Origin of the sequence: Bradyrhizobium sp. SRL28 (genome assembly GCF_018596315.1) — a bacterium.
Taxonomy (GTDB): domain Bacteria; phylum Pseudomonadota; class Alphaproteobacteria; order Rhizobiales; family Xanthobacteraceae; genus Bradyrhizobium.
Genome location: NZ_JAHEAG010000011.1, coordinates 1 through 55,242, shown reverse-complemented (window position 1 = coordinate 55,242; position 55,242 = coordinate 1). Strand labels below are relative to the sequence as shown.

Here is a 55,242-nt window from a genome sequence, read left to right as displayed (position 1 = left end):
CTCTGAGCTCTCACCACTTTAAAGTGCTTCCCCGGATCCGGCGACCATATCCTCTGACTTTGAATAGAGTTCGGAACCTCTATAAGAGATCCCAATAGAATATTGCGCTGGAGGCAACAATACCAACAAATATGCCAATAGAGATCGCCTTTCGAATCGGCGTTTTCCATGGAAAGCCTCTCATGCCACCCATGAGATAAAGCGCTACCGCGGCACCAGCGAAGAACGGTTTCTCCTTCCAGAGAAGTCCTATAAGCACCGTTGAAATCACCGCGGATACCACGCCTGCAAGGATTACCCGCGGTAGATTGTTTGAAGAGCGGTATGTTTGACCGGCCTTTACGGTTGTTTGTTCTGGGGCCATAGTCCGCCAACTCCACCTTTTGTAGTTACGGTGCCAGTGCACTCAATTTGCCTCGCCGCCCTCTGGTTGTCATCATGGCATATAACCCGCCTCGCCCGTGTCGTCATTCCCGGCATTCGCACCACGTGACGTAACGTGGCAACGGCCGGGCGCGAACGACCGACGAAGCAATCCATGCCTCCGCTTGCGTTGAGATGGATTGCTTCGCTTCGCTCGCAATGACGATTGAGGCTACGCCACCCGCCGCGCCGCTCCCGCCTTGACCAAAATCGCATCAAGGCAGTCGATCATCAGCGATATCTCCTCGCGTGTGACGTTGAGCGCCGGCATGAAGCGGAGCGCATCGGGTTGCGGCGAGTTGACGAGCACGCCCTCCGCAAGCGCCTCGGCCACGATCGCGGCGCCGATCGGCAGCTTGAGATCGAGCGCGAGCAGCAGACCCCGGCCGCGCACCTCGCCGAGACCATGGCGCGCCGACAGTTTTTGCAGTTCGCTTTCCAGGAAAAGGCCGGCGTCCGCCACCGCTTTCAGGAATTCCGGCTTTGAAACCTCCTCGAGCACGGCAAGCCCCGCGGCGCACATCAACGGATTGCCGTTGAACGTGCCGCCCTGGTCGCCGTGCTCGAAGCAGGAGGCGTGCGCAGTGGCGAGCAGGGCGGCCAGCGGCACGCCGCCGCCGATGCCTTTGCCGAGCGTCATGATGTCGGGCTCGATGCCAGCATGTTCGTAATGGAACAGTTTTCCGGTCCGGCCCATGCCGGTCTGGATCTCGTCGAAGATCAGCAGCAGGCCGTGTTCTTTGGTGAGCGCGCGCAACTCCTTCAGGAATTGATCGGTCGCCGGCCACACGCCGGCTTCGCCCTGGATCGGCTCCAGCATCACGGCGACCGTGTTGTCCGAGATCAGCGCCTTCACTGAATCGAGGTCGTTGAGCTTGGCCTTGCGGAAGCCCGATACTTTCGGCTCGAACAGCGGCTCGAACGCCTTCTTGCCCGATGCCGACATGGTGGCGAGCGTGCGGCCGTGAAAGCCGCCCTCGAAGGTGATGATTTCGAACGCGCCGTTCTTGTATTTCGCGCCGTATCTCCGCGCGAGCTTGATGGCGCCCTCATTGGCCTCCCCGCCTGAATTGGCGAAGAAAACCTGATCGAAGCAGCTGTTCTCAACCAGCGCTTTTGCCAGCTTCAGGCTGGGACCGTTGTAGAAGGCGGGACTCGGCGTCAGCAACAGCTTGGCCTGTGCTGCGAGCGCTTCGGCCACCACCGGTGGCGAATGGCCGAGGCAGTTGACCGCCCAACCCTGCATGAAATCGAGATAGCGCTTGCCGGCGTCATCCCAGAGATACGCGCCTTCGCCGCGAACGAACACGGCCTGCGGGCGGGCGGTGATGTTCATCAGCGCGTCGAACGGATGGGCAGCATTGGTCATGTCGATCTCCTCAGGGTTTTTGGGGAAGGGGCAGGCCGAAACGCAAGAAGGCCGCACTTTTGAGGGTGCGGCCTTCTCGAAAACGTTGCTGAAACTAGCTAATCAGCGTTGTCGTCGGACACGGCGCAACCCATCGTCGCTGGAGCGACGACGCAGGCAGGCGCGGCGGTTGGTCCGGTTCAGTTTCATGGCGATGGCCCATACAGCCTGATGGCAGACCGTGTCAAGCGGGGTTATTTGGTTCAGAATCCCGCGACGCTGCCGTGCAGGTCGTATTGATCGGCGCGTTCGATCTTCGCGGTGACGATCTCGCCGACCTTCAGTGGGCGGCGGCTGGAAAGGTAGACCGCGCCGTCGATCTGCGGCGCATCGGCCTTTGAACGGCCCTTTGCGACCGTCGGGCCGACTTCGTCGATGATGATCTGCTGCCTGGTGCCGACCTTGCGCTTGAGGCGGCGGGCGGAGATTTTCTGCTGCCGCGCCATCAGCGCGTTCCAGCGCTCCTGCTTGATTTCGTCGGGCACGGCGTTGCCGATGGCGTTGGAAGAAGCACCCGCGACCGGCTCGTATTTGAAGCAGCCGAGACGATCGATCTCGGCCTCTTCGAGCCAGTCGAGCAAATACGCAAAGTCGGAATCGGTCTCGCCGGGGAAGCCGACGATGAAGGTCGAGCGCAGCGTCAAATCAGGACATTGCTCGCGCCACTTCTTGATCCGCGCCAGCGTCTTTTCCTGCGCTGCCGGGCGCTTCATCGCTTTCAGCACCTCCGGGCTTGCATGCTGAAAAGGAATATCGAGATAGGGCAGAATCTTGCCCTCGGTCACCAGGCCGATGACTTCGTCGACATGGGGGTAGGGGTAGACATATTGCAGCCGCACCCAGGCGCCGAGTTCGCCGAGTTCCTTGGCGAGGTCGAAGAATTTGGCGCGGACCTGGCGGTCCTTCCAGGGGCTGTCGGCATATTTGATATCGACGCCATAGGCCGATGTGTCCTGCGAGATGACAAGCAATTCCTTGACGCCGGCAGTTACCAGCTTTTCCGCCTCGCGCAGCACGTCGTTGGCCGGGCGCGAGACGAGATCGCCGCGCAGCTTTGGAATGATGCAGAAGCTGCAGCGGTTGTTGCAGCCCTCGGAAATCTTCAGATAAGCGTAGTGCCGCGGCGTCAGCTTGACGCCCTGCGGCGGCACCAGATCGAGATGCGGATTGTGAACCGGCGGTAGCGCCCGGTGCACCGCCTCCAGCACGCTCTCATATTGCTGCGGGCCCGTAATCGACAACACGCCGGGATACGCCGCTTCGATCTGCTCGGGTTCCGCGCCCATGCAGCCGGTGACGATGACCTTGCCGTTCTCGGCCATCGCCTCGCCGATGGCGCCGAGCGATTCCTGCTTGGCGCTGTCGAGGAAGCCGCAAGTGTTGACGATGACGATATCGGCGCCATCATGCTTGCGGGCCAGCTCATAGCCTTCGGCGCGAAGCCGGGTGATAATGCGCTCGGAATCCACCAGTGCCTTGGGGCACCCAAGCGAAACAAAGCTGACTTTGGGCGCAGCGGCCTGTTGCATATCTAATTCTGCCTGATTGATGAGCACGAACTAGTCCCAATCGCTCACAATTACAAGGCTTTGCGGGGATTTCTGACGTGCTATGGAAGCCCTGCCGGGTTAAGAGTTGACCGATGAGCGCTGAGTCTTCGCCGAAAATCGTCATAGTCGACGAAAGCCCGATCCGTGCCGCAATCCTGGAAGAGGGGTTGCGGGAGGCGGGCTTTACCGGCGTCGTGCATATCAGCGAAATGCAGAGCCTGTTGGCGCGGATCTATGCGCTCGATCCCGACGTCATCCTGATCGACCTGGAAAACCCCAGCCGCGACGTTCTGGAACAGATGTTCCAGGTCAGCCGCGCGGTGCGGCGGCCGATCGCCATGTTCGTCGACCAGAGCGACGCGGCCTCGATTCAGGCCTCCGTCGATGCCGGCGTCTCCGCCTACATCGTGGACGGCCTGAAGAAGGAGCGGATCAAGCCGATCCTCGATCTCTGCATTTCCCGCTTCAACGCCTTCTCCAAGCTGCAGGACGAACTCGACCGCACCAAATCCGCGCTCGAGGAACGCAAGGTGATCGACCGTGCCAAGGGAATCCTGATGAAGGTGAAGGGCCTCACCGAAGACGAGGCCTATGTGCTCATGCGCTCCACGGCGATGCGCGAGAAAAAGAAGATCGGAGAGATCGCGCAGTCGATCCTGACCGCCTCGGAGCTGTTGAAATGACGACACCGCTGCATATCGGCTTCATTCCGCTGGTTGACGCCGCCGCGCTGATCATCGCCGTCGACAAGGGCTTTGCGGCGGCCGAAGGGCTCGACGTCAAGCTGGTGCGTGAAGTGTCGTGGTCCAATGTCCGCGATAAGCTCAATATCGGCCTGTTCGACGCAGCGCATTTGCTGGCGCCGGTAGCGATTGCGTCGAGTCTCGGGCTTGGACACGTCAAGGTGCCAATTGTGGCGCCGTTCAATCTGGGCCTCAACGGCAACGCGATCACGGTATCGCCGGCGCTGCATGCGGCAATCATGGGCGAGATCGAGGGCGATGCCCTCGATCCCATGGCCACCGCGCTGGCGCTCGCCCGCGTCGTGGCCGCCAGGCGCAAGAGCGGCGCGGAACCACTGACTTTTGGCATGACGTTCCCGTTCTCCACCCACAACTACCAGCTTCGGTTCTGGATGGCGGCCGGCGGGGTCGATCCCGACGAGGACGTTCGCCTGGTGGTGCTGCCGCCGCCCTACATGGTGGATAGCCTCGCCAACGGGCATGTGGATGCGTTCTGCGTCGGCGCGCCCTGGAACTCGGTCGCGGTCGATCTCGGCGTCGGCCACATCCTGCATTTCGTCTCTGACATCCTGGTGCGCGCGGCAGAAAAGGTTCTCGCGGTCCGGCAAAGCTGGTCGGAAAAGAATGCGGACGTGCTGGCTGCCTTGGTCCGGGCGGCTTCCCACGCCGCCGAATACATCGAGGATCCCGGCAACCGCGCGGAGACCGCGCATGTCCTGGCGCGGCCCGACCGGATCGGCGTCGGCGCCGAGGTGATCCAGCGCACCCTCGACGGCCGGCTGAAGATTTCACCAGATGGTCAGCGGCGCGAGAGCGGCCGCTATCTTCTGGTCGGGCGTGAGGGGGCGGGCCGTCCCGATCCCGCGCAGGCCGCCTGGCTTTACGCGCAAATGGTGCGCTGGGGGCAGACGGCGATGCGGCCGGACGCGCTGCGGACCGCCATGGGGGTCTTCAGGCCGGACCTCTACGACGCCGCCATGGGGCATCAGGGCAAGCCCCCCGGCGCCTCGGAAGCCATCGGCGCCTTTGCTGGTCCCGCGTTTGATCCCCGCGACATCGCCGGCCATTTGGCGGCATTTCAGATCGGTCACTGGAAGCCCTGACTGAATTGAAGAAATATTAGGCGCTTGTCCAATTCGCCTATTTGTTAGGCTAGCTGCTCCCCAAGCAGCAGTGAAGCCAGCTTCATAGTTTCGAGAGTTGGCTCGGAACATATTGAAATACAAAGAATTATTGAGCCTGATGTGGCACGCAACTTGTATGTTGCAGTGCGGCCGGTCGGCGTAGATGCCTGTCGGCCCACGTCCAAGATGGATTTCCGCAGCAACGAAGCTGGTCGGACCGCTCAATCCTGGCCCGGCTCACAAGGCCAGACTGGTTTCCAGGCGGTCGCACCCAACTTCGTTGACGCCACCCCTCGTGGCCGCAGGAGCTTCGTCGCGCACCATGAAGATCGAAACGCTCACAGTCGATTTTACCGACGAGCAGAAACGCTACCTTGAAGGCTTTACCACCGGGCTGCAGATCAGCCGGGTGGGGCGCGGCCTCGGCGGTAGCGCCGGCAAGGCGAGTGCCGAACCGGCCGGACCGGATGCCGCGCATATCAAGGCGCAGGACAAGGTCACAGCCTCCGGCAAGAAGCTCGCCGACCAGGAAAAATTCAAGCGCGAGGAGCATCCGTTCGATGCCTATCCGCGGCTGAAGCAGCAGGCGCTCGACAATGCGCCGCCGAATCCTGCGGATAATTTCCGCTGGCGCTATTACGGCCTGTTCTATGTGGCGCCGGCGCAGGATTCCTACATGTGCCGGCTGCGGATCCCGAACGGCATTCTGAAGCACTGGCAGTTTGCAGGTTTGGCCGATCTCGCCGAAAAACTGTGTGGGCCGTTCTGCCACGTCACCACACGGGCCAATCTGCAGGTGCGCGAAATTCCGCCGAACAACGCGGTGGCGTTGATCGAGGGCATCCGGGATCTCGGGCTGTGCTCGCGCGGTACCGGCGCCGACAACATCCGCAACGTCACGGGCACGCCGACGGCCGGGATCGATCCGCAGGAGCTATTGGATACCCGCGAATATGCGCGGGAGTGGCACTATCACATCCTCAACGATCGCTCGCTGTACGGGCTGCCGCGCAAATTCAACGTCGCCTTCGACGGCGCTGGCAAGATCGCCGTGCTGGAAGATACCAACGACATCGCGTTTTCCGCGGTTGAGGTGAAGGATGGCTTTGGCGTCGAGCCCGGCGTCTGGTTTCGCCTGGGGCTCGGCGGCATCACCGGGCACAGGGATTTTGCCAAATACGGCGACATCATCGTCAAGCCGGCCGATGCGACCAGGGTGTCGGATGCCATCGTGCGCATCTTCATCGATCTTGGCGACCGCACCAACCGCAACAAGGCGCGGCTGAAATATGTGCTCGACGGGATGGGGCATGAAAAATTCCTCGCCCTCGTAGAAGAGCGGCTCGGCAAACCCTTCACCCGCGTGCCTCCGGAAGCGCTCGCGCCACGGCCGGCCTTCGACCGCATGGCGCATATCGGCGTGCACAAGCAGAAGCAGGAAGGGCTGAACTGGATCGGCGTCTCATTGCCGCTCGGCAAGGTCACCTGCGATCAGATGCGCGGGTTGGCAAAGATCGCGCAGGACCTCGGCGACGGCGATATCCGCTTGACGGTTTGGCAGAACCTGTTGATCCCGGGCGTGCACGATGCGAACGTCGAGCTTGCTATCGCTGCGATCAGGAAGATCGGGCTCGCGGTCGAGGCCTCGCAAATTCGTGCCGGGCTGATCGCCTGTACCGGCAATGCCGGGTGCCGGTTTGCGGCGTCGAACACCAAGCGCCATGCCGCCGAGATCGGCGACTGGTGCGAACCGCGCGTCAACATCGACACGCCGCTGAACATCCACGTCACTGGCTGCCATCACTCCTGCGCGCAGCATTACATCAGCGATATCGGGCTGATCGCGGCGAAAGTGGACGTCGGCGAGGACGTCGATCCGGTCGAGGGCTATCACTTGTTCACCGGCGGCGGCTTTGGGCCGGATGCCGATGTCGGGCAGGAGGTCTATCACGACCTCAAGGCCGAGGATGCACCGAGGACGGTCGAGAAACTGCTGAAGGCCTATCTCGCGCATCGCGTTTCGCCCGAAGAAACCTTCCTGACTTTTGCGCGCCGCCATGACGGCGAGACGCTGCGCAAGCTCGCCGATGCCCAAGTCGCTGAAGCTCAGGTGTCCTCATGAACCAGATCACACCTCCACCGAAGATCGAAATCATCCCGTCCAGTGCGCCATTCTCGGAAGCGCAGCGCTCGTGGTTGAACGGGTTCTTCGCTGGACTTCTGTCAGATGCGACGCCGTTGTCGGCCGAACAAGGCGCTGCCGTCATGGAAGGAGCGGCCGGCGACGGCGATGACGGCGAAGCGCCCTGGCACGACCAGACCATGCCGATTGCCGATCGCATGAAGCTTGCGGAAGGCCGGCCGTTGCGGCGGCGCATGATGGCGGCGATGGCGCAGCAGGATTGCGGCCAGTGCGGATACGATTGTCACAACTATTCGGAAGCGATTGCGAGCAAGAGCGAAGCGCGGCTCAACCTCTGCGTTCCCGGCGGCAAGGAAACCGCGCGGATGCTGAAGTCGCTCTATGAAGACATCGACAAGGTGCCGGCCGCAGCCTCATCGGCGCCCGCGGCCGCGCCGGCTGCGCCTGCGGTGGTGGCGGAACCTGGACGCTCGCGCGACAACCCGATCGCCGCGACTTTCCTGTCACGTCGTCTCCTCAACAAGAAGGGCTCGGAAAAGGAAACCTGGCACATCGAGTTCGATCTGTCCGGTTGCGGGCTCGACTATGTCGTCGGCGATTCCTTCGGCATTTTTGCGCGCAACGATGTCGGGCTGGTGGACCAGGTCATCGCGCTGCTTGGCGCTTCCCACACCACAAAGGTCAACGGTAAGACGCTGCGCGAAGTCCTGATCGACGACGTTTCGCTGGCGCCGGCGCCGGACTCGCTGTTCGAACTGATCTCGTTCATCACTGGCGGCGCCACGCGCGAGAAGGCGAGGGCGCTGGCGCAGGGCGAGGACCCGGACGGCGACGCGGCAACGCTGGACGTGATGGCGGTGCTGCAGAAATTCTCCGGCGTGCGGCCGCACCCCGAGGCCTTTGTCGAGGCGCTCGAGCCGCTGCAGCCGCGGCTCTATTCGATCTCGTCGTCGCACAATGCGACGCCAGGAAAATTGTCGCTGACGGTCGACTGCGTCCGCTACGTGATCAACAAGCGCAAACGCTTAGGCCTGGCTTCGACCTTCCTTGCCGAGCGGATCAATCCCGGCGATGAACTGAAGGTCTATGTACAGAAGGCCCACGGTTTCGCGCTGCCGCAGGATCCCAAAACCCCGATCATCATGATCGGACCGGGCACCGGCGTGGCGCCGTTCCGCGCCTTCCTGCTCGATCGCCGCGCCACCGGCGCGCCGGGCAAGAACTGGCTGTTCTTCGGCCATCAGCGCAGCGATTGCGATTTCTTCTATGCCGACGAACTCAACGCGTTGAAGATTTCGGGCCTGCTGACGCGATTGTCGCTGGCGTGGTCGCGCGACGGTGACAAGAAATTCTACGTGCAGGATCGCATGCGCGAGGTCGGCCGTGAATTGTGGACCTGGCTCGCCGAGGGCGCCAACATCTATGTCTGCGGCGATGCCAAGCGGATGGCCAAGGACGTCGAGCGCGCGCTGGTTGATATCGTCGCCCAGTTCGGTGCCCGCACCACGGACGAGGCCGTTAGTTTTGTGGGCGAACTGAAGAAGAAGGGACGATTCCAGCAAGACGTTTACTAATCCGGGTTCCGACTGGCTCAAATCGGGCCGAATAAAATTCTCGCCCTGGTCGGGAGGAGGGGAATTTTCCCCTCGAAATCGAGTGCGCCGGAGCGCCCGTATCGCTATTTCTGCGGATATCTTGCATCGGAGCGCAAACGATATTCCATATGCAGTCCATGCTGCGTTGGAGATCGACCATGCGCGAACTATCGGCGGAAGCCCGCCTGCACCTTTACGCACGCTCGGTGTCCCGCCGTTCCGGCACCGGGTTTCACACCGCCGCGCTCTACAGCGCGTTCGCGCTCATTGCCGCCATCGTGTTCGGCACGCTCTCGGTTCATCCGTTCTGAAATTGCACCTCAGGCACGTAGGTCCGACACAACAGGCCCTCACTTGGCCAGAGTGTTTTTGTAGATTCTGCCGTCCTTCATGATGATCTTGAAGTTGTTGGTGGGGTCGGCAATCAGGTTGATGTTGTCCAACGGATTTCCTTCGACGAGCAGTAGATCCGCGAGTGCACCCTGTTCCACGACGCCGAGCTTGCCGGGATAGGGATTGCGCTTGCCGGATAGCGCCAGCAGTTCGGCGTTTGTCGATGTCGCCATGACCAGCGCCTCAGCGGGGGTGTACCAACGGGCAAGCGAGGCCAGAATGGCCCCTTGTTGCTGCGCCAGCGCGCGGGAGAACAGCACATCGGTGCCCCACGCCGTCTTGATCTTGTGCTTCTTCGCCAACTCGTAGGCCCTGGCTATGCCGGGCCAGACCTCATCCGCCTTGGCGCGCTGCACGGTACCCACCGGAAAGCCCAGCCTCAAGTCCTCGGGGAGCGGCTGCAGGCTCAGCCAAACGCCCTTCTCGGCGATCAGTTTGGCGGTTGCCTCGTCCATCAGGAAGCCGTGTTCGATACACTTCACGCCAGCCGCAATGGCTCCCCGGATCGCAGCCGGCGTAAAGGCATGCGCGACGACGTAGGTGCCCCAATTCTCGGCCGCTTCAACCGCGGCGCGCAGTTCGGCCTCGGTGAAGGTAGTTACGTCGATCGGACTGAAGGGGGACGAGACCCCGCCGCCCGCCGTCAATTTGACCTGGGAGGCGCCCTGCATGAGCTGTTCGCGCGCGCGCACGCGCACCTCGTCGGGGCTATCCGCAACGATGGCGCCGCCGACTTGCTCCATGCGGGTGAGCATACCGCCGATCGTCCGCGGCAGATCGGTCAACTGACGGAAGTCCCCATGCCCGCTGGTGATCGTGATCATGGCGCCGGACGGATAGATGCGCGGTCCCTTGACGATGCCCTCATCGATGGCGTGCTTGAGACCGAACACCGGCCCGCCCACGTCGCGAACGGTGGTAAAGCCGCGCATCAGGGTGTCCGTCGCTTCGTCGCCAGCATTGAGATTGTTGTAGCCGACGTCACCGAAGGCCTGTAATGGCGTCGCCCGCGCCAGCATCGCGTGCCAATGATTGTCGATCAGGCCGGGCATCAGCGTGCGGCCGCCTCCATCGACAATCGTGGTGGTCGCGCTTCGATCGACCGAAATAGGCGTCCGGGAAATTGTTTCAATCAGGTTGCCGCGAACCAGTACGTTGGTTGGTTCGGACAACGATGTGCCCTTGCCGTCGAATACCCTGACATTGTTGAGCAGCGTTATCGCGCCGCTGGTTTGCTGGGCTTGCGCCGCACTTGTTGAAAAAATTAGCGCACAGACCGGTGTCGCCGATACTAAACGGCGGAGATACATGGAGACCATTCGATCCTCCAAGGAAGCCGGATTAGTCCAAGAGGGCAGATAACGATATCTTCCCCCTTTGGTTGAGCCAACAAATTATTGGAGGACTCAATGCGCCGCGACATGTAGTTTATCGGCGACTTTTCGCATCTTGCGCGATTCCAAAATTGGTCTGTAAGGCGCCGAATCGAACTTCCGACCGCGCCTCTGGACTTATGTATTCACGCGTTGGTTCACGTTGAACGGCGCGACGTCGATCCCGGCATTCTTCAATGCCTGCCTTACCCCACGTCCAATCTCGACCGCGCCCGGCGTATCGCTGTGAATGCACACGGTGTCGCTACGCATCTTGATCACTTTGCCGGTGACCGAGACCACCGCGCCGTCCTGCACCATCCGCACCACGCGGTCGGCGATTTCCTTCGCATCGTGCAGCACGGCGCCAGGCTTCTTGCGCGACACCAGCGAGCCATTGTCTTCATAGGCGCGGTCGGCGAACACCTCATGCACCATCGGCAAATTGGCCGCTTCGCCCGCCTGCACCAGCTTGGAATTGGCGAGCACCACGAAAATCAGGTTGGGATCGACCGCCTTGATACCGTTGGCGATCGCCCTCGCGGTCATGTCGTCCTCGCAGGCGACGTTGGAGATGGCGCCATGCGCCTTGACATGTGTGACCTTGTATCCCGCCGCGGTTGCGATCGCCTGCAGGGCACCAATCTGATAGGCGATCAGGTTCTCGATCTCTGATGATTTCAGGCCCGGCATCGGCCGCCGTCCAAAACCGTGGAGGTCGCGGTATCCAGGGTGCGCGCCGACGCTGACGCCGCGCGCTTTCGCCAGTTCAACCGTGCGGCGCATGATATCGGCATCGCCGGCGTGAAAGCCGCAGGCGACATTCACCGACGTCGCAAGCTCGATCATCGCGGCGTCGTTGCCCATTTCCCACGCGCCAAATCCTTCGCCGAGATCGCAATTGAGGTCGATGGTTGTCATGTTGCTGGTCCGCTTCTCGTGAGTGGATTGGTTGATCAGTCAGGGCCCGCTATGTCGGCCAGAGATACGGCGTGCCAGGTTCCGGCATCGACGGCGCTGACGGCGTGGCCCGCGACATTGGCATCGTGCAGCGCTTCGATGTTGAGATCAACGCTTTCGATGGCGCGCAACCGTTCGGGCAGGGTGTGCAGCAACGCCGCAAATTTGCGCGCCTCGGCCTGCGCCTCTGCCATGCTGACCGCCCGAAAGCGAAAGGCGCGCCCGGCGGGGATCTGCGCAAGCCGTCCGAAGTCGGCGGAAATCACGGTCGCGATCTTGGGATAGCCGCCGCTGGTGCCGCGGTCGCGCATCAGCACGATCGGCTGGCCATTGCCGGGCACCTGCAGGCTGCCGTTGACGGTGCCGTCGGAAACGATGTTGTGGCCGTGGAGATGCTTCAGCACGGGGCCTTCGAGGCGGTAGCCCATGCGGTCACTGGTCGCCGAGATCTTCCATTCGCTGTCGACAAACAGCTTCTTGGTCTCGTCGGCGAACTCGTCGTCCTGCGGACCCCAGACTATGAGGATCGGCGCGTCGGTTGTCGCCGGCAGTTCGATCCGCCGTTCCGCCGTGCCGCTGGCCGCCTTCGCCTGCAGTTCGTCGCCCGACTGCAGCGGACGTGGATAGGGGCTGCCGAGGCCGGCGCGGGCATTGACGGCCAGACTGCCGAACATCGGCTCACCGGCAATGCCGCCTTCGATCGCCAGATAGCTGAACGATCCGCCTCGGGCAAAGCCCAGCGTCAGAGTCTCGCCATCGGCAAGAGTTGCGGATGTATCGGATGCCACCGCGCGGCCGGCGATATCGGCATTGCGCGGGGCTCCCGCCAGCGCAACGCGCACCGCGCCGCCGCGTGCGGTGAATTTTGCTCCGAACGGACCGACTTCGACAGCCGCCGTGAATGGCTCATTGCCGACCAGAATATTCGCAGCCGCCAGCGCCAGCCGATCCATCGCGCCGCTCGGCACCAGGCCGTAACGCTGGGCGCCGGGGCGTCCGCCGTCCTGTACCGAACTCGCCGGGCCGATCGATGCAATGACGAGCTTGCTCATGAGGCGATCTGCTCGGCAATGAATTCGCCAGCTTCGGCGGCGCGATCCTGCTCCGCGAAGGTCTTGGCATCGATGGCTGCAAAGGTGACGTTGTCGCCCGGCTCCAGCAGGAAGATCGGATCGCGATGCAGTTGATAGGTGCGGACCGCCGTCCGTCCCAGAAGGTGCCAGCCGCTCGGGCCGGCCAGGCACTGCACGCCGGTCTGCACCCCGCCGATCGAGATGGTGCCGGCCGGCGTCAGCAGACGTGGGTTCTGCCGCCGCGGCATGTGCAGGGACTTCTCCAACCCGCTGAGATAGGACCAGCCGGGCGTAAATCCGATCATGGCGACCCGGTAGTCGCCGGCGACATGCCGCGCCACGATGTCGTCGGGCGTGGTGTTGAGGGTTTTGGCGACATCCTCGAGGTCGACGCCGTGCTCGCCGCCATAGACCACCGGAATGCGCCAGCGCCGGGTCTTTATCGTTGCCGGTACCGGCCGCTGCGCGAGGGCGAGAATCTTTTCGCCAAGCTTGTCGAAATCGACCAGCACAGGATCGTAGTGCACCAGCAGCGAGCGATAGGTCGGCACCGTCTCGGTGACACCCGTGAGCGGCTCAGCAGTCATGGCGCGGTCGAGCGCCAGCACCCGCCGGTTGGCGGCATCGTCGATGTTGCGGCTGAATTCCACCGTGATGGCGCAGTCGCCACTCGGCAAAAGGCGGGGCGGGGGAAGCGTCGCGGCCATGGCCTCGTTACTGTCTCACAGCTTCTGTGCTCGCCCCAAGCTGTAGCGTGTTTTGGGCGTGAGTGGAATTCGCTTCGCGCGAAATCAGCCAGTAAGTTCAATAAATTAATCTGCATGCCGACGATAAGATGTTGTGATCGCGCTTCTTTTCCACGAGCCCTTGACGCGATGCCCGCGCCCCGCAAGATGCGCTACCTTTCACCCATTCCCTCCGGAGCCTGCTGTCCAGATGTCCCTGTCCCCCGAAGCCATCGCAACCCTGTCCGGCGTATCCACCGCCACCATCACCACCGTGCTGCTCAAGAAGGGCCTGCGAAACATCTGGATGCGCGGCACCAAACCGCTGCGGCCCGGGCAGCCGCGGCTGGTCGGACCGGCGTTTACGTTGCGTTTCGTGCCGGCACGCGAAGATCTGGCAACACCTGAGTCCTGGTCGTCGCCGATCTCGACCCGCACCGCGATTGAAGCCATGCCGAAAGGCTGCATTGCTGTGGTCGATGCCATGGGCGAGACCGACGCGGGTATCTTCGGCGACATTCTGTGCGCGCGCATGGTGAAGCGCGGGGTTGCGGCGCTGATCACTGACGGTGTCGTGCGCGACATTGAAGGCGTACTCGGCACCAATTTGCCCGTGTGGTGCGACGGCTTCGCGGCTCCGCCGTCCGTGGCCGGGCTGACCTTCGTCGGCTGGGGCGAGCCGATCGGCTGCGGCGGGGTCGCGGTATTCCCGAACGACATCGTCGTCGCCGACCAGGACGGCGCGGTGCTGATCCCGCAGGCGCTGCTCGACCATGTGCTGGCCGAAGGGCCGGAGCAGGAGCGGATGGAAGCCTGGATCGTCAACGAGGTGAACAACGGCGCGGCATTGCCCGGCCTCTATCCGATGAACGCCGAGACCAAGGCGCGCTACGCGGCCAGCAAGAAATAACCTGAGAAAAAGGGAGACAACTCCATGGAAATCCATCTCGCGGGCTCCCGGCCGACGCGCCGGGCGCCATCCGAATATTTTACCGGTACGGTGCTGCAGGATCCCATCATCCAGACCGAGGCGCCGGCACGGCTGGCCTCGACGCGCGTCTCTTTTGAGCCTGGCGCGCGCACGGCCTGGCACACGCATCCGCTAGGCCAGACGCTCTATGTCATCTCAGGGGTCGGCCGGGTGCAGGCCAAAGGCGGACCGATCAGGGAAATTCGCCCCGGTGATGTCGTCTGGATTCCGCCCGGCGAGAAGCACTGGCATGGCGCTTCGCCGACCAACGCCATGACCCACATTGCCATGCAGGAAGCGGCCGACGGCAGCTATGTGAACTGGATGGAGCACGTGACTGACGCGGAGTATTCGGCGAAGCTCGGTTAGAGCCTTTTCGTTCCGATGGAATCGGAACGGGGCTCTAGATTTTTGATTTCTAGTTTCGCTGCGCCGTCCAGGTGCCCGAGCAAAGGGCGGCACGCCAGGTGCCTGAGCCCGAGGTACCTGAGAGGCGACCGGTGCCGACCGCGTGCTTCAGGCCGCTCGACAATGTCACGCTGATGTTACCGGCATCTGCGACGCGGCCGGACGCCGTTACAGTCGCGCTGTTCGAGGCGATTTGGCCGTTGCTGATTCCGATCGAGACCGATGCGCCGCTGCTGCAGGCGGCGTTCGACGAGGCGATCTGCACATTCCAGGCGCCGTCGAATGTCGCGGCTGCGGATGGTGTCGCAAAGCCCAGTGCAGCAAGCAGCGAAGCGACAACTAAGGATTTCCGAGACGTTACCATGACGTGCCCCTTTGGTTTGGACACGATCAGGGTCTGACAATGGTAGCATGACGGCTGTGACGGTCATCACGCGTCAGAACGCGATGACGGGGCGCAGCGAAAAGCCCCGCGATGCGGCGGGGCTTCGTTGAATGCGCAGCAGTGCTTGCCAGTCAGTTGACGCGAGTCCAGGTCTGACCGCCACAGAACATGCCGCCAAAGGCGCAGCCCTGAACGCGCAGGCTGTCGGTGCCCTTCAGCGCGATCGTCGAATCGTAGGTGCTGCCGGAATTCGGATCGAAAATCCGGCCGCTCCACTTGTCCTTGCCGGGCTTCATGTTGATCAGGACCTGCTCGCCGTTCTGGTTCGATTTCTTGTCGACGGAATAGCCGCAGATATTGGGGCCGCACTGTTCGATCCGCACCTTGCCTTCCTTCTCCTCCGTCAGCCACACGCCGAGCGGTGAGTTCGCAGACGGAAGTGTCGAAGCTGCCGGGGCGGCGGCCTGTTTCTGTTGCGGCGGCGGTGGCGCTGGCGCGGCAACGGGAGCAGGCGCGGGCGGCGCGGCCGGAGCGGCTTGAGGAGCAGCGGGCGGTGCTGGCGCAGGCGCAGCAGTATCCGCCGGCGCAACGGCTGCTGTGGCGGCCGAGGGCTCGCTCCTCGATGTGGTGGTTGGAGCGGCCGGAGCAGGGGCGGCTGGTACAGGCGCAGCCGCCTGTTCAGCCGGTGCAGGCGCAGCCGGGGTTGCCGCCTCGGGGGCAGCCTGTGGAGCGGTCTTCGCCTGCTGCGGCGCCTTTCTGGTCGGACGATCGAGGTCGCCTTCCTCGCCACGCGGGCGCTTGGCCTTCTTGCCGGTATTATCGTAGACGCCAGGAATTTGAACCGTGCCGCGATCGGGATCGATGGTGATGGTGCGGCCACCATATTCAAACGTGTACTGGGCCTGCGCGGCGGTGAGGCTGCTCGCCAGCAGGAGCACGGCGATAGCGAGACTCTTCTTCATTGTTGCGACCTCCTGAGCAGGGAACCCCACCCCCGAAGCTATTACGCAAATAGCTTCACCCAACGTGATCCAGATCACTTTCAAATTATGAGTCGTGTACTAGCGGCTTTGGTTCAAATTCGATCCTGGCAGTCTAAATAGCCCCCAATTGACGGTCAATTTCCTGCCAAAACAGGCTCGTCCAGCCAGGAATCAATCGAACCAGGCGGCATAGATTTTCCTGAAGCTGCCGTCCTCCGCGGCGATGTGCAGCCACTGATCGACAAAGGCCTTCAGCACGATGTCGCGCTGCAGCCAATAGGCCTTCTCGGCAAAGTCGAACGGCTTTTCCGGATGCACCGCGCAAAGCACGCCCGGGTGCTGTTTCTGCTGGTAGCGGGTTTCGGAAGAGTCAGTCATCATCAGGTCGGCGTTGCCCTTGGCGATTTCGTCGAAAATCGTGACGTTGTCGTTCCACATCTTGATCTCGGCGTTCTTGATGTTCGCCTTGGCGAAGCGTTCATTGGTGCCGCCGGGATTGACGATGACGCGCGTGCCTGATTTGTCGATATCGGAGATGGTCTCATACTTGTCCTTGTCGGCACAGCGGGCGATTGGCGTCTTGCCCTCGCGCATGATCGGCGTCGAGAACATTCCCTTCTTCTGCCGGTCGAGCGTGATCGAGACGCCGCCCATCGCGATGTCAAAATTGTCGGCTTCGAAATCCTTCATCAGCTCCGGCCACGCCGTCTGAACGAATTCGACCTTGACGCCGAGCGCCTTGCCAAGTGCTTCCGCCATGTCGACATCGAAACCGGTAAATTTCGACGTCGTCTTGTCGAAATAGGTGAAGGGACGATAGTCGCCGGTCATACCGACCCGCAGCGTGCCACGCTTGATGATGTCGTCGAGGCGGGAATTCGCCGGCTGCTGCGCGTGTACGGAAACCGTCCACAGCAGGGCGATTGCAAGACTGGTCAACACTCGAAGCATCACGTCTTCTCCACTGTCGAAATAGATGACATTCTGAAGCGATGGCGCCGATTTAAACCAGATACCAACGCGGAGCCAGCCGGAGAAATCGAAACGTGACCATTTCGCTTCACGAAGCTTCCGTCGGCGTGTTCGTGCCGTATCTTGGGAATCTGTCTGGTCTTCTCGATCAGGCCTCGGCACATGCCGAAGCCCGGAACATCGACCCTGCCGTCCTTCTCGACATGCGGCTCTCGCCCACGATGTACAGCCTGAAGCAGCAGGTGGGAGAAGCCAACCGGCATGCGGTCGTTGCCGGCGGGCTGCTGGCTGGCCGTGCTCCCCACACATTTTCAGACACCGAGCCCGATATCCCCGAACTCAAGGCGCGGATTTCAGCGGCGATCGATTTCGTGCAAGGCTTGCCGCGGGCCGAGATCGATGCCGCAGCCGACAAGGAAGTCGCTTTCACTTTCAAGAACGGCACCCAGCGAAAATTCACCGGAAAATCACTGCTGCTGACGTTCAGCGTGCCGCAGTTCTTTTTTCACGTCACGACGGCCTACGACATCCTGCGCCATGCCGGCGTCGATCTTGCCAAGAAGGATTTTCTGGGACCGCCGAGATAACTGTTAGAGCAGCGCTCCATCTCAAAGAGTTGTCATGGCCGGGCTTGTCCCGGCCATCCACGTCCTTGGGGCCCGAGTGAAGACGTGGATGCCCGGACAAGCCCGGGCATGACGGTGGGACAATCCCCCACTACGTCTTGCAGCGCCGGAAGGTTACGCCTCGGCACTGTCCTTGTGAGCCAGATTGGCGGCGGCGCTGCGTCCGGTCATCTCGCTCTTCAATTGCTCGAAGCGCCGACGTGCGTCGCTTTGGCGATCGTCCACCATCTGGACCGCGGCTTCCCTCGACATCGGGCCGTTGACGATCGGAGCGGAATTCTCCCCGATGGTCTCGTCGACATAGTAGTCGCCATTGTCGAGGCGGACCGTCCACTTGAAGCGGATCGAGGCCATCGGCCCAGGGCCGAACCTGGAGTAGCCGTGAGCCTCAATCGGTGGAGGGGACACGGGGATCGGCGGAGGGGCCACGGGCGCATGCTCCGCGACCGCGGGCTTTTCGGGCTCGCGATGGCTCTCCGGGCGGTCGAGAATGCTGGCGATGGCTGCCAGCGCGTTGTCGGTCGGGTCGCTTCGAGTCACGATTCAGCCTCCGGATCGGAGCGCCGTGAGCAGAATCAATGTCCCCGTTGCCGCCCCGTGTCCTTCCTCGTTACCGAATAAGACTGAGCTTTGTCCATCCGTGGCGCTTTTGTGGCGGAGTTTAAGCACATACCGGCGGTATTCTGTTCCTCCAGGGTCGCTCCTGTTCGAGCTGCCCTGCCAGCCGGAACAGGGTGGCCTCATCGCCGAACCTGGCTGAGAACATCATGCCGAGCGGCAATCCGGCCTTGTTCCAGGCCAACGGCACCGACATCGCCGGCTGGCCGGACATGTTGAACATGGAAGTCCCCGGCATATAGCGGCGCAGGATCGGGGCAATGTGCGACAGATCCTTCGACATGGTGTTGAGTTCGCCGATGCGCAGCGGCGGCGCGCACAATGTCGGACACAGGAAGACGTCGCAGCTCTCAAAGAAAGCCGCCAGCGAGCGCGAAATCTGGAAGGCTGCGAGCTGGGCGGCGACATAGTCGGTCGAAGTTGTCTTCCTTGCGTTGTGTGCGCTTGCCAGCGTCAATATTTCAAAGTCGTTTTCCGTCGCGTCGCACCCAAGCCTTTGCTCGATCAGTCGTACTGTCAGCGCGGTGTTACTGCCAACGATGGTCGTCATGACTGCGGCCGGATCGGCGGCAAGAACCGGCGCTCGTTCCTCGACGTGATGGCCGAGCCCCGCCAGGAGGCTCGCAATTTCCCGCACGGCCGCCGCGATTTCGGGATCGATGGCGTCGCCATACGGCGATTTGTCGGTGAAGGCGATGCGGAGCTGGCCGGGATTGCGGCCGACTTCCTGCGAAAACGGCCGCTCCGGCGGCGGCGCCACGTAGGGGCTCGATGGCTCCGGGCCGTGGATCGCGTCCATCATGACCGCGCTGTCGCGCACGCTGATGCTCACGACATGGCCGCAGGCGAATCCGCCCCAGCCTTCGCCGCGATCGGGGCCGAGCGGATTGCGCGCCCGGGTTGGCTTCAGGCCGAACACGCCAGAGGCGGAGGCGGGGATCCGGATCGAGCCGCCGCCATCGCTGGCATGTGCGACGGGCAGGATGCGGGCGGCCACCGCCGCCGCCGCGCCGCCCGATGATCCGCCGGGAGAATGCTCGAGATTCCAGGGATTGCGGGTCGGCCCATGCAGGCGCGACTCCGTCGTCGGCATCAGGCCGAATTCGGGACTCGAGCTCTTGCCGAAGATCGAGACGCCGGTATCGAGAAAGCGCTGCACCAGCGTGCCGTTGTGGTCGGCCACGAAATCCTTCAGGACCGTGGCGCCGAAGGTCGTGCGCGTGCCCTCCAGGAGGTCGAGGTCCTTCAGGAGGAACGGCACGCCGGTAAAGGGGCCGTCGGGCAGGCCGCGCTCGATCTGGCGTTCGGCATAGTCGTAATGCTTGACCACGACCGCGTTGATCTGCGGATCGACCTTCGCTGTGCGGGCAATGGCCTCGTCGAGCAATTCCTTGGCCGAGACCTGTTTGTTCCGAACCAATTCGGCAAGGCCGACCGCGTCGTAATTGCCGTATTCCTTGAAGGCCATGCGCGTACCTCACTTGCCGGCCGGTCTGTGGACCGACCGTGCCCAGGGTCACCTATTGCGGACGATTTAGCCGAGCACGTCCTGGTTGATCACGTTCTGGCGCACGGGATCGCCATCCAGCACGCTCAGAATGTTGCGAGCGGTCTGCTCGCTCATCCGGTCTACGGCTTCCACCGTGACGCCCGCGACATGGGGCGCCATGATGACGTTCGGCAGGGCGAGCAATGCCTGACCGGCCGGCGGGGGCTCCTGCGCGAAAACGTCGAGGCCGGCGCCGGCAAGCTTGCCGGACACCAGCGCGGCGTGCAGCGCGGCCTCATCGACGATTCCGCCGCGCGCGGTGTTGATCAGATAGGCTGATGGTTTCATCCGCGTCAGTCTGTCAGCATTGAACATGCCGACCGTCTCCGGATTCTTCGGGCAATGGATGCTGACGAAGTCGGCACGCGGCAGCGCGGCGTCGAGGTCGGCAACCGGTTCGCAGCCGGCGGCCTTGATGTCGGCGGCGGGCTTGTAGGGGTCGAAAACCAGGACGTTCATTTCCATCGCGAGGCAGCGCTTGGCGGTGCGCGTGCCGATGCGCCCAAAACCTATGATCAGCGCCGTCTTGCCGAACAGGTCGTAGGGCAGCATCCCCAGCCGATCAGCCCATTTGTCGTCCCTGACGAGCGAATGCATTTCCGTCGCGCGCTTGGCGAGCGTCAGCATCATGAACAGGGCGTGCTCGGCAACGGACGGCGAATTGGCGGTGCCCGCCACCATCAGCGGGACCTTGCGGCGGCTGAGTGCTGGAACGTCAACGGCGTCGAACCCGACGCCGATCCGGGTCACCACCAGCATGTCCTTGGAGGATTCGAGCTCGGGCTCGCCGAAGCGGGTGCCGCCGAGGGCGACGCCGTGAACCGGCGCATGCTCCTTCAGCTTGATATTGAAATCCTCCTGCGAAATCATGTTGGGAAATTCGACGAGTTCGATGTCGTCTCGCGCGTGGAGTAGCGCTCTTCCTTGCTGCGACATCGATTCCGTGACGAAGATTTTCTTCTTGTTGGTAGCCATTTCCTGCCCTTGATTTCCAGCAATTGCGCCGTCAAAGGACGACGCCGGTCACCTCGTTTAGCAGGTGCATATTGTTGAGGTCCACAGCCAATCGAAGCGGGCCGCCATCGTGCGCGCCGGCATTAGGATTGACCCGGCCGCAGACCTGCGTGCCCTCCATCGTAAAATAGATCAGCGTCTCCATTCCCATCGGCTCGGTGACATCGAGCACCGTATCGAAGGTCTCTATGCCCGGCTCGGAATGCGGCTTGGCCTCGGTGATGTGCTCGGGCCGCAGCCCCAGCAGCAATTTGTCGGTGCGCGGGACGCCCTGATAGCGGGCGGCGCGGGCCGGCGGCAGCGGGAAGACGACGCGATCGGTCAGCCGGACGTGCAACTTGCCGGCGAGATCCTCCAGCCGGCAGGGAATGAAATTCATCGCCGGCGAGCCGATGAAGCTGGCGACGAATTTCGTCGCCGGCTTGTGATAGAGCTCGTTCGGCGTGCCGATCTGCTCGATCCGGCCATGGTTCATCACCACGACGCGGTCGGCCAGCGTCATCGCCTCCACCTGGTCATGGGTCACATAGACCGTCGTGGTGCGGACCTTCTGGTGCACCTTCTTGATCTCGATCCGCATCTGCACGCGCAGCTTGGCGTCGAGGTTGGACAGCGGTTCGTCGAACAGAAACACTTTCGGGTTTCGCACGATGGCGCGGCCCATGGCGACACGCTGACGCTGGCCGCCGGACAATTGCTTCGGCTTGCGGTCGACCAACTCGACGATATCGAGCATGCGCGCGGCCTCGTCGACGCGGCTCTTGATCTCGGCCTTCGGATAGCGCTTCAGCCGCAATCCGAACGACATGTTCTCCGCGACCGTCATGTGCGGATAGAGCGCGTAGTTCTGAAACACCATCGCGATATCTCGATCCTTCGGCGGCACGTCGTTGACGACGTCGCCGCCGATCATGATGTCGCCGTCGGAGATATCTTCCAGGCCGGCGATCATCCGCAGCGTGGTCGACTTGCCGCAGCCCGACGGTCCCACCAGCACGACAAACTCATGGTCGGCAATATCGAGATCGATGCCGCGCACCGCCTCGACTTCGTCATAGCGCTTAACAACCTTACGCAACGTCACGTCAGCCATGAGATCAACCCTTCGTCGCACCGGCGGTCAGGCCGGCAATGTAATAGTCCATCAGGAAAGCGTAGATGATGAGCGGAGGTGCTGCGCCGAGCAGGGCGCCGGTCATGATCTGTCCCCAGTTGAAAACGTCACCCTTGATCAGGGTGGTGATGATACCGACCGGCATGACGAGTTGATCGGTCGACGTGGTGAACACCAGCGGATAGAGGAATTGCGCCCATGACACCGTGAAGGCGAAGATGGTCGCCGCAATGATGCCGGGAAAGGCAACCGGAATGAAGATGCGGGTCAGGGTCTGAAACCACGACGCGCCATCGATGATGGCGGCCTCATCGAGTTCTTTCGGGATCGAAGCGAAATAGCCGATCATGATCCAGGTGCAGAACGGGACCGTCAGGGTCGGATAGAGGATCAGCAGCACATACCATCTGTTGATGAGCTGGACGCCGGTCCAATCGCCAATGACGGCAAACATCTTGAAGAGCGGGATGAAGAGCAGTGTCTCGGGAATGAGATAGGTCAGGAAGACACCGGTGGCGAGAACCGTAGAACCCCAGAACCGCATCCGCGCCAATGCGAATGCTGCCGGCACCGAGATCAGCATGGTGATCGTAACGACGAAGATCGAGACGATCGCTGAGTTCCAGAAGAAGCGCAAAAACTGGTTCGAGGTCAGGAGACCGACATAGTTCTCGAGCGTTGGGTGGAACACCCACCATGGATTGGTCGCGGCCGAAATCTCCGCGCTGCTCTTCAACGACGTGATGAGCATGTAGATCGGAGGCGTCAGCGAGAAAATGGCGAAGATCACCAGGAAGAAATACGACCAGCGCAGCGCCCAGGTGCGGTCGCGGCTCATGCTGCCGTACTTTGCCTTGCGGGTCGGTCCGGCCTTGTCGATTGTTACCGTGGTCATCAGGCTTCATTCCCGCGTTTGGAGATGTCGCGCAGGATGAAGATCGCTGCGACCGCCAGGATCGGCACCATGAAGAGAGATACGCTGGCACCCAGCGGTATGTCGCTGCCCTCGATGCCGATGCGGAACGCCCACGTCGCGAAGATATGGGTGTGATCGAGCGGGCCGCCCGCGGTCAGGATGCGCACAATGTCAAAATTGGCGAACGTCACGATCAGCGAGAACAGCGTCGTAATCGCGATGATGTTTCGCATCATCGGTAGCGTGACGTACCAGATGCGCTGCCACCAATTGGCGCCGTCGATGGCGGCGGCCTCGTAGAGCTGTTCCGGCACCGATTTCAGCGCCGCCAGATACATGATCATGAAGAACGGTGCGCCGACCCAGATGTTGACGAGAATGACCGAGAAGCGCGCCCACATTTCATCGCCGGTCCATGCGATCGGCCCGATGCCGAAGAACGAGAGCGTGTAGTTGAACGCACTGTAAGAAGGATCGAACAACCAAAGCCAGGCCAGCGTACTCATCGCTGGCGGAATCACCCACGGCACCAGCAGCATGCCGCGCCACTTGCGCTGTCCCTTGGCCGGGATGTTGTGGACGAAATGCGCGACGATGAAACCAAGCAGCGCCTTGAAGATGACGGCCGTGATCGCGAAGATGCACGATTGCTTCACGACGAGCCAGAACGTCTCGCGCTTGAACAGGAATTCGAAATTGCTGAGCCCGACGAAGCGTTGCATCGACTTGTTCAACGTCGCCAGATGCAGCGCGTAGAATGCCGGATAGATCACGAGGGTCGCGATCAGGAGGATGAGCGGCAGCGTCATCAGGAACGCCACAGTCGATTTTCGCTTGAGCATTTTGTGCAGGCTCGAGCGTTTGCGCGCGGCTTGCGCGGCGGCCCGGTTCGACTGCAATGCGACGTCAGCCATGGTGTGGTTTCATCCCTGTATCGTTTCGCCGGGCCCGCGCATTGAATGCGGATGCGGAATGGCGGCCTGCGATCAGGCAGGCCGCCATAACATCCCGTCCGTCAGCTCCGCATGAAGCCTTCGCACTCGCCTTCAGCCCAGGCGAGCACCTTTTCCATCGCTTCGCCCTTGTGATAACGCAGGCACATCTTGGTCAGGGTCGCCTGCGTATAGATCTGCTGTGCGATCTTCGGCGGGGCGGGCGCCGCGGCGATCGAAAGGGTCTGGTGGTTGTGCGGGTTCGGATAGTGGTAGAGCGTGCCCTTCGGCGGCCCTTCCTCCTGCCAGACCTTCAGGGTGGTGAGCTTTTCGTAGCAAGGGAGGTCGTAGCCGCCGCTCGCCACGCACATCTTCTCGATCGCATCCGGTTGCGAAAGCGCCCGGAGCACGCTCTTGGCCGCTTCCTTGTTCTTCGAGAACGACCATGTGCCCCAGAAGTAGGCGAGGTAGGGCGCGTAGCGGCCTTTCGGTCCGGCCGGGAAGCCATGGCTCCAGCACTGCTCGGCGACCTGCGGGGCGTCGCGCTTGGCCACCGCCCAGGCGCTCGGCGGGTTCATGATCATGGCGCCCCTGCCGGAGACCAGCCACTTGTTGTTGGAGGCGTCGTCCCAGGCCCCCACATCCGGCGGCAGGAACGAGATCAGCTTCTTATAGTATTCGAGCGCCTGGCGCACCGCGTCGGTCTTGACGGTGAGGTTGCCCTTCTCATCGACAAGGGCTGCACCGTACGACTGGAAGATTGCGCCCGCCGTATCGACGTTGTCGCTGGTCTCGCCAAGCCCGATGCCGAACGGAACGCCGCCTTTCTGGCAGGCCTCTGCGGCCTTGAGGAAGGTGTCCAGGTTCCAGCTGTCCGCCTTCGGCGGGGCACCTGCCGGATACAAGGCCTGCACGTCGATGCCGGCATGCTGCTTCATCAGGTCGATGCGCGAGCAGGGGCCCTTGATCTGGCTGCCGACGCTCGCGGGTACCGCGAGCCACTTGCCCTTGGACTGCCCGAGATATTTCACGGTGCCGTTGGGTTCGCCGTTCTGCTTGATGAGGCCTTCCACGACGTCGTTCATGGGCTCCAGCAGCTCGGCCTGCGCATGCGGCCACCAGGTGGGCATCGCCAGGATGTCGTGGCCCGATTTGGCCTGCGCTTCGGCCGCGATCGTCAGCAGGTTCTTGTTGCCCTGGCTGGGGATGTAGTCGATCTGAACCTCAACCTTTTCTTTCTCGGCCCAGGCATTGACGATGTCTGTGGAAGCTTTGTTGGCGCCGGGAACCCAGTGGTCCCAGAAGCCGATCGAAAGCTTGCCGGCGGCGTAGGCGCCGCGCACATAGGGTGCGGTGATGAGTGCAGCGGATGACAGTGCAGTAGCAGCAACGAATTGTCGGCGAGAAAGCTTCTTGCGTGACATGGCGTTTCCTCTTTGCTTGCTTCTTGTTGTCGTCTTGTCGTTCCTCTTATTCTTATTGGCTTTCACGCGATCGCGCCGCTTTGGAATGGCGTGCCCCGCGGAGATTTGGTTGCGCAATCAGAACAGAATAAAATGCGTCTGTCGAGAAACGACATGTGCGACATTCTAGAACTAACGTTGCGTGCGATTTCCAGCGCTCGGAATAATGCAATGGCTCTGCGCGGCATATTGCGTTGCACACGGCATCATGAAAGCGAGAGAGTTTAGAGATTGCGGTGGTGCCGGGGTTCCCGGTCGACGGGTTTGGCCTTTCGACGCCGGCGATGACGGTCGGCACCGCCGCTAGACTTGCTCGTCGCTAAAACGATAAGATTCAGATTCGAGGACACCAGTCCTAGTTAACGACCACGGAGACCAATAATGACTAGCCCGACATCCAAACTGTGCACGCAGTGGAAAGTGTGTGCGGCCATGGGGTTGGCCGCCATCATGCTTCTCAACGCGCCGCGGCTTGCGGATGCGCAGGTGGTTCAGGGTGTCGAGAAGGGCGTCCGCGAGGGCAACAAGGCAGCGGGCCCGGTCGGCGGCGTGCTTGGCGGCGCCATTGGCGGCGTCGTGGGCGTCGTGACCGGAGTCACCGGTGTGCTGACCGGGGGCAATAACAATACCAAGGGAGGGCAGGCGCCGGCGGCAAAGGATGCCAAACAAGGCGAGCCCTCCAAGCAAGGCGAGGCTTCCAAGCAAGGTGAGGCTTCCAAACAAGGTGAGCCATCGAAGCCGGCGAAGGGGAGCAAGGCTACGAAGACCGCCAAGGCGCAACAACCGCAGCAGCCCGCCGTTCTCACCCAGGCCGGCGCGCCGCAACTGACGGCCGAGCAGATCGTCGCCAATAGCGACGCCAATATCGAGCGGATCAAGAAGGAGCTAAACCTCACTCCCGAACAGGAAAAGCATTGGGCCGGGTTCAACAGTGCGATGCACTATCTCGGTCATAACGGTGCCGATCGCCTCAATCTGCGTGTGGCACGCGCCAAGCGCGATCCCCCCGATGATATCATCGAGCAGATGCGCAATGAGGCTCAGTTCCTCAACGACCGCGCCCTGGATCAGCGCAACGTGGCTGATGCGGCCGAGCCTCTGTTCACCAGCCTGAACGACAAGCAAAAGGCGACTTTTATTCAGGAAATGGTCAATCTGAGCCACGAGCGCGGGCTCGATTAGATTGTTGTTTAACGCGTTCTCTTGACGCGAACCGGTGTCCACCCACGGATCAAGTCCGAGGGCATGCTTCGCTTGAAAACGCTATAGCCGGCTCCCGCCGGACGAATAGCCGGGTACGCATGCCCTGGGGTAGGGTTGAAAGGCGCGGCACCCGGCTACTCTGCCGCAGCGGCGCGGCCCCTCCAATCTCATTCCAATGATGAAGAATCCCTGACGGACTCACGCCTTAGTCATGGCTGACTTGCGGCGTTGTCGGGAACTTCAGTCTTTGACGGGTAGTGTTGCACCTCAACATCAGGTGCGCCTTGCCGCCACAGCGGGTCGAAAGCCAATTCGGGCTCGCCATGGATGCGGCCGAATTGAGCTCGGTCATCCGGCGGGCGGGGGCTCAGGTTTTCGGAAAGTTCAGCTCGACGCCGACGCCGTCGGGATCGTAGAGGAAGAACTGTGTATCGCCGGTGCGCGGCACGATGCTCTCGCGGAATTTGACGCCTTTCGACTGCAGGCGCTTGCGCATGCCCTCGACGTCGGTCGCAGCGAAGGCGATGTGGTCAAGCCGCCCGGTATCTTCGTACTTCCGCTCGGTGCCCCGCACCACGATGCCCTCGCGTGGCTTGCGCGTACCCATCAGATGCACCGTGGCGGTGCCGCCGGAATAGAGCCAGTAGCCGGGGAAATCGAGCGGCGGCCGGTCGCCATTCTCCAGCCCGAGCACATCGCAATAGAAATCCTTGGTGCGTTCGAGATCGGCGGGTTCGATGGTGTAGTGCTGCAAGCCGCCAAGTCCCATGGTGTCCTCCTACACAAAGCTGAGGTCGGTATCGACGCCCATCATCCAGGCGCCGACAGTTTCGAAATGCCTGAGCTGACCCTGCAGCTGCTGGGTCACGGTATGGATGTCGCGGAAGCGGCGCTCCAGCGGATGGTTCTCGAAGATCGCGGTGGCGCCTGCGGCGTTGTAGGCAAAGTCGACCGCCTCGCGCGCCTTGTGAATGGCGTTTGTCGAGGCCATGCGGATGTTCATGCGCTGGGCCACCGTGATGGTCGCGCCCGCGGAGAGATCTTTCCAGGTATCGGCCATCGACTGCAGCACGTAGCCGCGCGCGGCGCGGAGATTGACTTCCGCCTGGGCGAGGTTGCACTGGACCACGGCATTGTCCCGCAACGACAGCTTTGCGCCACGCGGCACCTTGTTGCGCATCGTCTCGACGAAATTGTCGAGCGCGGTGCGGGCGATCCCGCAGGCGACGCCGGCAAAGCCCACCTGGTAACAGGTGTGGTTGCTCATGCGGTAGAGCGGCCCGCGCTCGCGGCATTCCCGGTCGAACTCGCGGGTAATCGAATGGTCCGCGCGCACGAAGAAATCGTTGAGGGCGAACTGGTCGCTGGCGGTGCCGCGCAGGCCAACGGTGTTCCAGATGTCGGTCCACTCGACGTCCTCGGAGCGTACCAGCATGGTCCGCTCGAGCGGGACGCCGTTGACGTCGTATTTGGGCGAACCGTCGGCTGCATGGATCGGGCAGTGCGCCCCGAGCCAGGTCGCATGCCGGCCACCGGACGCAAAGGACCACACGCCCGTCACCCGGTAGCCGCCCTCGCATTCGACCGCGCGAACCCTGGGGCCGGGTCCCCACGCCAGCACCGCGCGCGGATCGCCGAAGATCGCCTGCGCCACCGGCAGGTCGAGATAGGCCGCCGACATCGCGCAACCGCCGGCCTGGCTGAGGCACCAGGCGGTGGAAGCATCAGCTTTGGCGATGGTTTCGATGACGTGGAAAAAGGTTATGGGATCGGTTTCGATCCCGTTGGTCGAGCGGGGCAATAACAGCCGGAACAGCTGCGCATCGTGCAGCTTGTCGAGCACCGCGGGCGACAGCCGGCGCGCGGTCTCGATGTCATCGGAAGCTGCCGCGACGTCAGGACGTATGGCCTCAGCCCGGGCGATCACCGCCTGGTCGCCGGCGAGATCGGCAGAGTTTGCGATCGGTGTATTCAAGACCATGCCGTCAGGTCCATCGCGTATGTGTGCCAGTCATTGGTGGAAAGGCTATCGTGCCATCGCCGCGATCGGCAAGTCCATGGCAACGCGGAGTACATCTGCGAATAAGCGATCGGGATTCCGTGCCGCTCTGCACAATGGAGCCCGAAGAAAGTCGTATCGGCCACAGACTGCGCCTATTCCGGTTTCCGGGTACGCGCCAACTTGTTTAAGGTTTTGCGCTAGCTTTGCGGCTTGGTCGGAATCGGTTGGGGCGGACGGACGGGATGGAAGAGAAGCGAAAGTATCCGCGAACGGAGACCGACGAGCCTGCCTATGTTTCGTCGGGCGGCTCCGTCATGCCCTGCGTGGTGCGGAATATCTCGCGCGAGGGAGCGGCGATCGATGTCGACAACCCGGCCTTCGTCCCGCAGCATTTTCGCCTGGTGATGGCAAAGGATCCCTCGATCGTGCACGAGTGCCGGGTCGCCTGGATCCAGAAGAACCGTATCGGCCTGACCTTCATGAAGATCGCGGAACCGACGCCATTGTAGCGCTGAGCAGGCTATTCGATCCGCAACTTTGCGTCGCGCACCACCTTGCCCCACTTGTCCATCTCCAGCCTGATACGCGCACCGAACTGACCCGGCGTATTCGCAACCGCCTTGAAGCCGAGCGTCGTGAGGCGTTCCTTGACGTCCGGTTGGGCGACGATTTTGGCGATCTCACGATAAAGCAGATCGACAATCTCTTTCGGCGTCCCCGCCGGCGCGACGATGCCCGTGAGCGTGTCGGCGTCCTGATCCTTCACGCCCTGTTCGGCGAAGGTCGGCACGTCGGGCATCCCGGCGGCACGTTCGGTTGACGCCACGCCCAGCGCGCGTAGTTGTCCGCTCTGCACCGCTGACAGGGCAGGCGGCAGTGCGGTGAAGGCGATCGGCGTGTGCCCGCCGACCGTTGCCTGGATCGCCGGCCCAGCACCTGTGAAAGGCACGTGCACCAGGTCGAGATTGAAGGCCAGCCGGAAAAGCTCGCCGCCCAGGTGCGGCGTCGATCCGATGCCGGGACCGGCAAAGCCGTACTTGCCGGGATTGTCTCGAATGAGCTGCACCAGTTCGGGCAGCGTCTTGGCAGCAACCTGCGGGTTGACCACCACGACATTCGGCGAGACCGCGACCAGCGTCACCGGCGCGAAATCCTTGACCGGATCATACGGCACCTTGGCGTAGAGGCTGGGATTCACGACGAAGCCGGTGCTGATCACCATGATGGTGTAGCCGTCCGGCGTCACGCGCGCGACCTGGCCGGACGCAATATTGCCGCCCGCACCGCCGACGTTCTCGACGAAGAATTGATGGCCGAGATTGTCGGTAAGCTTCTGGGCCACGATGCGGGCGATGGCATCGGTCGGTCCGCCGGCGGGAAAGCCGACCACGACACGCACCGGCTTGCTCGGATAGCCTTGCGCCGATGACGCAACGACGCCGGACAGCAGCCACGCCGCTGCCAACACTACGCGCAAAGCCGCGACCATGGCGCTCTCCCCAATATGTTTGTTGGGGCCATCATCGGCGAGCCGGCCTCGCCGGGCAAGGGGCTACTGCGACGGCAGGCGGGCGCTATTTCTTGAGCAACGGCTTGATCCGTTCTTCCAGCTCCTCGAACGACATCGAGCCCTGCAGCCGTACACCGTTGAGAAAGAAAGTCGGCGTCGAGGTGACCTTCACTTCCCGATGCGCGTATTGCTGATCGGCGTTCAGCTTGTCGAACTGCGCCTGGTCTTCCTCGCAGGTCTTGACGTCCTGCTCGCTCATGCCGTGCTGCCTCCCGACATAGATCAGCGTCTCCTTGGTCTGGGCCATCAGGCGGTCCTGCAGCTTGAATAACATCTCGACTGCTCTGAGGTATTGTTCGGAGTCGCCTTTGCCGATGCAGCGCGCCAGTATCGAAGCCGCGGCGGCCTTGATGTCGAGCGGAAATTCCCGGAACACGAAACGTACCTTGCCGGTATCGATATATTTCGACCGCAGCATCGGGAACACATTCTGGCCGAAGGCTGCGCAATGCGGACAGCTCATCGAGGAATATTCGGTGATGGTGATTGGTGCGTTCGCAGATCCGATTGCAATGTCCGGCAGCGATACCGGTTTGGCGACTGCTGCAGCAATCGCGCTTTGTGCGAGGGCGACACCCGGGGCGGCCGTCGATGCAAAGGCGAGGAGGGCGACGAAGGCAATGCGACAGCGAGCGTTCAACGGTTACTCCAAAACGGATTGGTAAAAGGTGAGCGGGCAAGGCTGCGGCCTATCGACTATTCTACCTGTTTCGCGCGCCAAAGGCCATCTGGCTGCGATCGCAGTTGACCGTGAATTGATCGCGATACAATCATAGGCGACAGAAAGAAGGCAGACCCTGCAAACCCAACAAGAGAACGTCATGACCCAGCCTACGGCGCTGTTGAGCGAAACGCAGACAGCGGATGCCATGTTGCGAGCGAGGGCGCGGTTGGTGGTTCCAGGCGGCATGTGGGGCCATCTTAACGCTGCGCGGCTCCCGGAAGGCTATCCGCAATTCTTCGCCTCCGCGGAGGGCTGCCGTGTCCGCGACGTCGATGGGCGCGAATATATCGATTTCATGTGCAGTTGGGGCCCCATCCTGCTCGGCCATCGGCATCCCGAAGTTCAGGCGGTGGCTGAGGCGCAGGCTGCCAAAGGAGATTGCTTCAACGGCCCAGGGGAGGTCATGGTGGAACTCGCCGAAGATCTCGTCGCCATGCTACCGCATGCCGATTGGGCGATGTTTCAAAAGAACGGCGGTGACGCGACTACGTGCTGCGTGACGATCGCGCGCGCCGGCACCGGTCGCCGCAAGGTGCTGGTCGCACGTGGCAGCTATCACGGCGCGCTGCCGTGGTGCTCGCCGAGCCTTGCCGGGGTGACGGCCGAGGACCGCGCGCATCTCCTGCACTTCGAGTACAACGACGTGCAGAGCCTGCGGGCGGCCGTCGAAGAGGCGGGCAAGGATCTGGCCGCGATACTGGTGACGGCTTTCCGCCACGACATGGGACGCGATCTCGAACTGCCAACGAAGGAATTTGCGGCAGCCGCGCGTGCGGCATGCGATGCCGCCGATGCCGCTCTGATTGTCGATGAGGTGCGAGCGGGCCTGCGCCTCGATGTCAGGGGGAGCTGGGAAACGCTCGGCGTGCGTCCGGACCTGTGCGCCTGGAGCAAAGCGATCGCCAACGGCTATGCGCTGGCTGCCGTCACCGGCAACGATCGCTTTCGCGAAGCCGCCACCAAGGTCTTCGTCACGGGCTCGTTCTGGTGCGGCACGGTGGCGATGGCGGCGGCGCGGGCGACGATGCGGATCGCGCGCGAGACTGACGTGGCCGGGCATATCCGCGCGATGGGCCTGCGGTTACGCGAGGGACTGGCGTCGCTGGCGAAAGAACATGGCGTCGCGATCCGCCAGAGCGGCCCGCCGCAGATGCCGCTGATGCTGTTCGAGGCTGACCCTGAAGTACGCAAGGGCAGAGTGTTCTGCTCGGCCGCGCTACGCCACGGCGCGTTCTTTCACCCTCAGCACAATATGTTTCTGTCCTTGGCGCATCGCCCAGCCGATATCGACGAGGCGCTGCAGGCGGCTTCGCATGGCTTCAAGGCCGTCCACGACCTGGAAGCGCGATCCGATCGGTAAGCCGTCGGTCGAACGGTGCCGACAGCGAACGCGGCCAACAGGCGACCGCGCAACCGCGGGGGCTTCGATTCACGTCCCGCGGCGTGGTCAATTCATTACGCGACGCGGTTCCATGCGTGCTTGCCGGGGGCGGGCGTATAGCACGCCGGATGTTCGAACTCGGGATGGTCCGCCAGGTGCGTGACCTCGACGCAATCGGCGTTCAGACGTTCGTTGTCGACCAACCGCTCCGCCAACACCAGTGCCTGGGACGGCCCGACCGATTGGACCTCGATCTGGCGCTGCAGGCACTTGAAGCTGTGGCCGTCGGAGTTACAGAGATCCTTGTAGAAGGAGACCCGATAATTATTCATCTTGCCCTCCCATCCTTCCGGCGCGCTGGCGGCCAGCTTATACTCTCATGCGTCCATGTCTGCCAGCCGCTGGCGGTTGCGCAGCACGATTTGACGGGCGCTCGAAAACACCAGGATACCCTGATCGCTGAGTTGTGAAAGCGCCCGCGAGACGGTTTCCAGCGTTAGCCCGAGGTAGTCACCGATGTCACGGCGGCACATCGGCAGTGCCATCATGCCGGCCTTGGCAAGCCGACGGTCCATTTCGAGCAGGAAGGTGGCAACTTTTTCCATCGCGGTCTTGCGGCCCAGCAGCAACATGTGGTCCTCGGCGTGCCGGAGGTCGCTTGCGGTCATGGTCCAGAGGTTATGGGCGACCTGGACATTCGATCCCGCAGCGGCTTCCAGGTTGCGGCGCTTCACCAGACGGACGGTGGTGTCGGCGATCGCTTCAGCCGTCAGACGATGGGTCGAGCCGGCATCGAGGCCGAATACGTCACCGGGCAGATGGAACGCGCCGATCTGGCGTCGTCCGTCGTTGAGCAGCTTGTACGTGCGGACCGCGCCGCGGATCACCTGATAGACATATTCGGAAGGCTCGCCCTCGCCATAGATTTCCTCGTCCTTCCGGTAGGAAAACTCGCTGGCAATCGCACCCGCGGAGTTCGCGATCACGCTGAACTGGTCGACGGTCGGAACGGCCTGGGCGCGCGGGGCGGGGACAACCTTGGCTGCCGTGACTGCCGTGACTGCCGGGGCGGTGATCGTCTGGGTGAGCATTTTGCCATCTCCTCGATGCGGGATGGCTTTGGTGTATCCGGGAGCTTTGCTGCCCGATATTTGGGGCGATATCCTAAGGGGAGGCCCTTACGGGGTTTTACGTAGCTGTCGCGGTCGGGGTCTTAATGGCATTTCGAACGCAGTCGACCAGGTTGCCCTCAAGGCAGGGCTTCAAAAGCATCTGGCGCACGCCGGCCGAGCTTGCTTTGGCTGAGATGCTCTCGTCTGGATAACCCGTCATCAGAATGATCGGGGTGGCGACGTCGAGCCTTCTCAGCCGGAGAGCCAGTTCCAAACCGTCGAGTTCCGCCATCTTGTAGTCGACGACAAGGCAATCCGCGCGGTTTCGGGTGGAAGAGCCGAGCAACGCGCTTCCGCTGCGGAAGGTGCGGACGTCGAATCCCTCGGTCTCGAACAGAAATTGCAGCGACGTCCGGACGTCGTGATCGTCATCGACGACGTAAATCATCGCTTTCCTTGGCGAAAGGCCGACCCTGGCTTCACCGGTGGCGCTGTTTCGGGTGTCGGTCATTGTGACAAAATAGACGTTCTTCCGGTTCCCGAATTGACTTGGCTCAATCTTCGACGACCCCGGCCCGGATTGCAAACCGCACCAGCTCGGAAAGGTTACCGGCCTGCATCTTCGTCATCACATTGGCCCGATAGACTTCCACCGTGCGCGGGCTGATGTCGTACTCCCGGGCTATGGCCTTGTTCGATTGCCCCGTCACCAGCCCCTGCATGACCTGGCGTTCGCGCTGGGTAAGGCTGGCGACGCGGGCCGCCATATCGGCCGACACGGCCTCGCTTTTCGAGCCGCTCTCGCGCTCAGCGAGAGCGGTTTCGATCATGCCGATCAGCCGGTCATCTTCGAACGGCTTTTCGAGAAAATCGAGCGCCCCAAGCTTCATCGCTTCGACGGCGAGGGGCACGTCACCATGGCCGGTCATGACAATGACCGGAAGCTTTCGTGGGCCCGAGCTCAACCGACGCAGCAGTTCCATACCGTCGATGCCCGGCATGCGGACGTCCGTGACCACGCAGCCGGCCTCCAGGTTCGCAAGCTCGTTCAGAAACACTTGCGCGGAATCGAAAAGACGCACGTTGAAGCCGGCGGCGCTCAGCAGGAAATCCAGCGAGTCGCGCATCGCCGGATCGTCGTCGATGACATAAACTTTAGCGCTCTGCGGCATCGGTCATATCCTTGGCGTGCGCCGCGGGTAGCGTGAAACGGAACGTCGCGCCACCGGACCTGTTGGTTTCGGCCCACATCCGGCCGCCGTGGGTTTCGATGATGGTGCGGCTGATGGAAAGGCCGACGCCCATGCCGGTCTCCTTTGTCGTGAAAAATGGCTGGAACAAGTGCGCAAGCGTATCGCCTGCGAAGCCGGACCCGGTGTCCGAAACGGCAATTTCGATCATGTCATCTGCAGCCTTGGTGTTTGAGGCAATCAGCTCGCGGTGCGTCGAGACAGCCATCGCTTCCAGCGCATTGCGGAACAGGTTGACCAGGACCTGCTGAATCTGGACCCTGTCGGCAAGCACCAGGTCACACGTCGGGTCCAGGTTGAAGCGCAGAAACACGCCCTGTTCGCGGGCGCCAGTGAGCCCGAGCGCGCCGGCCTCTTCGATCATTTTTGAAAGACTCTCGACGCGCTTCTCGGACGCGTCGCGGGCGACGAAGTCGCGCAATCGTCTGATGATGTCGCCGGCGCGGATGGCCTGTTCGGCGGCGCGATCGAGCGCCATTTCGATCTTCGGCGCGTTGGCGTCGGTGCTATCAGCCAGCAGGCGGCGCGATCCCTTCATGTAATTGCTGATGGCCGACAGCGGCTGATTGAGTTCGTGGGCGAGGGCGGAAGCCATCTCGCCCATCGCGCTCAGACGCGAGACGTGGACCAGTTCGGATTGCAGTTCCTGCAACCGTGCCTGGGTCTGTTGGTGTTCGGTGAGATCGCGGACGAAGCCTGTGAAGAAGGGCTTTCCCCCCGAATGCATCTCGCCGATGGTGAGGTGCATCGGAAACGTCGTGCCGTCCCTGCGCATGCCGGTGACGATGCGCCCGATGCCGATGATGCGCCGTTCGCCGGTCTTGAGGTAGCGGGCGATGTAGGCGTCGTGACGACTGCGATCCGGCTCCGGCATCAGCTCGCTGATATTCCTCCCGATCGCCTCGGATTCACCGTAACCGAACTGACGCTCGGCGGCGCTGGAGAAGAACTGCATGATTCCCTGCTCGTCGATCACGATCATCGCATCCGGAATCGTATCCAGAATCGAGCGAAAGTGCCTCTCGCGCGTCCTGACCGTGTCCTCGAGGAGTTTCTCGCGGTTGATGTCGATCATGATGCCGCTGAGCCGGGCGGGGGCGCCATCGGGACCATTGATGGTCGTGCCAACCGCGCGTACCCAGTGCCCTTCATCCGAATGCCGGTGTACTCGGCACTGAACGTCGAAATTGCACCCGGTGTCGATCGACGCTTGCATGGCCCTTGCCGTGCGATCGCGATCCTGCGCATTGAGCAGGGAAAGAAAGAGGTCGTAGTCGACAGGTGCATCCGGTCCGACGCCGAAGAGTTTTCGGGTGGCGGTGGACCAGCTCAACTTCCGGGTCGACAACTCGAGATCCCAGGCGCCGACGCCCGCCCCCTCGGCACCGCTGCGCACGTTCTGGTCGAGCGGATCTTGATCTCGAAAAGGACGGTCGGGGTCGATCATGCTTCGCCTTCCAGGCTGCTCTCGCTTATCAGATATCGCATTAAATCGAGCGTGTGAAATAGCAGCGAAACGAAATTACAAACCTCTCATATCTCGTTGATATGAAATGAGAGTTTGTCGGCGTGGAGTGCTGCAGAATGCTTGATTTCAGATGCCTGGAAGAGCCGGGCGGGATTCTTGATCCAGGTCAGATTCGAAGCGTGGCTGGCCTCTAGGATGCCGTTACGCGCCACCTTGCAACTGAATCGCGCCGCTGTGCGTTCCTGTCCCGTTAAGGATTCACAATGACGAGGAAGCCCCGTGCATAGATTTCTCGAAGCGACCGCCGGGCAATACATGACGCGCAAGGTGAAGACGGTTGCGCGCGACACCACCATGCGCGAGTTGCACAAGATGTTCGAGGCCGATGATTTCAACTGTTACCCGGTCCGCGAAGGCGATGACATCGTCGGCGTCGTGAGTAATTTCGACTTCCTGAAATGCTTTGCGTTCAACCCCGGGCGCATGGTTCCGGCCTACGACGATTTGTTGTCGCGGATGGTGGTGGATGTGATGACGCCGGAATTCATCTATGTCGATCCGGCAACAAAACTGACCCGCGTCCTGCAACTGATGGTGGACCACCGGATGAAGAGTCTCCCTGTGCTGGATACCGAACAGCGGCTGGTCGGGATCATCGCGCGCGAGGACATCATGCGTGGGTTGACCGAGAGCGTGCGGGGATAAGTCACTCCACGAAATGACCGAAAACGCCTGTCTGCAGGGAGCGGAATGAACCGAAACTGCAGGTGTTACGGCCATGCCTGGCGCGCGCTTCGCCGGCCTGTCCTTTCTCACCAGGGATCTCGCGACGCGGCTGGTGCGGATCGCGGAAGGCAGGGTCTGATGCAACACGAAATGTTGCCCTGGAGCAGGAGACTTTCGCAATCGGTGCGGTAAACTGGCGCATGATCGATGCCTCAGGCACACCGGGCCAGTCGCTGCGCAGCGCCCGTGTTTCTTTGCTTGCGGTGCCGGGCGAGCACTGAAGATGAGAAACGGTCAAACAAGAACGTCCAGCCGACAAAAGGCCTCTGAAGCGGCGGGGCTCGATTGTGCGACCGCATTCCAGAAGATGACGCTGGAGTGTGTCGCTGACATCAAGGCCCATCACAGCAGCGCGTGCGCCGGCGATGCCGAGGCCGTGCATCAGATCCGGGTCGCGATCACGCGGCTGCGCGCCGCCGTGGCGTTCTTCGCGCCGATCGTGGTCGATGCGGAATGGCTACGACTGAAGAAGGAGATCGCCTGGCTCAATGGCCCGCTCGGCGCCGCGCGCGACAGCGACGTCGTCCTGGAATATGCGCGCCGCAAGCGATACCGCGCGTGGGCGCAGGGCACGATCGGCGAGCAGCTCGATCAGCGCCAGGTGCGGGACCACCGCCGCCTGGTGCGCTGCCTGCGCTCCGCTCGGACGCAACGCCTGGTCGCGGCCATGGCTGGCTGGATCAGGCAAGGACCGTGGCTCGCGCGCTACAAACGGCGCACGGATGCGGAGGCTCTGCAATCCTATTGCACGCGCGAGCTCGCGCGCTGGCACGAACGGCTGGTCCGCAAGGGGCGGAGCCTGAAGACCTTGGGGGCGTCACGCCGTCACCGGCTGCGGATCAAGGCCAAACGCTTACGCTACATGCTGGAAGCGCTCACGAAAACCGTCGCGCTGCAGGGGCGGGGCGAATTCCATCAGCGGCACCGGCCGGCAAAACGATTGCAGCGTGCATTGGGCGACATGCGCGATCTCAAACGCTTCGCCGATCTTGCCAGCGGGTCGCCGCAGGTAGAAAATGGCAAACGAGGCAAGAAGCATCCGCCGGGCTATCGCCATCGAAAGGAAAAGCTGCTCGGCGACGCCATCGCGGCTCATCACGACCTCAAATACGCCGGAGTCCGCTGACGTCGCCGTTCGCATGCGCTGCCGTTCGGCATTTCCGGGTTTGATGCGCGTCAACTTCGGCCATCGGTTCGTCGGTTACCTTGCCGGCAGCAATCCGGGACGGGGGCCGCATGCCCTCGCGAAGTGTGGGAGAATGGCGATGTTCAGGAACATTCTGGTTCATATTCCCTCCGAGCGTTCGGTCAGGCCGGTGATTGACGTCGCTGTCGCGCTGACCATTGCGCGGCGGTCGCATCTCGATGCGGTCGCCATCGGCTATGAATCGAGGAGTGCCGTCGGGATGATTGTCGAGGGCGGCGCCGCTGCTGGAGCCGTCATGGTGGCTGAACAGGATCGCGCCCAGGAAAGAGCGAACGCCGCGATCGCCATGTTCGAGATTGAGGCCAAGCTCGCCAAAATCGCCTACGGCACCAGGACCTTCGCGACAATTCCCGCCGACGCCGGGCGGATCATCAGCGCGCTTGCCCGGCTTTACGACATGACGATCGTGCTGCAGCCGGAATCCTCGAAGGCGAGCTACGACAACGAGATTCCGCAGCAGATCCTGTTCAATTCCGGCGGGCCGATGCTGATGGTTCCCTATATCCACAAGGGGCCGCTGGACGCCCAGCATGTCGGCATCGCCTGGGACGGCAGCCGCCTGGCGGCCCGCGCGTGGCGCGATGCGATGCCGTTTCTGATGGGCGCGAAGGCCGTGACCGTGATTGCGGCCAATGAGGAGGCTGGTGAAACTTCCTCGGACCATCTCGTCGCGCATCTGGGGCGGCGCGGCATTGCGGCCCGGGTACAGCGGCTGACCGCGGATCGCGGCGCCGTTCAGGGCGCCATTCTGTCGGTCGCGGCCGAAAGCAATATGGGCCTCCTTGTGATGGGGGGATACGGCCATTCGCGGTTGCAGGAGCGAATTCTTGGCGGTGTCACGCGCAGCATGTTCGACAGCATGACCGTACCGGTGCTGATGTCGCACTGATCTCGCGTGGGCAGGGGATGTGACCTTTCGTCCCGGCGAGTTCCCTGCCTTGGGCCATCCTGGCTGTGGTTGCGGTCGCAATGACGCCAGCTTGATGTGCCTCAATGTTCGACGCGAAGCCGCTCAATATCGTTTCGGCGGAAACTCAGAAATCGGAGATCGTCATGTCAGAATTGTCTGAGCGGGCCGCATTTGGTTCCTTTCCAGCAGCCGCAAATGCAGAAGCGGAAGCCGCCAAACTGAACCAGGGCGCGCTGGAGTTCATGCTTGGCACGCAGAAGATGATGCTTGAGGAAATGGTGTTTCTCGGCGACGAGATGCTGGAGCGAACGCAGACCGAGATGCATCTGTTCACGGAGTTCGTCACGAAGATGGCGGGCGCGCATTCCGTCAGGGACATTACCACGATGTGCCAGGAATGCGGCCAGCATCAGCTCGACTTCTTCCGCCGCGACTCCGAACGGCTGTTCAAGCATGGCGAGCAGATGATTGCGGCGACGTCCAACCTGATCAGTGGCCGCGCTCTGAATTGATCGGCCAAATAGCCAGACGAGTACGTTCGTCACAGATCTCGACGGGTGCACCCGGCTGAGCACGATTTGTCACGCGCGGGAACCATTCCGGCGTTAACCTGCCGCGCAAGGGGCAGATTGCGTTGAACATCTGCCCGGGCTCACAGAAGGCCGCGACCTGCCGGCACCGGAGAACGATGTCCACCTATCGTCTGAAAAATCTGCTTTCGCCGCATTCGGTCGCGCTGGTCGGGGCCAGTCCGCGCCATGGCTCGGTTGGCCGTGCCATTCTCAACAATATTCGCAAAGCCCAATTCAAGGGCGAATTCGGTCTTGTTAACCCACGTTATCACGAGATCGACGGCGTCGCGTCCGTCGGCAGCATCGCAGAACTGGCTTTTGCGCCCGAACTCGTTGTCCTCACCGCCCTGGCGCACACCATCGCGGGCCTGATCGATGAGGCGGGCCGCCGCGGCGCGGCAGGCGCCGTCATTGTCAGTGCCGGGCTCGGCCACGGTCCGGGTTCGCTGGCGGATGCAGCCGAGCGGGCCGCGCAAAAATATGGCATGCGGCTGATCGGCCCGAATTGCCTTGGCATCATGATGCCGGGCGTCAGTCTCAATGCGAGCTTTTCCGCACATATGCCGGCTGCGGGACATTTGGCACTGATCTCGCAGTCCGGCGCCATTGCCGCTGGTATGGTGGACTGGGCGGCGCAGCGGGCCGTTGGCTTTTCCGGCATTGTTTCGATCGGCGACCAACTCGATGTCGATATCGCCGATCTGCTCGATTATTTCGCGCTGGATGAAAAGACCCACGCCATCCTGCTCTACATCGAAGCGATCAAGGATGCGCGCAAGTTCATGTCGGCGGCGCGCGCTGCCGCCAGAGTGAAGCCGGTGGTGGTCGTCAAGTCAGGCCGGATGGCGCAAGGCGCACGGGCGGCTGCAACCCATACCGGCGCGCTGGCCGGGGCCGATGCCGTCTACGACGCCGCGTTTCAGCGCGCCGGCATCCTGCGGGTCTCGGATCTTCGAGAACTGTTCGACTGTGCCGAAACGCTCGGGCGGCTCAAATCGCCGCCCGGAAAGCGGCTTGCGATCCTGACCAATGGCGGTGGCATCGGCGTGCTGGCTATTGACCGGCTGGTCGACCTTGGCGGTATTCCCGCAGCCCTTTCGCCGGCGATCAGCGAGAAGTTGGAAGCTACGTTGCCGCCGACATGGTCGAAATCGAATCCGGTCGATATCGTCGGCGACGCCGATCCCGCGCGCTATGCCGCAGCGCTGGAAGCGTTGCTGGCCGACCCCGAAAACGACGCCGTGCTTGTCATGAACGTGCAGACGGCGATTGCGCGCGCCGACGAGATCGCCGCTGCTGTGACCGGGGTGGTGCAGGAATATCGCGCCGGGCATCGCGGGGCGCCGAAGCCCGTTCTCGCGGTCTGGGTCGGCGCGGAGCCGTCGATCGGCAATCTGTTGAGCGGGGCCGGCATTCCGAATTATCCGACCGAAGACGACGCGGTGCGCGGCTTCATGCATCTGGTCCGCCATCGCGAGTTGGTGGAGACGCTGGCGCAGGTTCCGCCCGCCATGCCGAGTGAGTTCGCGCCCGATGCCGACGCAGCGCGGCAGATCGTTGCCGCAGCGCTCGCCGACGGCCGCTCCTGGCTCGATCCGATCGAGGTCAAGCGGCTGTTCGATGCCTATGACATCGCGGTCGTGCCGACCTTCGCCGCGGCCGATGCCGAGCAGGCGGTCGCTCATGCGAACGCGCTGTTCGCGCAGGGCTCGACCGTCGTGCTCAAGATCATGTCGCGCGACATCGTGCACAAATCCGATGTCGGCGGCGTCGTGCTCAACCTCACCAGCGCGGATGCGGTGCGCAAGGCGACCGCCGAGATCCTCGCGCGTGCAAGATCGTTGCGGCCGGAGGCCCGGATTTCGGGCGTGATGGTGCAGGCGATGGTGCTGCGGGCGAAGGCGCGCGAACTCATTCTCGGCCTCGCCGACGATCCGACCTTCGGCACCGTCGTCGTGTTCGGCCGCGGCGGCACGGCGGTTGAAATCATCAATGACAAGGCGCTGGCGCTGCCGCCGCTCGACCTGCAACTGGCGCGCAGCCTGATCGAGCGCACCCGCGTCTCGCGGCTGTTGCGCGCCTATCGCGACGTGCCGGCGGTGAAGCCGGACGCCGTCGCGATGGTTCTGGTCAAGCTGGCGCAGATGGCGGCCGACATTCCCGAAATCCGCGGGCTCGATATCAATCCGTTGCTGGCCGATGAAGCCGGCGTGCTCGCTGTCGATGCGCGCGTCGTGATCGGGCGCGTGGAGCGGAAGTTTCGCGGGTCGGGACCTGCGAATTTCGCCGTGCGGCCTTATCCCTCGCAATGGCAACGTCACATCGAGGTCAAGGACGGCTGGCGCGTATTCGTTCGTCCGATCCGGCCCGAAGACGAGCCGCTGATCCACGCGATGTTGAAACACGTCACGATGCAGGACCTGCGGCTGCGGTTTTTCGCTCCGATGAAGGAATTTTCCCATGAGTTCATCGCCCGCCTGACCCAGCTCGATTATTCCCGGGCGATGGCCTTCGTCGCGTTCGACGAGGCGGCCAACGAGCCGGTCGGCGTGGTCAGGATTCATTCGGACTCGATCTATCAGAGCGGCGAATATGCGATCCTGTTGAGGTCGGACCTCAAGGGCAGGGGGCTCGGCTGGGCGCTGATGCAGATGATCATCGAATATGCGAAGTCCGAGGGATTGAAAGCGATCTCCGGTGACGTCCTGGCCGAGAACACAGTCATGCTCGCGATGTGCCGGAGCCTCGGTTTCGAGGTGAAGTCAGACCCGGTCGAACACGACATCTGCAACGTCAAGCTGACGCTTTAGCTGTCCTTAAGCACGCGGCGTGCGCAGCCCGCGTGCGATCGGCGACGGAGCCGAAGCGAGCATGGTTGCGATGCACAAACTGTTTTGCTTTTAACAAGCGCGAATCTGAGCAAAGCTTGGCTAGCGACATGTCATCGGAGATGAGCGTGGACGTTGTGGAGCTCGTAATTTACGGATTGCTGGCTTTGTGGGGGCCACCTTTGCTGCTCGCGGCATACTTGTTGCGACCCATCAGCTCGGCAGCGTCACGATCCAGACAATGAAGTAACACCGGCCGACCGTCGCAAAACCAACTCGTTCGCGATCATCCATCTGCTCGCACCGGCGGTTTTTAAGACAACGCCTTTCGTGCCTAGACAGGCAAATGTCCGATCGTGCTGTCTTGGGTCGAGTGGGCACACTTATAGTCGCCGCAGTAAACGAAGAGCCGGGCAGGGCCACCCGAAGACCGTAGTTCCCAAGAGTGATTTTGTGTTGGCGTTGCAGGGCGCCAAATTCCGCCAAGAATCAGACCCAGCGTGAACAGGCCATTCCGGGGGGAAACCCGTGGTGGTTATGGCCCGGCGCATGTCGTCCGGAACCGTCGTTCGCCGGGCCAACTAGAGCGCGGGGCACGATTGAACAACTTCGTTCGATCGGAGTTATCAAGGATGCCCCGGCGAAGGACACCCGTAACCGCACCCATGGCTGTGCAGCCTGCCAGCCACCCTTCGATCGCCGCCACCCAGTCGCCTTCCACGACGCCGGTCGAAAGCATTCAAACGACAGCGCCAAAGCAAGCGACCAGGGCAAACGCCGTGCACGCCGCCAAGGCGAAAATTGCAAGACGGAATTCTCTGCGGATGCAGCGACTGCTCCAGAGGCAGTCTCGCTTGTGAGAAGCTCGCCAAGTGAAGAAATCTGCGGGTACCAACGCCATAACCGCGAACGATCGCGGATTTTCGCCTTGCGCGGACCCCGGCAGGTCTCGGCAACGAGAAGCTTTGCTTCTCGGTGAAGGCCCGGACCGTCCCAATGATGATGTCAATCACGCTCAGTCGAACGTCGTTGGTGCCGATCTAGGCGGAGTCTTTGCGCTCGCATGCGCTTTATCTCGTCATCGAGCGCGTCCATTTCCTCAGCGCGTCGCGCGTTCTTGGACTTGGGCGCATCGGCGCTGCGCAGTTTTTCCAGCGCTTTCTCGACGGAGAGTTTCGGTGTTTCGGCCATGGCAAACCTCATATCCAGGCGACCCGCGTTCGGACAATACCAACCCGGTCGAGCGCCGAGCTTATTGCTTCGCAACCTACTGCTTCAGACCCTGTGCAGGCATCCGTTGATCTAGATCAACATGAGTCGTGCAGCCGAGGAATTGTTCTACGCCCGAAGTCCGCTGGGATTGCCAAGCGGGAGACTGTCGCCTCACAGGGGAGCCGAAGGCTATCGGACCGCCGAAATGATCCAGTCAACACGATGACCCCTCTGCTAAGGGAAATCCGACATACCCCGCTGCTCTGGATGCTGGTATTTGTGCCCGCCGTACTGATCGCAGCCAGGGTCGTGCCAACCGCCCACACGTTCCTGTTTGTGCTCGCAGTTCTCGCAATTGTTCCGCTTGCCGCCCTGCTTAGTCATGCAACCGAAGCCGTCTCCGAAAAGACCGGTGACGCAGTCGGTGGGTTGTTGAATGCGACGCTTGGAAACTTGACCGAGTTGATCATTGCGATCACTGCGCTCCGCGCTGGAGAGTACATGCTGGTGAAAGCATCGATCGCCGGCGCTATCGTTACCAATTCGCTTTTTATGCTGGGAGCCTCTTTTCTGTTGGGTGGCCTGCGGTACCACGTCCAGGAATACAATCGCGCCGGGGGAAGGATGTATTCGGCGCTGTTGTTGATGGCGACGATTGCACTGCTCGCGCCGGCGGCGGTCTCCGAACTCGATTTGGCGCGAGGCGAGGTGATGGCCCAGAATTTCAGCGCTGCTTTGGCCATCCTGCTCATCGCGGCATACGGATTGAGTCTGCTGTTCTCGTTAAAGACGCACAAGGAACTCTTTGCGAGCATGGATCACGGGGAGGCGGGGGAAGCAAAGTGGCCGATCAACCTCGCAGTTGGCACACTCCTCGTTGTCACGGTGTTGGTGGCGCTGGTGAGCGAAATCTTCGTTGAGTCGGTGCAACATGCGGCGACGACACTCGGGATGAGCCCGGCTTTCGTCGGATTCATCATCGTAGCCCTGGTCGGTGCTGCGGCTGAAATGGCCGTGGCGTTTTCGGCCGCGCGCAAGAACCGCCTGGATATGAGCGTCAGCATCGCGCTCGGAAGCGCGTCCCAGATCGCGTTGTTTGTTGCACCGGTGCTTGTGCTCTTAAGCTACGTCGTCGGGCCCAAACCAATGGATCTGCAATTCTGGCCGGGGGCAGTGACGATGGTAATGATCGCTACCGTGACGGCGACCTTCGTGACAAACAGCGGCCGGTCAGCATGGTTCATTGGCGCTCTGCTGATATTCATCTATGTCATATTCGCCATGACACTCTATATGGTCCCGCCCGGATCGCACGGACCGGTGTGAGGTCGTCGCGCCCTGACTTGCACGTGGCTGAGCGGCATCGTTTGCGCACTGTTGGGGTAAAGGGTTCCGCGGTGTTACCGGTTTGGGGTCGACGAAATGCGAGCAAATTTCTATGGCTGTTCCGCGACGGTTTTGGCCTTCGTTTCATGTGCATCTTATAGTGCGATGGCGCAAGTTCTTACGCCGTTCCGCTATGAATCGCAGGCGCAGCGGCATTGTCCCGGGGACACGATCGTCTGGCTCGACTTCGGAAGAGGGCGCTACTACCTGAAAGGTCAGAGGCGCTACGCGTCGGGATATACCGGTAGTTTCGTATGCAGAGATGAGGCCCGAAATAGCGGCTACCGGCGCTCGCCCTTGGGCTTGAGGTAGGTCTGAAGTGGTGTGCCGGACGCGCCGTGGCGCCCACGACCTCTCGATACCGTAGCCCGCTCCTAACCGAGCTTCAGCACCAGATGGAGTGTCTGCGGGTCTCGGTGCGGGGCATGCCTGAAGCCGAATTTTTCAAATACTTTTCTCATCGCGACATTCTCGGGCAGAACCTCAGCCGTCAACTCCTGCAATCCCGCATCGTTCGCAAACTTGGCGAGATGACGCATCAGGATCGAGCCGACGCCTCGTCCTTGCCAGGCATCGACGACGGCAAATGCCATTTCGGCCCGCCCGGGCTCGAAGACAATGTACCTGCCGCCTCCGGCAATCACCTTGCGACCGGCTTCTTCTGCAATCGCGACAAACGCGACGTGATTCTTGAAGTCGACGTCCATGAAGTAGGCGCGCTCCTTTTCCGAGAAGTGGCGTTTCATGACGAAGAAGCGGCGCTGCAGTGATTGCGCGCTGCTCCTTTCGACCGCAGCGACCATGTCGGCTTCATCCTCGCGCCGGAGCGCGCGGATTTCGACTGGGCTGCCGTCGCGAAGAAGCTCGCGTGCGGTGTAGTTGATGGGCTCAGACATTGGGCCTCGTGTGCCGGCAAACAAGGCTGCTTCTCGTTTGGCGCTCGCCGATGAGGCCCGGGGCCGGATTGCGGTCGTTTGATCTGGATCAAGACTTCAGGCCGAAAAGCAGCCCGTAGCTTGACGACCGCATCCCACTAGCAGGTGAAGGCGCATCCTTGAAAACCTTTCGCCAGCCGCGGTCCGGAGAGGACCTCATCCAGCTTGCGATCCGGCTCGGATTGCTCGCCTTCCTGATCTATTGGACGTTTGTTCTCATCCGTCCCTTTGTGCCGATCCTGGCCTGGAGCATCGTACTCGCCGTCGCGCTCTATCCTGTCTTCGAGATCCTTTCCAGGTTTCTCGGCGATCGCCCGAGGCTCGCAGCGGCTATTCTCACCGTCATCAATCTCGGGATCGTCATCGGGCCGGCGACATGGCTTGGCTTGAGCGCCGTGGAAGGGGTGAAGGATGTCGCCGCAAATCTGACCGCTGGTAACCTGGTGGTTCCGTCTCCGCCGGAGCGCGTCAAGGATTGGCCGCTGATCGGTCCGCAGCTTTACGAACTCTGGAACCACGCGTCCAACAACATTCGAGCGGCTTTTCGCGAGGTGGCTCCCCATCTGAAGCCGCTGGCCGGCCCCATGCTCGGTCTCGCGGGCGATGCCGGCGTGGGGACGCTCAAGTTTCTCCTGTCTGTCGCGCTGGCTGGCTTTCTCTTTCCCTACGGCTCGCAGCTGGTGGCGGCGGGCAGGGGTTTTCTCTATCGCATCGTGCCCGAGCAGAGTGAACATTTCCTGGAATTGGCGGGCGCAACCATCCGCGCGGTATCCCAGGGCGTCATCGGCGTCGCCATCATCCAGTCCTTGCTGGCCGGTCTCGGCTTCAAGCTGGCGGGTATTCCCGGCGCCGGCCTGTTGGCCTTCGCGGTTATGATCCTGGCGATCGTGCAGATCGGCGCGGCAATCGTCCTGGTTCCCGTGATCATCTGGATCTGGGTAGACAAGGATTTTACCACAGCGCTTCTGCTGACGGTGTTCCTGGGCATCGTCGGCATACTCGACAATATTTTGAAACCTCTCGTGATGGGACGCGGCCTGACGACGCCGACGCTCGTCATCTTCGTCGGGGTGATCGGAGGAACACTCGCGCACGGGATTGTCGGTCTCTTCATCGGACCGATCATTCTCTCCGTGGCCTGGGAATTGACGGTCGCCTGGATACGCACCGATCGCGTCAATGCGGCATTGCCAGACTGACTGTCGAACCTTGACCTAAATCAACGTTCCTTGCCGCGGAGCTCCTTGAATGAAATTCGCGACAGAGAGGTCAAAGACATGTCGATGGACAAAGCAATGTTGCCGGGCGGTCCCATGTCAGGGCTTGCCGCTTCGGCCGTAGAGTACATGATGGATGCGGGTCAACGCAGCGTCCTGTTCCTGGATGTCTTGCGTCAACGCGGCGATCAGTATCGGGAACACATCGCGCAAACGGCGCCGCATGTCCTGCAATATGCCGCTGAACTGATCATCGACGGCCGCAAGCTGGATGAACCGGTGAATTATGCGCTGGTGCGCATCATTCCGCCCAAAGACGTCGAAATTGATCTCGACCGGCGGCCGTTCATCGTGGTCGATCCTCGTGCCGGGCATGGTCCGGGAATCGGGGGATTCAAGGCGGACAGCGAAATCGGCGTTGCGATGAAAGCAGGGCATCCCTGCTATTTCATCGGCTTCCTGCCCGAGCCGATGCCTGGACAAACAATCGAGCGGATCGCGCGCGCCGAAGCCGTGTTCATCGAGAAAGTCATCAGCCTCCATCCCAAAGCCGACGGCAAGCCGTGTGTCATCGGAAATTGCCAGGCCGGCTGGGCCGTCATGATCCTGGCGTCGCTGCGGCCGGAACTGTTCGGACCTATCATCATCGCAGGCGCCCCGCTTGCCTACTGGGCGGGTGTGCATGGCAAATACCCGATGCGCTATTCCGGTGGCCTGCTGGGAGGCAGCTGGCTAACCGCGCTGACGAGCGATCTCGGAGGCGGCAAATTCGATGGCGCCTGGCTCGTGCAAAACTTCGAGGGCCAGAATCCTTCCAATACGCTGTGGACCAAGCAGTACAACGTCTATTCAAAGGTCGATACCGAGGCCGACCGATACCTCGAATTCGAACGCTGGTGGGGCGGGCATGTCAATCTGAATGCCGAGGAAATCCAGTTCATCGTCGATGAACTTTTCGTCGGCAACAATCTTGCCGCCGGCCGGATCAAGATGTCTGACGGTCAGCCGGTCGATTTGCGCAATATCAGGTCACCGATCGTGGTGTTCTGCTCCAAGGGGGACAATATTACCCCGCCGCAACAGGCGTTGGACTGGATCCTCGATCTCTATGCCGACGTCGACGAAATCAGGGCCTACGGTCAGACGATCGTCTACACGGTTCATGAGAGCGTCGGCCATCTCGGCATTTTCGTTTCCGGTGGCATCGCCAAGAAGGAACATGCGGAATTTTCCAGCAATATCGATCTGATCGATGTTCTGCCGCCTGGTCTCTACGAAGCAACGTTCGAGGCCAAGGGCACTGATACCGCGAATGCCGACCTCGCCGTCGGCCAGTGGGTCATGCGCTGCGAGGCGCGGACGCTTGACGACATCCGTGCCATGGGCGGCAATTCACCCGAGGATGAGCGGCGGTTTGCCGCCGCCAAGCGCGTGTCGGAAATCAATCTCGCCGCCTACCAAAAATTCGTCCAGCCCTGGATCAAGGGCATGGTGAAGCCTCAGATGGCGGAGACGATGCGAAATCTGCATCCGTTGCGGCTTCAGTATGAAGCCTTCAGCAGCCGGAATCCGTTGATGTCCATGGTCAAGTCGCTGGCGGAGCGGGCGAGCGAAGATCGCAAGCAGGTGTCGGAAGATAATCCTTTCATTGCCTTTCAGGAGCAGGTCTCCAAGCAAATCGTCAATGCGTTGGACAGTTGGCGGGATTCGCAGGAGGCGCTCAGCGAGGCGACCTTCCTTGCGGTTTACGGCTCGCCGGCGTTGCAGGCGGCTGTCGGAATCGATCCGCAATCTAGCCCATCGCGCCGGCAGGAGATGTCTGCTGCACACCGTGAAATGCTCCAGAGGCGGATCGCGGAGCTGAAATCCAAAATCAGCGAAGGCGGCCTTCGCGAAGCGGCCATTCGCGGCCTTCTGTATGTCGGGTCGGCGAGAGGGATGGTGGACGAGCGGAGCCTTGAAGCGCTGCGCAATGTTCGCCGTAGCGACGCCGGTGCGCGGCTGACGCTGGCAGAGTTCAAGATGCTGGTTCGCGAGCAGTTCTTCATGCTTCTGCTGGATCAAGAGGGAGCGCTGGCCGCGATACCGAAGCTGTTGCCCGACAATGCAAAGGCACGCAACGCGGCTTTCGCGGCGATTCGCGATGTGCTGTCCGCCAGTGCGGCAATATCGGGTGAGGTCGCCAGGCGTCTGAAGCGTGTTGCCGAGCTGTTCGGCGTCGATGCGGGCGAATTTTCGGATAAGGCTTCGAAGGTCGCCCCCTTCGATCCGAAGGCGAAGGCATCGTAGCGTTAATTGGCAAGATCCGGAGCGACATCATGAAAGCCATGCCCGCCGATTCAGGAAAAGCGCACTCTCCCAGCAAGTATGACCGTCTGATCGCCGCGGCCAAAGCAGTGCCGCCGACGCCGACCATTGTCGTGCATCCCTGTGATGAAACCTCGCTACGCGGTGTCGTCGACAGCGCGGCGGCGGGCATTATTCGGCCATTGTTGGTTGGTCCCGAAAGAAAAATCAGGGATACGGCCAGCAAATACGGCCTCGATATTTCCGGCTACGAGATCGTCGATGCCCCGCACAGCGAGGCCGCGGCTGCAAAGGGCGTCGAGCTCATCCATGCCGCCAAGGGCGAGATGCTGATGAAGGGTAGCCTGCACACCGACGAACTGATGCGCAGCATCACGGCGAAGGTGGGCGGCCTGCGGACTGAGCGGCGGATCAGCCATGTGTTCGTGATGGATGTGCCGGCGTATGCCGAGACCCTCATTGTAACGGACGCGGCCATCAACATCTTTCCCGATCTCGATACCAAACGGGACATCATCCAGAACGCGATTGATCTCTATACGCAAGCCGGCTTCGGTAAATCACCGCGTGTGGCGATCCTGTCGGCGGTCGAAACCGTTACCTCCAAGATACCATCCACGATCGAGGCGGCGGCGCTCTGCAAGATGGCAGATCGCGGGCAGATCACTGGGGGCGTGCTCGACGGACCACTTGCCTTCGACAATGCGATCGATGTGGAGGCCGCACGGATCAAGGGAATCAAATCCGAGGTTGCCGGTCGGGCACAGATATTGCTCGTTCCCGACCTCGAAGCCGGCAACATGCTGGCGAAGAATCTGGCCTACTTCGCCAAGGCGGATAGTGCCGGCATCGTGCTCGGCGCCCGGGTGCCCGTCGTTCTGACGTCGCGTGCGGACACCGCACGCGCGCGGATGGCTTCCTGCGCGGTTGCGGCTCTCTATGCAAATGCGCGGCGCCAGCTTGCCCCAAATGTTGCAGCGTGATTGCCATGGATACGATCCTCGTCGTCAATGCCGGCTCCTCGAGCGTCAAGTTCCAGATCTTTTCAGTCGAGAGAGAAGGGAAGCTACGGCGGCTGATCAAGGGCCAAATGGATGGCATTGGCAGTCGTCCTCGCCTGCGGGCAAGCGGTACGGACAGCGGTCCACTGGCCGACCGCGCCTATCCGATCGAAGCGGTTCCCGATGTTCCGGCCGCGATGGGCATTGCAGGCGGATGGCTGCGGGACGAAGTTCGCATCAGCCCAGTGGCCGTCGGTCATCGCGTCGTTCATGGAGGTCCGGACTATGATCAGCCGGTGCTGATCGACCACGGCGTCGTAGCCCGGTTGGAGCGATTCGTTGCGCTGGCCCCGCTTCACCAGCCGCATAACCTGGCCCCAATCCGTTCGCTTCTGGCCAATTTTCCAGCGCTTCCGCAGGTGGCATGTTTCGACACCGCGTTTCACCGCACGCATGCCGCGGTCGCTGACTACTATGCAATCCCGCACCAGCTCCATGCCGAGGGCGTGCGGCGTTACGGATTCCACGGTCTCTCATATGAATTTGTCGCGAAAACCTTGCCGCAGGTCGCACCCGAAATCGCAAAGGGGCGGGTCATCGTAGCGCATCTCGGAAGTGGCGCCTCCATGTGCGCGCTAAAGGGAGGGCGCAGCATCGAGAGCACCATGGGCTTCACCGCACTCGACGGGCTACCCATGGGAACGCGCCCGGGACAAATCGACCCTGGTGTCGTGCTCTATCTGCTCTCCGAAAAGGGAATGTCGCCGTCCAACGCACAGAGCTTCCTCTATCGCGATTGCGGATTGAAGGGCCTCTCGGGCATCAGCAACGATATGCGTGAGCTGGAGGCAAGCGAGGATCCAAAGGCGAAACTGGCGGTCGAGTATTTCGTCTATCGGATCGGCCTCAACGCCGGCATGCTTGCAGCCGCGCTGCAAGGGCTGGACGCTTTCGTCTTTACAGCCGGTATTGGAGAAAACTCGGTACGTATCCGGGCGCGGATCACCGAACAACTCCGGTGGCTCGGCGTGACGCTCGACGAAGCCGAAAATTCCCGCCATGCGCGCCTGATATCCCGTTCCGACAGCCGTATTCCGGTCTACGTCATACCGACCGACGAGGAACTGATGATCGCGCAGCACACATTGTCGTTGCTGTTGAACACGCCATCGTCCAGCGCCAGACATGAGAGGGTGTCATGATTCCCGTATTCCCGGATAGCAAGGTCGCGCTGAAGGGCAAGAAGGGCCTGATCGTCGGCATCGCCAACGACCAGTCGATCGCATGGGGATGCGCCAAGGCCTTTCGTGCGCTGGGGGCTGACCTTGCCGTCACCTATCTGAACGACCGCGCCAAAAAGCACGTCGAGCCGCTCGCAAAGGCATTGGAGGCGTCGCTCTTCATGCCAATGGATGTCATGGTCGAGGGCCAGACCGAGCAGGTGTTCGAACGGATCCGGAAGGAATGGGGGCAGCTCGATTTCCTGCTGCACTCGATCGCCTTCTCCCCGAAGGAGGCGCTCCATGGCCGCGTAGTGGACGTCGGCCGCGACGGCTTCCTCAAGACGATGGACGTCTCGTGCTGGTCGTTCATGCGAATGGCCCACCTGGCCGAACCGCTGATGAAGAATGGTGGAACCATGTTCACCATGACCTATTACGGCAGCCAGATGGTGGTGGAGAATTACAATGTGATGGGCGTGGCGAAGGCGGCGCTTGAAGCAGCCGTTCGCTACGTGGCCGCGGAACTGGGCCCGAAGGGTATCCGCGTTCACGCGATCTCGCCCGGGCCGCTCGCCACGCGCGCAGCGTCGGGAATCCCCGAATTCGACGAACTGATGGACAAGGCGCAGTCGAAGGCCCCGTCGCGCAGCCTCGTCAGCATTGACGACGTCGGCAACGCCACCGCATTTCTGGCGCTCGACGGCGCCAAGCTCATCACGGGTGGCGTCCTCTATATCGATGGTGGCTATCACATCATCGATTGATCGCGATCGGCGCGCTATCTAGCGATAGTGCAGGGCGATCAACTCGGCGACGCAGGCGGGGCGCTTGCCGCCCTCGATCTCGATCACGAGATGATAGTTCACGCGCAAGCCGTCTGGCGGCACGTCCTCCGCTTCCGCAACCGTAACGCGGCCGCGCAGCCTTGAACCCGCCGGCACCGGCGCCAGATAGCGTATCCTGTCCGCCCCGTAATTGAGGGTATTGCGCAGGCCCTTCAGGCCCATCACCGATCGAATGAAGAGCGGTGCGAGCGCAAGCGACAACAGTCCGTGGGCGATGGTGGTGCCACCTGGCAATTCTTTCTTCGCGCGCTCCTGGTCGACATGAATCCACTGCTCGTCGCAGGTCGCTTCCGCGAACTGGTTGATTCGTTCCTGCGAGACTTCGATCCAGTCGCTCACGCCAATCTCGGTGCCGAGGGCGGATTTGATCTCGCTGAAATCGCTGAGTATCCGCATGCTCGTTACCTGGTTAGATCTTCATTTCGGGGACGGTCTCGGGAATGGCGAGTTCGGCTCCCGTTACGGCCACGACCTCGGCGATGCTGACACCTGGCGCGGTTTCCAGCAGGGTCGCTTTACCCTCCGGGAAAGCAATGACGGCCATGTCCGTCACGACCAAACTTACTGGCCTTGTCGACGTTAGCGGCAAGGTACATTTGGCGACGATCTTCGATTTGCCTTTAGCGGCGTGCTGCATCGCGACGATAACCCGCTTGGCGCCGCTGACGAGATCCATCGCTCCGCCCATTCCCGGCACCATCTTGCCGGGGATCATCCAGTTGGCGAGATGCCCGTGCGCATCGACCTGCAGGCCGCCGAGGACCGTCACATCGACATGGCCGCCGCGGATCAATCCAAAGGACATTGCGCTGTCGAAAGTGCAGGCACCTGGCAGAGCGCTGATCGGGCGTCCACCCGCGTCCGTCAGAAGCGGATGAGCCATCCCTTGCTCAGGCATCGGTCCGGTACCGATCAATCCGTTTTCCGACTGGAAGAAAACCTTGAGCTCCGGTGGAACGTGGTTGGCAACCAGCGTTGGAATGCCGATCCCCAGATTTACGAGATCGCCGGTATGAAGCTCCCGCGCGACGCGCCGGGCGATGATCGTCTGTCCATCCATGGTTCACCCGTTCGTAATCAGGTAGTCGACGAGCGGCGCCGGAGTCATGACGTGATCGGGTGCGATAACGCCAACGGGCACGATATGCTCCGCCGTCACGATCACGGTGTCGGCCGCCATCGCCATGACCGGGTTGAAATTGCGTGCGGTCAGCGCGTAGGTGAGGTTGCCGAGGTAATCTGCCAGAAAGGCGTGAACCAGGGCAAACTGCGCCCGCAGTGCCGTCTCGAGCAGAAACGTCGTTCCGTTTACCTCGATCTGGCGCTTGCCTTCGGCCACCGAGGTGCCGACGCCGGTTGGCGTGAGCACGCCTCCGAGACCGCAACCACCCGCGCGAATGCGTTCGACGAAGGTCCCCTGGGGTATGAGATCGACGGCGATTTGATTGGCCAGCATCTGCTGCTGCGCCTTCGGATTGAGGCCGATGTGGCTTGCGGTGAGGCGCGCGACGAGTGTCGCATCGAACAGCTTGCCAACGCCTTTCCCAGGCACCGCGGCGTCGTTGCTGATCAGCGAAAGACGGCTCTTTTGCTGCCTGACGATTTCGTCAAGCAGGCGCTGCGGCGTTCCGACACCCATGAATCCGCCAACCATGATGCTCGCGCCGGCCGGGATCTTCGCAACGGCTTCTTCGACGGAAACGGCCCTCATGATTGAAACTCCGGTCGACAAGCGCTCAAGGGCGGAAGTGGCAGCGATGTTGACGAGGGCCGTCGGCACATCTTTGATCTGTGTCAAGGCTTTCTGCTATTCCGCGCGGCGAATGATAATGCCGACGCCTTCGAGCGCTTGAGCCCATAGTTTGCCAATCTCGTTGTGACGCCGTTCAAGGGCTGCGCTTACAGCGTCGCGAAATGAGACGAGTTCCCGGCCCTTCAGGAAGAGGATTTGCGCCTGCAGCAGGCGGCCGTTTTCGATATCAATGCGGCGCAGCGCCATCACAAAGGGATCATTGCCGTTGGCTTCCATGGCGTTGGCTTCCATGGAGTGACCGGCGTTGACCGCCTTTGAGACATCGGCGGCCATTGCCCTAGTTCTTCAGCAGCGGCCATTCAGGACAACAGGGCGGGTTAGCGCTAGGGCAGTTCGACCGCCTTCGGCAAGCGCTTGGCTTCTCATCGAGCAGTGAAATCAACCTCCCTGCGTCCAAATTGCAACATTTCCCAGAAATCGCCCCGAGCTGCCCTCTGGCGAGCAAAAACCCTTTAAATTACTGTAAGTTGTCCGACGAGATTGCATTCTGCATGACCTTTAGATTCGGGGGTATGATGCGAGAGTTAATTCTCAGGGGATCGGTTGCTGCAGCCGCTTTCAGCATCGTTGGCGCAGCCTCCGCCGCCGACCTTCCGGTCAAGGCCAAGGCAGTCGAATATGTGAGGATCTGTTCGCTTTACGGCGCCGGCTTCTTCTTCATCCCTGGCACCGACACCTGCATCAAGATCGGCGGTTATCTGCGCGCGGACGTCACCTTCAACGGTGGCGCCCACGGCGCGCCGGCCTGGAGCGGCGATCTCGGTCAGCAGAACCGCTTTGCCGATTACTTTGTCGCCCGTTCCCGCATGGCTTTGACGGTCGATACCCGT

57 protein-coding genes are annotated in these 55,242 nt (G+C 61.8%); 25 read left to right on the top strand and 32 right to left on the bottom strand.

Translation table 11 applies throughout. The annotated features are described in order from the left end of the window. Positions 1 to 79: 79 nt before the first annotated feature. From KIP88_RS22155 to rimO, 3 genes are all read right to left on the bottom strand, one after another. The gene (locus KIP88_RS22155; RefSeq protein ID WP_214490115.1) at positions 80 to 364 is read right to left on the bottom strand and encodes a hypothetical protein; all 285 of its coding nucleotides are present in this window, start codon (positions 362 to 364) and stop codon (positions 80 to 82) included. Positions 365 to 595: 231 nt separating this feature from the next. After that, positions 596 to 1,792 (bottom strand): acetylornithine transaminase, encoded by a 1,197-nt coding sequence (locus KIP88_RS22150; protein ID WP_214490114.1) that lies wholly within the window; start codon positions 1,790 to 1,792, stop codon positions 596 to 598. Between the two features lie 242 nt (positions 1,793 to 2,034). After that, a complete protein-coding gene (gene rimO / locus KIP88_RS22145) occupies positions 2,035 to 3,360 on the bottom strand; it encodes a 30S ribosomal protein S12 methylthiotransferase RimO (RefSeq protein WP_214490113.1) in 1,326 nt (441 codons plus the stop codon). Positions 3,361 to 3,473: 113 nt separating this feature from the next. On the opposite strand from rimO, the gene KIP88_RS22140 reads away from it, so the two are divergent. The 5 genes from KIP88_RS22140 to KIP88_RS22120 all read left to right on the top strand — a co-directional run bounded on the left by KIP88_RS22140 (position 3,474) and on the right by KIP88_RS22120 (position 9,297). Then, positions 3,474 to 4,064, top strand: coding sequence for an ANTAR domain-containing response regulator (locus KIP88_RS22140; protein WP_057852587.1), 591 nt, complete (start codon positions 3,474 to 3,476; stop codon positions 4,062 to 4,064). Further along, on the top strand, positions 4,061 to 5,227 hold the full coding sequence (locus KIP88_RS22135) for a CmpA/NrtA family ABC transporter substrate-binding protein (RefSeq protein ID WP_214490112.1): 1,167 nt from the start codon (positions 4,061 to 4,063) through the stop codon (positions 5,225 to 5,227). Before KIP88_RS22140 ends, KIP88_RS22135 begins: the two co-directional genes overlap by 4 nt. 343 nt (positions 5,228 to 5,570) lie before the next feature. Next, on the top strand, positions 5,571 to 7,370 hold the full coding sequence (locus KIP88_RS22130; protein WP_214490111.1) for a NirA family protein: 1,800 nt from the start codon (positions 5,571 to 5,573) through the stop codon (positions 7,368 to 7,370). Next, positions 7,367 to 8,965, top strand: coding sequence for a sulfite reductase subunit alpha (locus KIP88_RS22125; protein ID WP_214490110.1), 1,599 nt, complete (start codon positions 7,367 to 7,369; stop codon positions 8,963 to 8,965). The genes KIP88_RS22130 and KIP88_RS22125 overlap by 4 nt, the downstream gene beginning before the upstream one ends. A gap of 179 nt (positions 8,966 to 9,144) precedes the next feature. After that, positions 9,145 to 9,297 (top strand): hypothetical protein, encoded by a 153-nt coding sequence (locus KIP88_RS22120; RefSeq protein ID WP_176721835.1) that lies wholly within the window; start codon positions 9,145 to 9,147, stop codon positions 9,295 to 9,297. A gap of 39 nt (positions 9,298 to 9,336) precedes the next feature. On the opposite strand, the gene KIP88_RS22115 is transcribed toward KIP88_RS22120, so the two are convergent. From KIP88_RS22115 to pxpB, 4 genes are all read right to left on the bottom strand, one after another. Continuing rightward, the gene (locus KIP88_RS22115) at positions 9,337 to 10,689 is read right to left on the bottom strand and encodes an amidohydrolase family protein (RefSeq protein ID WP_374226497.1); all 1,353 of its coding nucleotides are present in this window, start codon (positions 10,687 to 10,689) and stop codon (positions 9,337 to 9,339) included. A gap of 201 nt (positions 10,690 to 10,890) precedes the next feature. After that, positions 10,891 to 11,673, bottom strand: coding sequence for a LamB/YcsF family protein (locus tag KIP88_RS22110; protein WP_214490108.1), 783 nt, complete (start codon positions 11,671 to 11,673; stop codon positions 10,891 to 10,893). Between the two features lie 35 nt (positions 11,674 to 11,708). Next, positions 11,709 to 12,764: a biotin-dependent carboxyltransferase family protein gene (locus tag KIP88_RS22105; RefSeq protein WP_214490107.1), complete on the bottom strand. Its 1,056-nt coding sequence runs from the start codon at positions 12,762 to 12,764 to the stop codon at positions 11,709 to 11,711. Beyond that, positions 12,761 to 13,492, bottom strand: coding sequence for a 5-oxoprolinase subunit PxpB (gene pxpB, locus KIP88_RS22100; RefSeq protein WP_214490106.1), 732 nt, complete (start codon positions 13,490 to 13,492; stop codon positions 12,761 to 12,763). Before pxpB ends, KIP88_RS22105 begins: the two co-directional genes overlap by 4 nt. A 229-nt stretch (positions 13,493 to 13,721) precedes the next feature. Between pxpB and KIP88_RS22095 the strand changes: the two genes are divergently transcribed. The 3 genes from KIP88_RS22095 to KIP88_RS22085 all read left to right on the top strand — a co-directional run bounded on the left by KIP88_RS22095 (position 13,722) and on the right by KIP88_RS22085 (position 15,289). Continuing rightward, a complete protein-coding gene (locus KIP88_RS22095; protein WP_214490105.1) occupies positions 13,722 to 14,420 on the top strand; it encodes a ribonuclease activity regulator RraA in 699 nt (232 codons plus the stop codon). Positions 14,421 to 14,444: 24 nt separating this feature from the next. Further along, entirely contained in the window at positions 14,445 to 14,849 is a 405-nt protein-coding gene (locus tag KIP88_RS22090) for a cupin domain-containing protein (RefSeq protein ID WP_214490104.1), read from the top strand. 131 nt (positions 14,850 to 14,980) lie between these two features. Further along, positions 14,981 to 15,289 (top strand): hypothetical protein, encoded by a 309-nt coding sequence (locus KIP88_RS22085; RefSeq protein WP_214490103.1) that lies wholly within the window; start codon positions 14,981 to 14,983, stop codon positions 15,287 to 15,289. A gap of 115 nt (positions 15,290 to 15,404) precedes the next feature. Here KIP88_RS22085 and KIP88_RS22080 read toward each other — a convergent pair whose 3' ends face one another. Both KIP88_RS22080 and KIP88_RS22075 read right to left on the bottom strand, forming a co-directional pair. After that, positions 15,405 to 16,235 carry a DUF2147 domain-containing protein gene (locus tag KIP88_RS22080; RefSeq protein ID WP_214490102.1) on the bottom strand — a complete coding sequence of 277 codons (831 nt, stop codon included), beginning with the start codon at positions 16,233 to 16,235 and terminating at the stop codon, positions 15,405 to 15,407. Positions 16,236 to 16,427: 192 nt separating this feature from the next. After that, positions 16,428 to 17,207 carry a transporter substrate-binding domain-containing protein gene (locus KIP88_RS22075; protein ID WP_214490101.1) on the bottom strand — a complete coding sequence of 260 codons (780 nt, stop codon included), beginning with the start codon at positions 17,205 to 17,207 and terminating at the stop codon, positions 16,428 to 16,430. Positions 17,208 to 17,302: 95 nt separating this feature from the next. Here KIP88_RS22075 and KIP88_RS22070 point away from each other — a divergent pair, with 95 nt between their 5' ends. Continuing rightward, positions 17,303 to 17,815 (top strand): DUF1993 family protein, encoded by a 513-nt coding sequence (locus tag KIP88_RS22070; RefSeq protein WP_214490100.1) that lies wholly within the window; start codon positions 17,303 to 17,305, stop codon positions 17,813 to 17,815. Positions 17,816 to 17,968: 153 nt separating this feature from the next. Here the strand turns inward: KIP88_RS22070 and KIP88_RS22065 are convergent, their stop codons facing one another. The 7 genes from KIP88_RS22065 to KIP88_RS22035 form a co-directional block, all read right to left on the bottom strand. After that, on the bottom strand, positions 17,969 to 18,394 hold the full coding sequence (locus KIP88_RS22065) for a hypothetical protein (protein ID WP_214490099.1): 426 nt from the start codon (positions 18,392 to 18,394) through the stop codon (positions 17,969 to 17,971). A 121-nt stretch (positions 18,395 to 18,515) separates the two neighbouring features. Beyond that, positions 18,516 to 19,940, bottom strand: coding sequence for an amidase (locus KIP88_RS22060; RefSeq protein ID WP_214490098.1), 1,425 nt, complete (start codon positions 19,938 to 19,940; stop codon positions 18,516 to 18,518). Positions 19,941 to 20,006: 66 nt separating this feature from the next. Further along, positions 20,007 to 20,996: a hydroxyacid dehydrogenase gene (locus KIP88_RS22055; RefSeq protein ID WP_214490097.1), complete on the bottom strand. Its 990-nt coding sequence runs from the start codon at positions 20,994 to 20,996 to the stop codon at positions 20,007 to 20,009. A 31-nt stretch (positions 20,997 to 21,027) separates the two neighbouring features. Continuing rightward, positions 21,028 to 22,128: an ABC transporter ATP-binding protein gene (locus KIP88_RS22050; RefSeq protein ID WP_214490096.1), complete on the bottom strand. Its 1,101-nt coding sequence runs from the start codon at positions 22,126 to 22,128 to the stop codon at positions 21,028 to 21,030. A gap of 4 nt (positions 22,129 to 22,132) precedes the next feature. After that, on the bottom strand, positions 22,133 to 23,044 hold the full coding sequence (locus tag KIP88_RS22045; protein WP_214490095.1) for a carbohydrate ABC transporter permease: 912 nt from the start codon (positions 23,042 to 23,044) through the stop codon (positions 22,133 to 22,135). Continuing rightward, positions 23,044 to 23,979 (bottom strand): carbohydrate ABC transporter permease, encoded by a 936-nt coding sequence (locus KIP88_RS22040; RefSeq protein ID WP_214490094.1) that lies wholly within the window; start codon positions 23,977 to 23,979, stop codon positions 23,044 to 23,046. The genes KIP88_RS22045 and KIP88_RS22040 overlap by 1 nt, the downstream gene beginning before the upstream one ends. Positions 23,980 to 24,080: 101 nt before the next feature. Next, the gene (locus tag KIP88_RS22035; protein ID WP_214490093.1) at positions 24,081 to 25,421 is read right to left on the bottom strand and encodes an ABC transporter substrate-binding protein; all 1,341 of its coding nucleotides are present in this window, start codon (positions 25,419 to 25,421) and stop codon (positions 24,081 to 24,083) included. A gap of 420 nt (positions 25,422 to 25,841) precedes the next feature. Between KIP88_RS22035 and KIP88_RS22030 the strand changes: the two genes are divergently transcribed. Next, entirely contained in the window at positions 25,842 to 26,642 is an 801-nt protein-coding gene (locus KIP88_RS22030; RefSeq protein WP_214490092.1) for a Spy/CpxP family protein refolding chaperone, read from the top strand. Between the two features lie 388 nt (positions 26,643 to 27,030). Here KIP88_RS22030 and KIP88_RS22025 read toward each other — a convergent pair whose 3' ends face one another. Both KIP88_RS22025 and KIP88_RS22020 read right to left on the bottom strand, forming a co-directional pair. Continuing rightward, complete coding sequence (locus tag KIP88_RS22025) at positions 27,031 to 27,432, bottom strand: VOC family protein (protein ID WP_214490091.1); 402 nt, start codon at positions 27,430 to 27,432, stop codon at positions 27,031 to 27,033. Between the two features lie 9 nt (positions 27,433 to 27,441). Further along, positions 27,442 to 28,644: an acyl-CoA dehydrogenase family protein gene (locus KIP88_RS22020; protein ID WP_214490090.1), complete on the bottom strand. Its 1,203-nt coding sequence runs from the start codon at positions 28,642 to 28,644 to the stop codon at positions 27,442 to 27,444. Positions 28,645 to 28,907: 263 nt separating this feature from the next. On the opposite strand from KIP88_RS22020, the gene KIP88_RS22015 reads away from it, so the two are divergent. Beyond that, the gene (locus KIP88_RS22015; RefSeq protein WP_214490089.1) at positions 28,908 to 29,174 is read left to right on the top strand and encodes a PilZ domain-containing protein; all 267 of its coding nucleotides are present in this window, start codon (positions 28,908 to 28,910) and stop codon (positions 29,172 to 29,174) included. A gap of 11 nt (positions 29,175 to 29,185) precedes the next feature. On the opposite strand, the gene KIP88_RS22010 is transcribed toward KIP88_RS22015, so the two are convergent. Beyond that, positions 29,186 to 30,154 (bottom strand): tripartite tricarboxylate transporter substrate binding protein, encoded by a 969-nt coding sequence (locus KIP88_RS22010; protein WP_214490088.1) that lies wholly within the window; start codon positions 30,152 to 30,154, stop codon positions 29,186 to 29,188. 85 nt (positions 30,155 to 30,239) lie between these two features. Continuing rightward, on the bottom strand, positions 30,240 to 30,875 hold the full coding sequence (locus KIP88_RS22005) for a thioredoxin domain-containing protein (protein ID WP_214490087.1): 636 nt from the start codon (positions 30,873 to 30,875) through the stop codon (positions 30,240 to 30,242). A 181-nt stretch (positions 30,876 to 31,056) separates the two neighbouring features. Between KIP88_RS22005 and KIP88_RS22000 the strand changes: the two genes are divergently transcribed. Then, positions 31,057 to 32,319 carry an aminotransferase class III-fold pyridoxal phosphate-dependent enzyme gene (locus tag KIP88_RS22000; protein WP_214490086.1) on the top strand — a complete coding sequence of 421 codons (1,263 nt, stop codon included), beginning with the start codon at positions 31,057 to 31,059 and terminating at the stop codon, positions 32,317 to 32,319. A 95-nt stretch (positions 32,320 to 32,414) separates the two neighbouring features. Here KIP88_RS22000 and KIP88_RS21995 read toward each other — a convergent pair whose 3' ends face one another. The 5 genes from KIP88_RS21995 to fixL all read right to left on the bottom strand — a co-directional run bounded on the left by KIP88_RS21995 (position 32,415) and on the right by fixL (position 36,149). After that, complete coding sequence (locus KIP88_RS21995) at positions 32,415 to 32,672, bottom strand: hypothetical protein (RefSeq protein WP_214490085.1); 258 nt, start codon at positions 32,670 to 32,672, stop codon at positions 32,415 to 32,417. Between the two features lie 45 nt (positions 32,673 to 32,717). Then, on the bottom strand, positions 32,718 to 33,431 hold the full coding sequence (locus KIP88_RS21990) for a helix-turn-helix domain-containing protein (protein ID WP_214490084.1): 714 nt from the start codon (positions 33,429 to 33,431) through the stop codon (positions 32,718 to 32,720). Between the two features lie 97 nt (positions 33,432 to 33,528). After that, complete coding sequence (locus tag KIP88_RS21985) at positions 33,529 to 33,963, bottom strand: response regulator (RefSeq protein ID WP_214490083.1); 435 nt, start codon at positions 33,961 to 33,963, stop codon at positions 33,529 to 33,531. A 43-nt stretch (positions 33,964 to 34,006) separates the two neighbouring features. Then, positions 34,007 to 34,624 carry a response regulator FixJ gene (fixJ, locus tag KIP88_RS21980; RefSeq protein WP_214490082.1) on the bottom strand — a complete coding sequence of 206 codons (618 nt, stop codon included), beginning with the start codon at positions 34,622 to 34,624 and terminating at the stop codon, positions 34,007 to 34,009. After that, positions 34,608 to 36,149, bottom strand: coding sequence for a sensor protein FixL (gene fixL / locus KIP88_RS21975; RefSeq protein ID WP_214490081.1), 1,542 nt, complete (start codon positions 36,147 to 36,149; stop codon positions 34,608 to 34,610). Before fixL ends, fixJ begins: the two co-directional genes overlap by 17 nt. 300 nt (positions 36,150 to 36,449) lie before the next feature. Here fixL and KIP88_RS21970 point away from each other — a divergent pair, with 300 nt between their 5' ends. Continuing rightward, a complete protein-coding gene (locus KIP88_RS21970) occupies positions 36,450 to 36,875 on the top strand; it encodes an HPP family protein (protein ID WP_214490080.1) in 426 nt (141 codons plus the stop codon). A 1-nt stretch (position 36,876) separates the two neighbouring features. Here KIP88_RS21970 and KIP88_RS21965 read toward each other — a convergent pair whose 3' ends face one another. Next, on the bottom strand, positions 36,877 to 37,194 hold the full coding sequence (locus tag KIP88_RS21965; protein WP_214490079.1) for a hypothetical protein: 318 nt from the start codon (positions 37,192 to 37,194) through the stop codon (positions 36,877 to 36,879). Positions 37,195 to 37,263: 69 nt separating this feature from the next. On the opposite strand from KIP88_RS21965, the gene KIP88_RS21960 reads away from it, so the two are divergent. The 4 genes from KIP88_RS21960 to KIP88_RS21945 all read left to right on the top strand — a co-directional run bounded on the left by KIP88_RS21960 (position 37,264) and on the right by KIP88_RS21945 (position 42,455). Continuing rightward, positions 37,264 to 38,082 (top strand): CHAD domain-containing protein, encoded by an 819-nt coding sequence (locus KIP88_RS21960; protein ID WP_214490078.1) that lies wholly within the window; start codon positions 37,264 to 37,266, stop codon positions 38,080 to 38,082. A 139-nt stretch (positions 38,083 to 38,221) separates the two neighbouring features. Beyond that, positions 38,222 to 39,052, top strand: coding sequence for a universal stress protein (locus tag KIP88_RS21955; RefSeq protein ID WP_214490077.1), 831 nt, complete (start codon positions 38,222 to 38,224; stop codon positions 39,050 to 39,052). A gap of 164 nt (positions 39,053 to 39,216) precedes the next feature. Beyond that, positions 39,217 to 39,585: a hypothetical protein gene (locus tag KIP88_RS21950; RefSeq protein WP_214490076.1), complete on the top strand. Its 369-nt coding sequence runs from the start codon at positions 39,217 to 39,219 to the stop codon at positions 39,583 to 39,585. Between the two features lie 176 nt (positions 39,586 to 39,761). Beyond that, positions 39,762 to 42,455 carry a bifunctional acetate--CoA ligase family protein/GNAT family N-acetyltransferase gene (locus tag KIP88_RS21945; protein ID WP_214490075.1) on the top strand — a complete coding sequence of 898 codons (2,694 nt, stop codon included), beginning with the start codon at positions 39,762 to 39,764 and terminating at the stop codon, positions 42,453 to 42,455. A gap of 1,023 nt (positions 42,456 to 43,478) precedes the next feature. Here the strand turns inward: KIP88_RS21945 and KIP88_RS21940 are convergent. Further along, positions 43,479 to 43,664: a hypothetical protein gene (locus KIP88_RS21940; protein WP_214490074.1), complete on the bottom strand. Its 186-nt coding sequence runs from the start codon at positions 43,662 to 43,664 to the stop codon at positions 43,479 to 43,481. A 243-nt stretch (positions 43,665 to 43,907) separates the two neighbouring features. Between KIP88_RS21940 and cax the strand changes: the two genes are divergently transcribed. Beyond that, positions 43,908 to 45,011 carry a calcium/proton exchanger gene (cax, locus tag KIP88_RS21935; protein WP_214490073.1) on the top strand — a complete coding sequence of 368 codons (1,104 nt, stop codon included), beginning with the start codon at positions 43,908 to 43,910 and terminating at the stop codon, positions 45,009 to 45,011. A 96-nt stretch (positions 45,012 to 45,107) separates the two neighbouring features. Further along, positions 45,108 to 45,383, top strand: coding sequence for a hypothetical protein (locus KIP88_RS46620; protein ID WP_374226494.1), 276 nt, complete (start codon positions 45,108 to 45,110; stop codon positions 45,381 to 45,383). A gap of 62 nt (positions 45,384 to 45,445) precedes the next feature. Here the strand turns inward: KIP88_RS46620 and KIP88_RS21930 are convergent, their stop codons facing one another. Further along, positions 45,446 to 45,967, bottom strand: a complete 522-nt coding sequence (locus KIP88_RS21930) for a GNAT family N-acetyltransferase (RefSeq protein ID WP_214490072.1) — start codon at positions 45,965 to 45,967, stop codon at positions 45,446 to 45,448. 158 nt (positions 45,968 to 46,125) lie between these two features. Between KIP88_RS21930 and KIP88_RS21925 the strand changes: the two genes are divergently transcribed. The 5 genes from KIP88_RS21925 (at position 46,126) to fabI (ending at position 52,518) form a co-directional block, all read left to right on the top strand. Continuing rightward, positions 46,126 to 47,205: an AI-2E family transporter gene (locus KIP88_RS21925; protein WP_214490071.1), complete on the top strand. Its 1,080-nt coding sequence runs from the start codon at positions 46,126 to 46,128 to the stop codon at positions 47,203 to 47,205. Between the two features lie 78 nt (positions 47,206 to 47,283). Further along, positions 47,284 to 49,512, top strand: a complete 2,229-nt coding sequence (locus tag KIP88_RS21920) for a DUF3141 domain-containing protein (protein WP_214490070.1) — start codon at positions 47,284 to 47,286, stop codon at positions 49,510 to 49,512. A gap of 38 nt (positions 49,513 to 49,550) precedes the next feature. Further along, positions 49,551 to 50,513 (top strand): phosphate acetyltransferase, encoded by a 963-nt coding sequence (locus KIP88_RS21915; RefSeq protein ID WP_214490233.1) that lies wholly within the window; start codon positions 49,551 to 49,553, stop codon positions 50,511 to 50,513. A gap of 5 nt (positions 50,514 to 50,518) precedes the next feature. Further along, a complete protein-coding gene (locus tag KIP88_RS21910) occupies positions 50,519 to 51,733 on the top strand; it encodes an acetate/propionate family kinase (protein WP_214490069.1) in 1,215 nt (404 codons plus the stop codon). Next, the gene (gene fabI / locus KIP88_RS21905) at positions 51,730 to 52,518 is read left to right on the top strand and encodes an enoyl-ACP reductase FabI (RefSeq protein WP_214490068.1); all 789 of its coding nucleotides are present in this window, start codon (positions 51,730 to 51,732) and stop codon (positions 52,516 to 52,518) included. The genes KIP88_RS21910 and fabI overlap by 4 nt, the downstream gene beginning before the upstream one ends. A gap of 18 nt (positions 52,519 to 52,536) precedes the next feature. On the opposite strand, the gene KIP88_RS21900 is transcribed toward fabI, so the two are convergent. From KIP88_RS21900 to KIP88_RS21885, 4 genes are all read right to left on the bottom strand, one after another. Beyond that, the gene (locus tag KIP88_RS21900; protein WP_214490067.1) at positions 52,537 to 52,995 is read right to left on the bottom strand and encodes a MaoC family dehydratase; all 459 of its coding nucleotides are present in this window, start codon (positions 52,993 to 52,995) and stop codon (positions 52,537 to 52,539) included. A 13-nt stretch (positions 52,996 to 53,008) separates the two neighbouring features. Next, a complete protein-coding gene (locus KIP88_RS21895; RefSeq protein WP_214490066.1) occupies positions 53,009 to 53,659 on the bottom strand; it encodes a 3-oxoacid CoA-transferase subunit B in 651 nt (216 codons plus the stop codon). A 3-nt stretch (positions 53,660 to 53,662) separates the two neighbouring features. Then, entirely contained in the window at positions 53,663 to 54,310 is a 648-nt protein-coding gene (locus tag KIP88_RS21890) for a CoA transferase subunit A (protein WP_214490065.1), read from the bottom strand. A gap of 96 nt (positions 54,311 to 54,406) precedes the next feature. Further along, positions 54,407 to 54,685 carry a hypothetical protein gene (locus KIP88_RS21885; protein ID WP_214490064.1) on the bottom strand — a complete coding sequence of 93 codons (279 nt, stop codon included), beginning with the start codon at positions 54,683 to 54,685 and terminating at the stop codon, positions 54,407 to 54,409. A 242-nt stretch (positions 54,686 to 54,927) separates the two neighbouring features. Between KIP88_RS21885 and KIP88_RS21880 the strand changes: the two genes are divergently transcribed. Continuing rightward, positions 54,928 to 55,242, top strand: a 315-nt coding sequence (locus KIP88_RS21880) for a porin (protein ID WP_249790938.1), incomplete at its 3' end; no start/stop codon positions are given.

Excerpts from the sequence above, each read along its gene's own strand:
- KIP88_RS22155 (WP_214490115.1), bottom strand. The coding sequence starts at position 364 with ATGGCCCCAGAACAAACAACCGTAAAGGCCGGTCAAACATACCGCTCT.
- KIP88_RS22150 (WP_214490114.1), bottom strand. The coding sequence starts at position 1,792 with ATGACCAATGCTGCCCATCCGTTCGACGCGCTGATGAACATCACCGCC.
- rimO (WP_214490113.1), bottom strand. The coding sequence starts at position 3,360 with ATGCAACAGGCCGCTGCGCCCAAAGTCAGCTTTGTTTCGCTTGGGTGC.
- KIP88_RS22140 (WP_057852587.1), top strand. The coding sequence starts at position 3,474 with ATGAGCGCTGAGTCTTCGCCGAAAATCGTCATAGTCGACGAAAGCCCG.
- KIP88_RS22135 (WP_214490112.1), top strand. The coding sequence starts at position 4,061 with ATGACGACACCGCTGCATATCGGCTTCATTCCGCTGGTTGACGCCGCC.
- KIP88_RS22130 (WP_214490111.1), top strand. The coding sequence starts at position 5,571 with ATGAAGATCGAAACGCTCACAGTCGATTTTACCGACGAGCAGAAACGC.
- KIP88_RS22125 (WP_214490110.1), top strand. The coding sequence starts at position 7,367 with ATGAACCAGATCACACCTCCACCGAAGATCGAAATCATCCCGTCCAGT.
- KIP88_RS22120 (WP_176721835.1), top strand. The coding sequence starts at position 9,145 with ATGCGCGAACTATCGGCGGAAGCCCGCCTGCACCTTTACGCACGCTCG.
- KIP88_RS22115 (WP_374226497.1), bottom strand. The coding sequence starts at position 10,689 with ATGTATCTCCGCCGTTTAGTATCGGCGACACCGGTCTGTGCGCTAATT.
- KIP88_RS22110 (WP_214490108.1), bottom strand. The coding sequence starts at position 11,673 with ATGACAACCATCGACCTCAATTGCGATCTCGGCGAAGGATTTGGCGCG.
- KIP88_RS22105 (WP_214490107.1), bottom strand. The coding sequence starts at position 12,764 with ATGAGCAAGCTCGTCATTGCATCGATCGGCCCGGCGAGTTCGGTACAG.
- pxpB (WP_214490106.1), bottom strand. The coding sequence starts at position 13,492 with ATGGCCGCGACGCTTCCCCCGCCCCGCCTTTTGCCGAGTGGCGACTGC.
- KIP88_RS22095 (WP_214490105.1), top strand. The coding sequence starts at position 13,722 with ATGTCCCTGTCCCCCGAAGCCATCGCAACCCTGTCCGGCGTATCCACC.
- KIP88_RS22090 (WP_214490104.1), top strand. The coding sequence starts at position 14,445 with ATGGAAATCCATCTCGCGGGCTCCCGGCCGACGCGCCGGGCGCCATCC.
- KIP88_RS22080 (WP_214490102.1), bottom strand. The coding sequence starts at position 16,235 with ATGAAGAAGAGTCTCGCTATCGCCGTGCTCCTGCTGGCGAGCAGCCTC.
- KIP88_RS22075 (WP_214490101.1), bottom strand. The coding sequence starts at position 17,207 with ATGCTTCGAGTGTTGACCAGTCTTGCAATCGCCCTGCTGTGGACGGTT.
- KIP88_RS22060 (WP_214490098.1), bottom strand. The coding sequence starts at position 19,940 with ATGGCCTTCAAGGAATACGGCAATTACGACGCGGTCGGCCTTGCCGAA.
- KIP88_RS22055 (WP_214490097.1), bottom strand. The coding sequence starts at position 20,996 with ATGGCTACCAACAAGAAGAAAATCTTCGTCACGGAATCGATGTCGCAG.
- KIP88_RS22050 (WP_214490096.1), bottom strand. The coding sequence starts at position 22,128 with ATGGCTGACGTGACGTTGCGTAAGGTTGTTAAGCGCTATGACGAAGTC.
- KIP88_RS22045 (WP_214490095.1), bottom strand. The coding sequence starts at position 23,044 with ATGACCACGGTAACAATCGACAAGGCCGGACCGACCCGCAAGGCAAAG.
- KIP88_RS22040 (WP_214490094.1), bottom strand. The coding sequence starts at position 23,979 with ATGGCTGACGTCGCATTGCAGTCGAACCGGGCCGCCGCGCAAGCCGCG.
- KIP88_RS22035 (WP_214490093.1), bottom strand. The coding sequence starts at position 25,421 with ATGTCACGCAAGAAGCTTTCTCGCCGACAATTCGTTGCTGCTACTGCA.
- KIP88_RS22030 (WP_214490092.1), top strand. The coding sequence starts at position 25,842 with ATGACTAGCCCGACATCCAAACTGTGCACGCAGTGGAAAGTGTGTGCG.
- KIP88_RS22025 (WP_214490091.1), bottom strand. The coding sequence starts at position 27,432 with ATGGGACTTGGCGGCTTGCAGCACTACACCATCGAACCCGCCGATCTC.
- KIP88_RS22020 (WP_214490090.1), bottom strand. The coding sequence starts at position 28,644 with ATGGTCTTGAATACACCGATCGCAAACTCTGCCGATCTCGCCGGCGAC.
- KIP88_RS22015 (WP_214490089.1), top strand. The coding sequence starts at position 28,908 with ATGGAAGAGAAGCGAAAGTATCCGCGAACGGAGACCGACGAGCCTGCC.
- KIP88_RS22010 (WP_214490088.1), bottom strand. The coding sequence starts at position 30,154 with ATGGTCGCGGCTTTGCGCGTAGTGTTGGCAGCGGCGTGGCTGCTGTCC.
- KIP88_RS22000 (WP_214490086.1), top strand. The coding sequence starts at position 31,057 with ATGACCCAGCCTACGGCGCTGTTGAGCGAAACGCAGACAGCGGATGCC.
- KIP88_RS21995 (WP_214490085.1), bottom strand. The coding sequence starts at position 32,672 with ATGAATAATTATCGGGTCTCCTTCTACAAGGATCTCTGTAACTCCGAC.
- KIP88_RS21990 (WP_214490084.1), bottom strand. The coding sequence starts at position 33,431 with ATGCTCACCCAGACGATCACCGCCCCGGCAGTCACGGCAGTCACGGCA.
- KIP88_RS21985 (WP_214490083.1), bottom strand. The coding sequence starts at position 33,963 with ATGACCGACACCCGAAACAGCGCCACCGGTGAAGCCAGGGTCGGCCTT.
- fixJ (WP_214490082.1), bottom strand. The coding sequence starts at position 34,624 with ATGCCGCAGAGCGCTAAAGTTTATGTCATCGACGACGATCCGGCGATG.
- fixL (WP_214490081.1), bottom strand. The coding sequence starts at position 36,149 with ATGATCGACCCCGACCGTCCTTTTCGAGATCAAGATCCGCTCGACCAG.
- KIP88_RS21960 (WP_214490078.1), top strand. The coding sequence starts at position 37,264 with ATGACGCTGGAGTGTGTCGCTGACATCAAGGCCCATCACAGCAGCGCG.
- KIP88_RS21955 (WP_214490077.1), top strand. The coding sequence starts at position 38,222 with ATGTTCAGGAACATTCTGGTTCATATTCCCTCCGAGCGTTCGGTCAGG.
- KIP88_RS21950 (WP_214490076.1), top strand. The coding sequence starts at position 39,217 with ATGTCAGAATTGTCTGAGCGGGCCGCATTTGGTTCCTTTCCAGCAGCC.
- KIP88_RS21945 (WP_214490075.1), top strand. The coding sequence starts at position 39,762 with ATGTCCACCTATCGTCTGAAAAATCTGCTTTCGCCGCATTCGGTCGCG.
- KIP88_RS21940 (WP_214490074.1), bottom strand. The coding sequence starts at position 43,664 with ATGGCCGAAACACCGAAACTCTCCGTCGAGAAAGCGCTGGAAAAACTG.
- cax (WP_214490073.1), top strand. The coding sequence starts at position 43,908 with ATGACCCCTCTGCTAAGGGAAATCCGACATACCCCGCTGCTCTGGATG.
- KIP88_RS46620 (WP_374226494.1), top strand. The coding sequence starts at position 45,108 with ATGCGAGCAAATTTCTATGGCTGTTCCGCGACGGTTTTGGCCTTCGTT.
- KIP88_RS21930 (WP_214490072.1), bottom strand. The coding sequence starts at position 45,967 with ATGTCTGAGCCCATCAACTACACCGCACGCGAGCTTCTTCGCGACGGC.
- KIP88_RS21920 (WP_214490070.1), top strand. The coding sequence starts at position 47,284 with ATGTCGATGGACAAAGCAATGTTGCCGGGCGGTCCCATGTCAGGGCTT.
- KIP88_RS21915 (WP_214490233.1), top strand. The coding sequence starts at position 49,551 with ATGCCCGCCGATTCAGGAAAAGCGCACTCTCCCAGCAAGTATGACCGT.
- KIP88_RS21910 (WP_214490069.1), top strand. The coding sequence starts at position 50,519 with ATGGATACGATCCTCGTCGTCAATGCCGGCTCCTCGAGCGTCAAGTTC.
- fabI (WP_214490068.1), top strand. The coding sequence starts at position 51,730 with ATGATTCCCGTATTCCCGGATAGCAAGGTCGCGCTGAAGGGCAAGAAG.
- KIP88_RS21900 (WP_214490067.1), bottom strand. The coding sequence starts at position 52,995 with ATGCGGATACTCAGCGATTTCAGCGAGATCAAATCCGCCCTCGGCACC.
- KIP88_RS21895 (WP_214490066.1), bottom strand. The coding sequence starts at position 53,659 with ATGGATGGACAGACGATCATCGCCCGGCGCGTCGCGCGGGAGCTTCAT.
- KIP88_RS21890 (WP_214490065.1), bottom strand. The coding sequence starts at position 54,310 with ATGAGGGCCGTTTCCGTCGAAGAAGCCGTTGCGAAGATCCCGGCCGGC.
- KIP88_RS21885 (WP_214490064.1), bottom strand. The coding sequence starts at position 54,685 with ATGGCCGCCGATGTCTCAAAGGCGGTCAACGCCGGTCACTCCATGGAA.